The organism is Clostridium sp. OF09-36, from assembly GCF_003481985.1.
GTDB lineage: Bacteria > Bacillota > Clostridia > Lachnospirales > Lachnospiraceae > Brotaphodocola.
In genome coordinates, this window is sequence record NZ_QUMD01000006.1 from 115,343 (window position 1) to 171,353 (window position 56,011).

The 56,011-nt window shown below is 46.7% G+C and carries 53 protein-coding genes and 11 pseudogenes (1 of these 64 only partly in view); 44 read left to right on the top strand and 20 right to left on the bottom strand.

Annotated features, from left to right (window positions below; translation table 11 throughout):
• The 9 genes from DXA97_RS07055 to DXA97_RS07090 all read left to right on the top strand — a co-directional run.
• Positions 1-411 carry the 3' portion of a hypothetical protein gene (locus DXA97_RS07055; protein WP_147355546.1) on the top strand. The gene continues 216 nt to the left of window position 1, outside the view, so the window shows 411 of its 627 coding nt (coding positions 217-627); its start codon lies beyond the left edge, outside the window; it ends in the stop codon at positions 409-411.
• Positions 408-845, top strand: a complete 438-nt coding sequence (locus tag DXA97_RS07060; protein WP_118696930.1) for a hypothetical protein — start codon at positions 408-410, stop codon at positions 843-845. Before DXA97_RS07055 ends, DXA97_RS07060 begins: the two co-directional genes overlap by 4 nt.
• Positions 846-939: 94 nt before the next feature.
• Complete coding sequence (locus tag DXA97_RS07065) at positions 940-1,581, top strand: class B sortase (protein ID WP_182436826.1); 642 nt, start codon at positions 940-942, stop codon at positions 1,579-1,581.
• A 45-nt stretch (positions 1,582-1,626) separates the two neighbouring features.
• Positions 1,627-3,909, top strand: a complete 2,283-nt coding sequence (locus DXA97_RS07070; protein ID WP_118719138.1) for an NlpC/P60 family protein — start codon at positions 1,627-1,629, stop codon at positions 3,907-3,909.
• A 517-nt stretch (positions 3,910-4,426) separates the two neighbouring features.
• Complete coding sequence (locus tag DXA97_RS07075) at positions 4,427-5,203, top strand: HAD family hydrolase (protein ID WP_118542887.1); 777 nt, start codon at positions 4,427-4,429, stop codon at positions 5,201-5,203.
• 36 nt (positions 5,204-5,239) lie between these two features.
• Positions 5,240-5,401, top strand: coding sequence for a hypothetical protein (locus DXA97_RS20100; protein WP_154106745.1), 162 nt, complete (start codon positions 5,240-5,242; stop codon positions 5,399-5,401).
• Positions 5,385-6,059 carry a hypothetical protein gene (locus tag DXA97_RS07080; RefSeq protein ID WP_118542888.1) on the top strand — a complete coding sequence of 225 codons (675 nt, stop codon included), beginning with the start codon at positions 5,385-5,387 and terminating at the stop codon, positions 6,057-6,059. The genes DXA97_RS20100 and DXA97_RS07080 overlap by 17 nt, the downstream gene beginning before the upstream one ends.
• 140 nt (positions 6,060-6,199) lie before the next feature.
• Complete coding sequence (locus DXA97_RS07085; RefSeq protein ID WP_118542889.1) at positions 6,200-7,837, top strand: DUF3298 and DUF4163 domain-containing protein; 1,638 nt, start codon at positions 6,200-6,202, stop codon at positions 7,835-7,837.
• Between the two features lie 50 nt (positions 7,838-7,887).
• Positions 7,888-8,703, top strand: a complete 816-nt coding sequence (locus DXA97_RS07090) for a histidinol-phosphatase (protein ID WP_118542890.1) — start codon at positions 7,888-7,890, stop codon at positions 8,701-8,703.
• Between the two features lie 60 nt (positions 8,704-8,763).
• Here DXA97_RS07090 and DXA97_RS07095 read toward each other — a convergent pair.
• Together DXA97_RS07095 and DXA97_RS07100 are read right to left on the bottom strand one after the other, a co-directional pair.
• Positions 8,764-10,159: pseudogene (locus tag DXA97_RS07095) on the bottom strand (sodium:alanine symporter family protein).
• 121 nt (positions 10,160-10,280) lie between these two features.
• Complete coding sequence (locus tag DXA97_RS07100) at positions 10,281-10,838, bottom strand: manganese efflux pump MntP family protein (protein WP_118542892.1); 558 nt, start codon at positions 10,836-10,838, stop codon at positions 10,281-10,283.
• A gap of 257 nt (positions 10,839-11,095) precedes the next feature.
• Here DXA97_RS07100 and DXA97_RS20105 point away from each other — a divergent pair, with 257 nt between their 5' ends.
• From DXA97_RS20105 to DXA97_RS07120, 5 genes and pseudogenes are all read left to right on the top strand, one after another.
• A complete protein-coding gene (locus DXA97_RS20105; protein WP_182431710.1) occupies positions 11,096-11,356 on the top strand; it encodes a hypothetical protein in 261 nt (86 codons plus the stop codon).
• On the top strand, positions 11,344-11,529 hold the full coding sequence (locus DXA97_RS07105; protein ID WP_207664503.1) for a DUF401 family protein: 186 nt from the start codon (positions 11,344-11,346) through the stop codon (positions 11,527-11,529). Before DXA97_RS20105 ends, DXA97_RS07105 begins: the two co-directional genes overlap by 13 nt.
• A gap of 138 nt (positions 11,530-11,667) precedes the next feature.
• On the top strand, positions 11,668-12,435 hold the full coding sequence (locus tag DXA97_RS07110) for an AzlC family ABC transporter permease (RefSeq protein WP_118542933.1): 768 nt from the start codon (positions 11,668-11,670) through the stop codon (positions 12,433-12,435).
• Positions 12,436-12,448: 13 nt separating this feature from the next.
• Positions 12,449-12,772, top strand: coding sequence for an AzlD domain-containing protein (locus DXA97_RS07115; protein ID WP_118542894.1), 324 nt, complete (start codon positions 12,449-12,451; stop codon positions 12,770-12,772).
• Between the two features lie 82 nt (positions 12,773-12,854).
• A pseudogene (locus tag DXA97_RS07120) lies at positions 12,855-13,612 on the top strand (tRNA threonylcarbamoyladenosine dehydratase).
• 525 nt (positions 13,613-14,137) lie between these two features.
• Here DXA97_RS07120 and DXA97_RS07125 read toward each other — a convergent pair.
• Positions 14,138-14,542, bottom strand: coding sequence for a PaaI family thioesterase (locus DXA97_RS07125; protein WP_118542896.1), 405 nt, complete (start codon positions 14,540-14,542; stop codon positions 14,138-14,140).
• A 380-nt stretch (positions 14,543-14,922) separates the two neighbouring features.
• Here DXA97_RS07125 and DXA97_RS07130 point away from each other — a divergent pair, with 380 nt between their 5' ends.
• The 9 genes and pseudogenes from DXA97_RS07130 to DXA97_RS07170 all read left to right on the top strand — a co-directional run bounded on the left by DXA97_RS07130 (position 14,923) and on the right by DXA97_RS07170 (position 25,579).
• Complete coding sequence (locus DXA97_RS07130; RefSeq protein WP_118542897.1) at positions 14,923-16,107, top strand: acyl-CoA dehydrogenase family protein; 1,185 nt, start codon at positions 14,923-14,925, stop codon at positions 16,105-16,107.
• A 181-nt stretch (positions 16,108-16,288) separates the two neighbouring features.
• Positions 16,289-17,523 (top strand): annotated as a pseudogene (locus DXA97_RS07135) (CoA transferase).
• Between the two features lie 34 nt (positions 17,524-17,557).
• Positions 17,558-18,700: an acyl-CoA dehydrogenase family protein gene (locus DXA97_RS07140; RefSeq protein WP_118586763.1), complete on the top strand. Its 1,143-nt coding sequence runs from the start codon at positions 17,558-17,560 to the stop codon at positions 18,698-18,700.
• Positions 18,701-18,724: 24 nt separating this feature from the next.
• Positions 18,725-19,512: pseudogene (locus DXA97_RS07145) on the top strand (electron transfer flavoprotein subunit beta/FixA family protein).
• Between the two features lie 21 nt (positions 19,513-19,533).
• Complete coding sequence (locus DXA97_RS07150; RefSeq protein WP_118542900.1) at positions 19,534-20,544, top strand: electron transfer flavoprotein subunit alpha/FixB family protein; 1,011 nt, start codon at positions 19,534-19,536, stop codon at positions 20,542-20,544.
• Between the two features lie 175 nt (positions 20,545-20,719).
• Positions 20,720-22,318, top strand: a pseudogene (gene fadK, locus DXA97_RS07155) (medium-chain fatty-acid--CoA ligase); the annotation flags it as partial.
• Between the two features lie 5 nt (positions 22,319-22,323).
• Positions 22,324-22,875, top strand: coding sequence for a hypothetical protein (locus tag DXA97_RS07160; RefSeq protein WP_118542935.1), 552 nt, complete (start codon positions 22,324-22,326; stop codon positions 22,873-22,875).
• A gap of 82 nt (positions 22,876-22,957) precedes the next feature.
• Entirely contained in the window at positions 22,958-24,250 is a 1,293-nt protein-coding gene (locus DXA97_RS20800) for a hypothetical protein (RefSeq protein ID WP_243032084.1), read from the top strand.
• 27 nt (positions 24,251-24,277) lie between these two features.
• Positions 24,278-25,579, top strand: coding sequence for a GntP family permease (locus DXA97_RS07170; protein WP_118542902.1), 1,302 nt, complete (start codon positions 24,278-24,280; stop codon positions 25,577-25,579).
• Between the two features lie 3 nt (positions 25,580-25,582).
• On the opposite strand, the gene DXA97_RS07175 is transcribed toward DXA97_RS07170, so the two are convergent.
• Together DXA97_RS07175 and DXA97_RS07180 are read right to left on the bottom strand one after the other, a co-directional pair.
• Positions 25,583-26,470, bottom strand: coding sequence for a LysR family transcriptional regulator (locus tag DXA97_RS07175; RefSeq protein ID WP_118542903.1), 888 nt, complete (start codon positions 26,468-26,470; stop codon positions 25,583-25,585).
• Positions 26,471-26,711: 241 nt separating this feature from the next.
• On the bottom strand, positions 26,712-27,605 hold the full coding sequence (locus DXA97_RS07180; protein ID WP_118719140.1) for a LysR family transcriptional regulator: 894 nt from the start codon (positions 27,603-27,605) through the stop codon (positions 26,712-26,714).
• 404 nt (positions 27,606-28,009) lie between these two features.
• Here DXA97_RS07180 and DXA97_RS07185 point away from each other — a divergent pair, with 404 nt between their 5' ends.
• Positions 28,010-28,636, top strand: coding sequence for an L-2-amino-thiazoline-4-carboxylic acid hydrolase (locus tag DXA97_RS07185; RefSeq protein ID WP_118542905.1), 627 nt, complete (start codon positions 28,010-28,012; stop codon positions 28,634-28,636).
• Positions 28,637-28,691: 55 nt separating this feature from the next.
• Here the strand turns inward: DXA97_RS07185 and DXA97_RS07190 are convergent, their stop codons facing one another.
• A complete protein-coding gene (locus tag DXA97_RS07190) occupies positions 28,692-29,294 on the bottom strand; it encodes a hypothetical protein (RefSeq protein ID WP_118542906.1) in 603 nt (200 codons plus the stop codon).
• On the bottom strand, positions 29,295-30,056 hold the full coding sequence (locus DXA97_RS07195; RefSeq protein WP_118656235.1) for a P-loop NTPase: 762 nt from the start codon (positions 30,054-30,056) through the stop codon (positions 29,295-29,297).
• 335 nt (positions 30,057-30,391) lie between these two features.
• Between DXA97_RS07195 and tnpA the strand changes: the two genes are divergently transcribed.
• The 5 genes and pseudogenes from tnpA (at position 30,392) to DXA97_RS07220 (ending at position 33,653) form a co-directional block, all read left to right on the top strand.
• Positions 30,392-30,808, top strand: coding sequence for an IS200/IS605 family transposase (tnpA, locus tag DXA97_RS07200; protein ID WP_118542937.1), 417 nt, complete (start codon positions 30,392-30,394; stop codon positions 30,806-30,808).
• Between the two features lie 54 nt (positions 30,809-30,862).
• A complete protein-coding gene (locus DXA97_RS07205) occupies positions 30,863-32,119 on the top strand; it encodes a transposase (RefSeq protein ID WP_243107315.1) in 1,257 nt (418 codons plus the stop codon).
• Positions 32,120-32,578: 459 nt separating this feature from the next.
• Positions 32,579-32,958: pseudogene (locus DXA97_RS07210) on the top strand (DNA recombinase); the annotation flags it as partial.
• A gap of 26 nt (positions 32,959-32,984) precedes the next feature.
• Positions 32,985-33,338: a TnpV protein gene (locus DXA97_RS07215; protein WP_118562452.1), complete on the top strand. Its 354-nt coding sequence runs from the start codon at positions 32,985-32,987 to the stop codon at positions 33,336-33,338.
• Between the two features lie 16 nt (positions 33,339-33,354).
• Positions 33,355-33,653, top strand: a pseudogene (locus DXA97_RS07220) (hypothetical protein).
• 105 nt (positions 33,654-33,758) lie between these two features.
• Here DXA97_RS07220 and DXA97_RS07225 read toward each other — a convergent pair.
• Both DXA97_RS07225 and DXA97_RS07230 read right to left on the bottom strand, forming a co-directional pair.
• Positions 33,759-34,049 carry a helix-turn-helix transcriptional regulator gene (locus DXA97_RS07225; RefSeq protein WP_178687446.1) on the bottom strand — a complete coding sequence of 97 codons (291 nt, stop codon included), beginning with the start codon at positions 34,047-34,049 and terminating at the stop codon, positions 33,759-33,761.
• A gap of 141 nt (positions 34,050-34,190) precedes the next feature.
• On the bottom strand, positions 34,191-34,712 hold the full coding sequence (locus tag DXA97_RS07230; protein ID WP_118585103.1) for a PadR family transcriptional regulator: 522 nt from the start codon (positions 34,710-34,712) through the stop codon (positions 34,191-34,193).
• Between the two features lie 214 nt (positions 34,713-34,926).
• Here DXA97_RS07230 and DXA97_RS07235 point away from each other — a divergent pair.
• The 6 genes and pseudogenes from DXA97_RS07235 (at position 34,927) to DXA97_RS07260 (ending at position 39,505) form a co-directional block, all read left to right on the top strand.
• Positions 34,927-36,302: pseudogene (locus tag DXA97_RS07235) on the top strand (MATE family efflux transporter).
• 69 nt (positions 36,303-36,371) lie between these two features.
• Positions 36,372-36,896 carry a PadR family transcriptional regulator gene (locus tag DXA97_RS07240; protein WP_118585105.1) on the top strand — a complete coding sequence of 175 codons (525 nt, stop codon included), beginning with the start codon at positions 36,372-36,374 and terminating at the stop codon, positions 36,894-36,896.
• Entirely contained in the window at positions 36,893-37,315 is a 423-nt protein-coding gene (locus tag DXA97_RS07245) for a YjdF family protein (protein WP_118585107.1), read from the top strand. The genes DXA97_RS07240 and DXA97_RS07245 overlap by 4 nt, the downstream gene beginning before the upstream one ends.
• A gap of 1 nt (position 37,316) precedes the next feature.
• Positions 37,317-37,502, top strand: coding sequence for a cysteine-rich KTR domain-containing protein (locus tag DXA97_RS07250; protein ID WP_118656229.1), 186 nt, complete (start codon positions 37,317-37,319; stop codon positions 37,500-37,502).
• 521 nt (positions 37,503-38,023) lie between these two features.
• Positions 38,024-38,430: pseudogene (locus DXA97_RS07255) on the top strand (sigma-70 family RNA polymerase sigma factor).
• A complete protein-coding gene (locus DXA97_RS07260) occupies positions 38,348-39,505 on the top strand; it encodes a MobA/MobL family protein (protein WP_243036754.1) in 1,158 nt (385 codons plus the stop codon). The pseudogene DXA97_RS07255 and the gene DXA97_RS07260 overlap by 83 nt, the downstream one beginning before the upstream one ends.
• Before the next feature lie 107 nt (positions 39,506-39,612).
• Here DXA97_RS07260 and DXA97_RS07265 read toward each other — a convergent pair whose 3' ends face one another.
• Both DXA97_RS07265 and DXA97_RS07270 read right to left on the bottom strand, forming a co-directional pair.
• The gene (locus DXA97_RS07265; protein WP_118586877.1) at positions 39,613-39,903 is read right to left on the bottom strand and encodes a type II toxin-antitoxin system YafQ family toxin; all 291 of its coding nucleotides are present in this window, start codon (positions 39,901-39,903) and stop codon (positions 39,613-39,615) included.
• Entirely contained in the window at positions 39,900-40,178 is a 279-nt protein-coding gene (locus tag DXA97_RS07270; RefSeq protein ID WP_005924829.1) for a type II toxin-antitoxin system RelB/DinJ family antitoxin, read from the bottom strand. The genes DXA97_RS07265 and DXA97_RS07270 overlap by 4 nt, the downstream gene beginning before the upstream one ends.
• 126 nt (positions 40,179-40,304) lie before the next feature.
• On the opposite strand from DXA97_RS07270, the gene DXA97_RS07275 reads away from it, so the two are divergent.
• Both DXA97_RS07275 and DXA97_RS07280 read left to right on the top strand, forming a co-directional pair.
• Positions 40,305-40,703 (top strand): cysteine-rich VLP domain-containing protein, encoded by a 399-nt coding sequence (locus DXA97_RS07275; RefSeq protein ID WP_118719142.1) that lies wholly within the window; start codon positions 40,305-40,307, stop codon positions 40,701-40,703.
• 112 nt (positions 40,704-40,815) lie between these two features.
• Positions 40,816-41,464: pseudogene (locus DXA97_RS07280) on the top strand (phage replisome organizer N-terminal domain-containing protein); the annotation flags it as partial.
• A 138-nt stretch (positions 41,465-41,602) separates the two neighbouring features.
• On the opposite strand, the gene DXA97_RS07285 reads toward DXA97_RS07280, so the two are convergent.
• Positions 41,603-42,808 carry an ATP-binding protein gene (locus tag DXA97_RS07285; RefSeq protein WP_118719144.1) on the bottom strand — a complete coding sequence of 402 codons (1,206 nt, stop codon included), beginning with the start codon at positions 42,806-42,808 and terminating at the stop codon, positions 41,603-41,605.
• A gap of 256 nt (positions 42,809-43,064) precedes the next feature.
• On the opposite strand from DXA97_RS07285, the gene DXA97_RS07290 reads away from it, so the two are divergent.
• A complete protein-coding gene (locus DXA97_RS07290; RefSeq protein ID WP_118562449.1) occupies positions 43,065-43,463 on the top strand; it encodes a DUF1344 domain-containing protein in 399 nt (132 codons plus the stop codon).
• A gap of 814 nt (positions 43,464-44,277) precedes the next feature.
• On the opposite strand, the gene DXA97_RS07295 is transcribed toward DXA97_RS07290, so the two are convergent.
• From DXA97_RS07295 to DXA97_RS07320, 6 genes and pseudogenes are all read right to left on the bottom strand, one after another.
• Positions 44,278-45,072, bottom strand: a complete 795-nt coding sequence (locus DXA97_RS07295; protein WP_118719146.1) for an HAD-IIA family hydrolase — start codon at positions 45,070-45,072, stop codon at positions 44,278-44,280.
• Between the two features lie 134 nt (positions 45,073-45,206).
• Positions 45,207-45,908: pseudogene (locus DXA97_RS07300) on the bottom strand (TIM barrel protein); the annotation flags it as partial.
• On the bottom strand, positions 45,838-47,037 hold the full coding sequence (locus DXA97_RS07305) for an ABC transporter ATP-binding protein (RefSeq protein ID WP_118562447.1): 1,200 nt from the start codon (positions 47,035-47,037) through the stop codon (positions 45,838-45,840). The gene DXA97_RS07305 and the pseudogene DXA97_RS07300, both read right to left, overlap by 71 nt.
• A 16-nt stretch (positions 47,038-47,053) precedes the next feature.
• Positions 47,054-47,881, bottom strand: coding sequence for a carbohydrate ABC transporter permease (locus tag DXA97_RS07310; RefSeq protein ID WP_118562446.1), 828 nt, complete (start codon positions 47,879-47,881; stop codon positions 47,054-47,056).
• Complete coding sequence (locus tag DXA97_RS07315) at positions 47,871-48,761, bottom strand: sugar ABC transporter permease (RefSeq protein ID WP_118719148.1); 891 nt, start codon at positions 48,759-48,761, stop codon at positions 47,871-47,873. Before DXA97_RS07315 ends, DXA97_RS07310 begins: the two co-directional genes overlap by 11 nt.
• Positions 48,762-48,844: 83 nt before the next feature.
• Positions 48,845-50,224: an ABC transporter substrate-binding protein gene (locus tag DXA97_RS07320; RefSeq protein ID WP_118719150.1), complete on the bottom strand. Its 1,380-nt coding sequence runs from the start codon at positions 50,222-50,224 to the stop codon at positions 48,845-48,847.
• Between the two features lie 529 nt (positions 50,225-50,753).
• On the opposite strand from DXA97_RS07320, the gene DXA97_RS07325 reads away from it, so the two are divergent.
• Positions 50,754-51,224, top strand: a complete 471-nt coding sequence (locus DXA97_RS07325; RefSeq protein WP_118562443.1) for a methylglyoxal synthase — start codon at positions 50,754-50,756, stop codon at positions 51,222-51,224.
• 381 nt (positions 51,225-51,605) lie between these two features.
• Here DXA97_RS07325 and DXA97_RS07330 read toward each other — a convergent pair whose 3' ends face one another.
• Together DXA97_RS07330 and vapB are read right to left on the bottom strand one after the other, a co-directional pair.
• Positions 51,606-52,010, bottom strand: coding sequence for a type II toxin-antitoxin system VapC family toxin (locus tag DXA97_RS07330; RefSeq protein WP_118562442.1), 405 nt, complete (start codon positions 52,008-52,010; stop codon positions 51,606-51,608).
• Positions 52,007-52,237 (bottom strand): type II toxin-antitoxin system VapB family antitoxin, encoded by a 231-nt coding sequence (vapB, locus tag DXA97_RS07335; RefSeq protein WP_118562441.1) that lies wholly within the window; start codon positions 52,235-52,237, stop codon positions 52,007-52,009. Before vapB ends, DXA97_RS07330 begins: the two co-directional genes overlap by 4 nt.
• Before the next feature lie 546 nt (positions 52,238-52,783).
• Here vapB and DXA97_RS07340 point away from each other — a divergent pair.
• The 5 genes from DXA97_RS07340 to DXA97_RS07355 all read left to right on the top strand — a co-directional run bounded on the left by DXA97_RS07340 (position 52,784) and on the right by DXA97_RS07355 (position 55,886).
• Positions 52,784-53,113 carry a DUF2812 domain-containing protein gene (locus DXA97_RS07340; RefSeq protein ID WP_118696983.1) on the top strand — a complete coding sequence of 110 codons (330 nt, stop codon included), beginning with the start codon at positions 52,784-52,786 and terminating at the stop codon, positions 53,111-53,113.
• Complete coding sequence (locus tag DXA97_RS07345) at positions 53,110-54,378, top strand: hypothetical protein (RefSeq protein ID WP_118719152.1); 1,269 nt, start codon at positions 53,110-53,112, stop codon at positions 54,376-54,378. Before DXA97_RS07340 ends, DXA97_RS07345 begins: the two co-directional genes overlap by 4 nt.
• Before the next feature lie 20 nt (positions 54,379-54,398).
• Positions 54,399-54,566 (top strand): DUF6440 family protein, encoded by a 168-nt coding sequence (locus DXA97_RS20110; protein ID WP_182433908.1) that lies wholly within the window; start codon positions 54,399-54,401, stop codon positions 54,564-54,566.
• Positions 54,567-54,909: 343 nt separating this feature from the next.
• Positions 54,910-55,170, top strand: coding sequence for a hypothetical protein (locus tag DXA97_RS07350; RefSeq protein ID WP_004798084.1), 261 nt, complete (start codon positions 54,910-54,912; stop codon positions 55,168-55,170).
• A 47-nt stretch (positions 55,171-55,217) separates the two neighbouring features.
• Positions 55,218-55,886 (top strand): hypothetical protein, encoded by a 669-nt coding sequence (locus DXA97_RS07355; RefSeq protein WP_118719154.1) that lies wholly within the window; start codon positions 55,218-55,220, stop codon positions 55,884-55,886.
• Positions 55,887-56,011: the final 125 nt, after the last annotated feature.

Genomic DNA, 56,011 nt, shown 5'->3' on the forward strand with positions numbered 1-56,011 from the left:
AGCAGGCAGTATGCTCTGAAAAAGAGAATGGATCTGTTTGAACAGATCAGAAAGAATAATTCTTATGCATTGGCGGGGCTGAGGAATGGAATGAGCCTTTGTTGTAATTCCCATCAGGATTTTGAAAAGGAAATTCCGTACTTATTCCCGGAGCTATACTTCCGCGATCAGTTTGGCGTTCTTCTCTTTCATTTAGGGATTATCAAAGAAAGCATTAAAGTTTCATCCGTGTATGCCCTTCCACTGTTTGAAGAACAGGATCTTGACGGAATTGGCACGGTTTACCGATGTGTATTTATGGCTGGTGAGCTTACGGTCCTGATTGAAAATTTGAGTTCCGATATGGGCGGCCTTATCCGGGCAAGGGATTATGTACGGCTCCCGCCGGCGTCAGAGAGAATACCATTATGATTATGCTGATGAATGACAGGGAGGAACTGGCTGACGGGAGCTATCTGAAAGAGGGAACTTTATATAACCAGTGGGGGAGTGAGGAGCATATCACGGATCAGGCAGCCATAGGTATGGCCTTACTTGCAAAAAAGGTGGCACCGGCAATGACAGCATTCGGCACCGGGTATGCTTTTGAGTCGGTTCCCTTTCTGATGAATTCTACACAGGATTATATCATGCTTCATTATTCAGAATTTCTTCAGGCACTTCAGAGACCGGTGCGACCCTGGATACGAATGGACCTGTATGTGAAGGAACAGAACAAGGTGCCATATATTCCATTCCTTATATACCGTACAGGAGAACATCAGGAAGAGGAAACATACAAAGTTCCATTTCATAAAGAAAAGCAGTATACGCCGGTTGACTGGAGGAGGTTATGCAATGATTAGAAAGACTGTTGCCATGTCGTTGATCCTGGCAGCAGGTATCTGTGCTTACCGGGGATCGTCTCCTTATATAGAGGCGCGCATGGAACAGGAGTATTTGAAACAGGCAGCATTTCCCGGAAATGAAGGAAAACTATCAGAAGAGGATGAGTGCAAGGGGAATGACCCAACCAGGGAAGAAACGGTGCCTTATACTTCACCGATTGATTTTGAAGCCTTAAAGAGTATTAACCCGGATATTGTTGGCTGGATACAGATCCCTGGAACAGTGATCGATTATCCCATCTGCTGGCGGGACGGTGATAACGAATACTATATGAAGCATTCGGCAGAAGGTGAGAGGCGGGCATTTGGTGCCATTATGCTAGATGGTGCCAATTCCTCTGCTGCAGAGGAGCATCTGGTTGTTCTATATGGGCACCATATGCGCAATGGGACGATGTTTAAAGATATCGTCAGGTATACGGATGCCGATTTTTTGAATGACCATAAATCACTCTCTTTATTTTTCCCAGACAGGCAAGAGCGATACAGTGTGATCGGAACCATCGTTTGTTCAGCAAAAAATTTTGAACCATCGCAAATGGTGGAAGAGGAACTGCTTTTTAAAGAATGGTGCCGTAATTCATGGAAAGGATTGCCGGAAGAAGAAATTCAAAAGAAAATGCTTGCATTGGTGACCTGCAGTTACGGAAGCAGGGATGAAAGGACAATCTGCTTCGCGGTGGCCGAAAATTAAAGGACAGGAGGTGGTATTCCTGCGCATTAAAGGTAGGAGACGGTTATGAAAAAACGGATATTCGGACGAATGATAAAAAAATTAAAGTGGCTTGTGATAATCAGTGTGATGCTTGTTGCATTAGGAACGGTTGGAATAGGTATTGCCTCGGTGTACCACATGAAATATGCACTTAAAAGTCTGTTTAATATGGAGTTCAACACGGGAAATGATTCCTGGGCTTATGGAGACATCTCTTCCTATAATAAGATCGGGGAACGGGCAGTTGCGATAGCGCGATCACGTTTGAACTGGTCTTACAGCCAGGCAAAGAGAACTCTGGAGGGATCCTGGGACTGTTCTTCCATGGTTGCACGTTGCTACCAGGAGGCCGGCTTTGACTTAAAGGCTATCATGGGAGCACAGTGGTGCATGACAACGGTTGGGTGGAAGGATTTTGCGACGAAGAACAAACAGTTTATAGAAGAAGCGGATCTTCAGCCCGGAGATGTGATCTGGTATGGGCGGCCATCTGGTAATCACATGATGATGTATGCGGGAAATGGACAGGTGATCCATGCAAAGGGGGAAAAATATGGCACGGTGTATGAACCATTGGCCAATACCGGCTACCGGTCGGCAAGGCAGGTATATTTTTTCCGGCCTTATCTAAATTTGCTTGATGAAAGTGCCGATGATTCCTCGGATGATGCTTTTTTGGCGGATTCGTCCGGGTATGGGCCTGATAATGGGATCGTCATGCAGGTGCCGGGCGGGACGGTTTGGACCGGCTGGACGGTATTTGAGTCCGGAAGGGAACGGTTTAACCTGGCAGGAAGCGATGGCGGATATGCATATGGCTGCTACCAGTTCGATATCGGGTATTCCCTGGTGGATTTCCTGAAATTTTGCGTTTCCTATAATCAGGCGCACTATGGAGCGTTCCAGCAGTTTATTGATATGTCTTCCATTGAAAGTGGCTACCGAAAGGAGACGGATACAAAGCCGAGTATGATAAACCCGCCGTTATATTCCAACCGTGCATCCCTGATTAATGCATGGCACGCCGCTTATATGAACTATCCGGATGAATTTGCAGGGCTGCAGAGCCGGACTGCCTACGAGGCTTATTATCTGCCGGCGCAGCGTGGAATGCTATCCAATTATGGCATCAATATAAAAGAATACAGCCCGGCCCTTCGGGGTACTATTTGGTCCCTGGCCATCCGAAACGGAGCAACCGTCAGTAAGGATAATACAAAGAATGGTTTACGGTCCGCAACGAGTACATATTCTCCAGGGATTGATGAGCGGGAATGGCTTAGCAAAATATATGAGGCAGAGGCGAGGCGGCACCCTTCCCAGAGAAACCGCTGGGAAACGGAGCAGCTGGCGGCCTGCTTTGCATTTATGAATGGGGCCACACATCTGGGCGGCCTGGATGGAAACTATGACGGTGCATTTATTGGTTCACTTAATACGAGTGCGGCAGCAGGCGGTGTTTCCAATGCCATGATGTTGAATGCCATCAAAAACGATGTGGTTTTGACCGAGAGCGATTACCGGATTTTAAAGATAGACCGGGATACGCTTCTGTACCTGCTGCAGAAAGCATATGACTATGAGACCCAGTATATGTTGCAACGCTCTATCACCGTATACGGATTACGGGAGTACCAGATCGAGCATGAAGATGAAGAAGGAAGTTGGTATGAAGATGCTGAGGAATATGTGAGTAAGCAGATACTGGTCAGCAACGAAGATACGGAGTGTATGCTCCGGCTGGACTGGCAGATGCTCTATATGTATTCCATTCTGGCATCCATGGGAAGAGAAGACCGCAGGGAAACAGAGGGAGTATGGGACTGGGAGATCACGGTAAAAGATGTGGATGCGGCATTTGATCAGATCGCGATGAAATATGATTATGCTTTTAATGTGATGACAGACGAAAAATCCGATTATGATTTTGCAACTTGCCAGAGCCTGCCGCATAAGACCGAAATTTACGGAGACCCGGACACAACCAGTGGAAGATATACCTGGTATTATCCGAACAGCCTGCTTCGCAGCGTTTCTTCCGGCTATTCTGACCTGGCATATACTTATTCAGGAGGTGAGATAAACGGGATCGCTGAAACCTATCAGAACGAACGCTATGAGGGGATACCGGCTGCACTCACGCGGTATTATAATTTTGACCGGTTTCATACACTGGCAAAGTATATGCCGGGTGGAACTGAAGCACTGAGCCGTTATGAGGCGTATAATCAAAGGGCAGTAATGGGAAATCCTATTATTTATAGCGGGAATTTTGAGCTGAGCATAGGTGATTGGGAATTGCCGTAATAATAAATTTAGGGTCTTGTAAATATTCTTAAACATTCATGAAAGCCATGCTTTTTATGACATTATTAATGAGTATATGATATAATTGTTGTATAAAAAGAATTTGTCATTTATGTAGTAATGCAATCATTGAGACAGGCTATTTAACGAAAGAGATACTCGGAAATTATAAAAACAGGAGAGGTGATAAGAATGACATCAGGTTTTATATTGACTTATCTTGGTGGAGTAATTATTCAAGCTATTGCAAATGTCTTTGTATACACCCCCGCAATCATTATTGCATTATACATATATGAGCGATTTATAAAAAAGTAATGGTAAGGGAGATCTGCAATCATTAAAATTCTGATAGCCATGACAGTTATGTTTGCGCTGCTGATCTTTCCTGGAGCAGGACTGATAGAGGGGATGAACTGTGCTTATTTTAGAAGAAACCAGGTCATTAAAGGAAGATTTTGATCGTATATCAAATAATAAGAGCAGAAATCATATAAAGCAAAAAAGAGGAAATTACATGAACAGACCGGCAATCATCTTTTTTGATATAGACGGCACGCTTCTGGATTTTGGGAAAAAAGATCTTTCACCGAAAACCCGTGAAGCTTTGTTGAAACTAAGGGCAAACGGCATCCGTATCTGCATCGCCACAGGAAGATCTCCTCTTGCAGTGCCAAAGTTTGAGGGTGTAGAATTTGATGCATACCTGACCTATAACGGATGTTACTGCTATGAGGGCAGCAAAACGATTTACAGCAATCCAATGTCTCTGGAAGATGTTCAGACAATCATACAGAATGCGGCTTCCATGGAGCGGGCGTTGTCGGTGGCAACAAAGGACAGGCTCATTTCCAATGGAACGGATCCAGATCTGGAGGAGTACTATGCGTTTGGAAACCAGAAGGTCACGATTTCAGATGAGTTTGATGAAGTCTCCAGAGGAGAGGTCTATCAGCTTTTAATGGCCTGTCGCAAGGAAGAATATGCGCAGGTGCTGCAGAATACCCAAGAAGCTAAGATTACGTCCTGGTGGGATCGCGCGGTGGATATCATCCCGGCAGGCGGAGGAAAAGGAACCGGCATTTCGAAGATGCTGGAGTATTATGGCATTGACCGGTCACAGGCCATGGCTTTTGGGGATGGAAACAACGACATTGAAATGTTCCAGGCGGTAGATATGGGCGTTGCCATGGAGAATGCATCCGATGACCTGAAAGCAGTGGCAGCAGATACCTGTGACCATGTGGCTGAAGACGGAGTGTACCGCTATTGTGTGAAACATAGTCTGATTTGATAATATATGATTTTGACAGCATCGTAGAGGAAAAGAATGAAAAATATAAAGTATGAAAGCGATCAGCCGCTTGCAAGGCTGGAACCTGGCGATAAGGCGATCATCCGTGTTACACATTTTCCTTTCGCCCGGGAGAATGATAAGGAAAGATATAAGAATGTGCCTGCAGGAGATAGATTCTATGAGAAAGAAAAATAATAAAACCATTACCGCGATCGGCATGGCTGCACTGCTGACAGCAGCAGGCGTGATCACTGCCTGCGCGGCGCAGTCCCCGACCATTGTTGCAGGAAGCAGCACGGCGCAGGCCGAAGCAGAACAGCCGGGACCAGGAACAGCAGGAAGCCAGGAGGAGAGCGCGCAGGCACCGATCTGGGGCAGCATTACGAGTGTGAATGGAAGCAGCATTGACTTAAACTGCCCGTCCGGCAGCATGATCGAGGGCGATGTCATTGTACAGATTTCCGGTGATACGCTGATCCTCGATGGGGAGAACGGCTATCCGGTTGACTTAAAAGATCTTCAGGAAGGCGATACCGTATACGCCTACATCGGACCGGCCATGACCATGAGCCTGCCGCCGCAGACAAGCGGTGAGGTCCTTATTGCAAAGATTCCGGCGGATATGAAAGCGCCGGAGTACATCACTGTAAAATCCATGACAGCAGACGCGGACGGAAACTGGAAGCTGGTTTCCACTGCAGGTACAGAGTACGCGGTAGCAGCAGACTGCCGCATCATGCCATACCTGACCAGACAGATTGTTTCCCTGGAAGATGTGGCACAGGGCAGTAACCTGCTTGTCTGGAGCAATGCCGAGAACCAGGCACAGAAGCTGGTATTGTTCGCGAGATAGAAGGGAACGGATTTGACCGGAAAACAGAATGAAATGTCCTGTGCGCAAGCGATGATTGCGGCAGGGCATTTTCTGTATGAATCTGTTTGGCGGCAGTCTTACACAGAAAGATATCTATTGGAAATGGAGGAGATCAGAGTATGAAAAAACAGATATTGATGATGGCGGCAGCGGTGATGGCGGCATCCTGCATGGCAGGAGGATGCGGAAAAAAAGCAGCGAGTGTGGAGCGGATCTCCGGCGAGGAACGGAATCATGATGCGGATCCGGCTGCGCAGGAACCGGAATCCGGGACGGATGCAGAGGAAGTGCCGGAGTCAGAATCTGACAGACAGAACGAAACTTCCGGGACAATCCTCTTAGAGATTCCGGCAGAGTACGACGGAGAGTGGGAGGATGGAAAATCCCTGATTTCCGTGAAAACATCTCAGGTGCATCTTCTGGATGAGAACCACCCGGAATTGCAGAAATCCCTGGATGCGCTGAATCAGAAGAATCTGGATGCACAGAAGGCATTTCTGGAGGAGAACCGGGAAGATGCCCGCATGATGTACCAGACCAATCCGGAGATGATGGAAAACAATGGCTGGGAGTCGGAACTCACCGTAACGGCGGTCCGGGCAGCTGAAAGGGTTCTCTGCCTGATGCAGACGGAATATACCTGGCTTGGCGGCGCGCATCCATATACTTATATCACAGGAATCACGTATGATACAAAAACGGGAGAAGAATTGTCTCTGGAGGATATTGCGGCTGATTACGATGGAATTTATGATTATGTCTGCACAAAACTGCCGGAAGAGAACGACCCGGATATGTTTTTTGAAGGGTATGAGGACACTGTAAAAGCCATGTTTTACGGTGAAAACGCGGATTACAGTTCGATACGCTGGTTCCTTACCGACGAAGGGGTAACCATCTGGTTTAACCAGTATGACATTGCGCCATATGCGGCAGGACCAGTCAGCGTAGAAATTCCTTTTGCGGAAGGACTGGTAAAACAGCAGTATGGCACACAGAAAACCTCCTATGTAAAAGAACTTCCGGAGAATGGAACCGCAGACGTGGATGTGGATGGCGACGGAAAAAAAGAATCTGTGAGCTATACGGTGGATCGCGATGAATATGGAAACGGAGGAGCCATCACGGTGACCTGCGGTGATACTTCTTACAGTACCGCTTTCCTGATGGAGCAGGATTACGGCGCTTCCGGCGGCTATTCCTCGGAAGGCTGTATCCTTCATACGGAAGAAGGGAAAACGTATCTGTATCTGCAGCATCAGGACGATAATGACATCCGCTATCTGAATCTTTTTGACCTGAGCACCGGAACGCCGGTCTATCTGACATACTGCGGCCGTGCGTGGTATGATTCTCCGATCACGGACCCGGAGCATTTCATTTTGTGGGATTGGGAAGATGTTCTTGGAACCTACAGCGCATACCGGATCTACCATGTGGGAGAGGATGGCGTACCTGCAAGCGATGGCACGCTCTTCCGTCTTGGCCCGGTCAGCCGGGAAAATCCGATCGTGCTGGTATCTACCCGCGATCTTGAGGTGACGGTAGTGGAGAAAAACGCGGAAAAACCGGAAACCATTCCGTCTGGCAGTTCCTTTACCATTACCGGTACGGATGGCATGAGCTTCGTGGAAGCAGAGCTGGATGATGGACGCACCTGCCGGATCCCGGTACGAAAAGGGGATGGCGAATGGGAGTGGAAGATTAACGGTGTCAGTGAGTACGACTGTTTTGAACAGATTCCTTATGCCGGATAGAGGAGGAAAGGCGCACCGTAACAAAAAAGAGCGAAAGGACAGAGAATACGATGAAATTACGCGCAGATTTTCATACACACACAACTTACTGTGACGGAAAGAGCACACCGCGCCAGATGGTGGAGGCGGCGTACCGCATGGGACTGACGGATCTTGGGATTTCCGGCCATGCGGATTATTCCATGTGGGAACCGGGGTTTGGCATGTCCGATGAGGCGCTTGCCGCGTATAAGCAGGAACTCGAAGCACTGCGGGAAGAGTATGCCGGAAAAATCAATCTTTATATCGGGATTGAACTCGACACGCTGGGACCGGTGCAGCAGGCGGAATACGCCATCGGATCCACGCACAGTGTCTTAAAAGACGGGCATCTGGTAACGGTGGATGATACGGAGGAAAAGCTGGTCTGTGCGGTGGAAACACTCTGGAACGGCGACTGGTATGCGTTCGCGAGAGATTACTATGAGCTGGAAGCAACGGTTTACGATAAACTTCACTGCGACTGGGTCGGCCATTTTGACCTGCTCACCAAATTCAATGAGGGCTATAAGCATTTCAATGAAACGAAAGATGCCTACCTCGAACCAGCGCTCGCTGCCATGAAAAAGTTAAACAGCCAGGGACTCCCGTTTGAAATCAACACCGGAGCCATGTCCCGCGGCTACCGCACCGCGCCGTACCCGAACCCGGTTCTGTTAAAAGAACTTCACGCCATGGGCGGTCGCATCATAATCAATTCCGACAGCCACAGCGCAGACACCATCGCCTACGCCTTCGATCAGGCTCAGAAACTTGCCTATGACTGCGGCTTCCGCAAGGTAACGGTATTAACTCCACAAGGATTTCAGGAGATTCCGTTAGAATAAAAAATAAGAGCAGATTCTATTTGATATGATCGATAGAATCTGCTCTCGTTTTTATTTCAGCTAGGCATTCTTGCCTTCCGTTTCAAAATATTCTTTTGTCAGTTTAAATACTGTTCCGGACAGCAGGAACACACCAATCAGGTTCGGGATCGCCATCAGTCCATTGAAGGTATCCGCGATGCTCCATAACAGTCCCAGATCTACGGTCGCGCCTAAGATCGCAACCAGGGAGTAAGCTACCATGAATGTTGATGACCTTCTCATCGAAGATGAACTCAATACACCGCGCGCCGTAAAGACCCCATCCGATAATGGTGGAGAAGGCGAAGCAGCACATGGACACTGCGGTGAAGATGGATACCCAGCTTCCGTAGGTGGAGGTAAAGCCGGAGATGGTCAGTTCTGCGCCGGCAGCCTGTCCGTAGGTTACCGGAACGCCGCTGCACAGGATAACCAGAGCAGTCAGCGTACAGATGACGATGGTATCGGTGAACACCTCAAAGATACCGAAGAAGCCCTGCTTGACCGGTTTTTTGGTATCTGCGCAGGCATGGGCGATGGATCCGGTACCAAGACCGGCCTCGTTGGAGAAGATGCCGCGGGATACGCCGCGCTTCATACTTGTGAAGAAGCTTCCGATGATGCCTCCGGTTACCGCCTGCGGGTTGAACGCGCCCTCAAAGATCATGGAGAACACGAGCGGGATGCGGCTTGCGTGGAGCAGTACCACGCCGAGAGCAAGCAGGATGTAGAGAAGCGCCATGAACGGAACCAGTTTCTCAGCCACGTTTCCGATACGCTTAACGCCGCCAAGAAGCACAAGGCCTACCAGAAAGGCAAGAATGATGCCGATCACAAGGCAGACAACCGGCTTTGTCTGGTCGTTGATGAGCTGGTAGTTCTCTAACGCAGAGTTGATTGCAGTGGTGATGGTGTTAACCTGGGTTGCGTTTCCGGTTCCGAATACGGTCAGAACACCGAAAGTGGAAAACAGAACAGCAAGCCAGTTCCATTTTGGTCCGAGACCATTCTTGATGTAGTACATCGGTCCGCCGACCAGATCTCCGTTTTTGTTTCTCTCACGGAAGTGGACAGCGAGTGTCACCTCAGCGAATTTGGTGCACATGCCAAGAGCCGCGGAAACCCACATCCAGAAGACGGCACCCGGGCCGCCAATGGCGATCGCGCCTGCGACACCGGCAATGTTTCCGGTTCCAACGGTAGCAGCCAGAGCTGTGCAGACTGCCTGGAACGGAGTCATGGCACCGTCGGAAGCATCGCGTTTGCGGAAAATGCGTCCGATGGTCACACGGATGGCATAAGGGAATTTGCGGATCTGCAGAAAGCGCAGGCCAAAGCTTAAGTAAAGGCCAACACCAATGATACAGATCATGGCAGGAACTCCCCAGATGAAGTTGTTGATCACATTATTAATGGATTCGATCGTGTTTAACATAGGGATACCTTTCTTTTGTCAGAATAAAAAAATCATACCATAATATAGAAGAAATGTACACAAAAAACGCGGTCTGTGCTGAGAAACGAAAAAAATAAAGTGAAAAAAAGCACCGGCTCTTTTAGAAGAACAGGTGCTCCATGAGGATTTTGAAGCCGATCAGAATCAGAATGATGCCGCCGGTCCGTTCTGCCCTGGATTTGTAGCGTGCTCCAAACGCGGTGCCGACCTTGACTCCGATCACGGAAATAAAAAAGGTGGTGCATCCGATAAAGGCAATTGCCGGAAAAATCCGTACTTCCAGAAATGCGAAGGTGACGCCGACCGCCAGCGCGTCGATGCTTGTTGCGATGGCGAGCAGCAGCATGGTCCTCACATCCACAGACGCGTCGCAGGATTCGGTGTCCTGTTCCAGGGATTCTTTGACCATGTTAAAGCCAATGATGCCAAGCAGGATGAACGCAATCCAGTGGTCATAGGTTTTGATGGCACCCTGAAAGCGGATGCCAAGCAGGTAGCCAAGCCATGGCATAAGTGCCTGAAAACCGCCGAAATAGAGACCGATGACAAACGCGTGTTTGAGACGCATCGTCTGCATGGAAAGTCCTTTGCACACAGAAACGGCAAACGCGTCCATAGACAGTCCGACAGCAAGAAGAAAAAGTTCAATGAGAGACATAAGGATACCTCCGTATATTCTATTAAGTATATGAAGAAATGCGGGATTTTACAAGCAGAAAACGTAAATCAGGTTACAGACAGCATCAATCGCAGTCAGCATTATGGGGCGGGAGAAAAAGCCGGTGGCATGCTTCGTTTTCACTATGAAAATTGATAGTGACTTACAAATTTGCTGGTATATTTCAAAACAGGAGCAGATCCGTTAATATGAAGGAATCAGATCACTGATACAGTTACGAAACAGGAGGAACCTTCATGCAGATTGTGTATCTTGGGATTGTATTTGCGGTAATTATTATTTTGCTGGCGTGTAAGAGGCCGTTATACCAGGCGATTCTGGGCGGACTTCTCGCAACCATTTTGTTCTATCGGATTCCGCCGATGGAAATTGTACAGCGGACCTTGAAAACGCTTACAACATGGTCCTCGTTTTCTGTGCTGTTATCGCTGTATCTCATTACATTTTTACAGAGAATTCTGGAATCCCGGGAGGAGCGCCGCTTATGGTATATCTGATGTGCGTGGCTCATGCAGCCAGTCAGATTTCACCGACCCATGTGTGCCTGGTGGTGGCATCAGATTATTTTCATGTAACGCTTGGTGACCTGGTGAAAAAAACATTGCCGGCATCGATCACCTTTATTCTGTTTATGACGATTTATTATAACGTACTGAGTTTGATCCTATAAACACATATTGACATGGTAGGTGAATTGCTTTATAATTTCGTTCAAATACCTGTAAAAACGTGGGGGTTTCGGGTGAATGCCGGAAGAACCACGCAGAACAGAAGTATTGCAAGAGAATGAAAGATGAGGAACCTGCCGATGAACCGAGAATTGAAATACGCACTGGGAAAGACCATTCCGATCATGTTCAGTTATTTATTTTTAAGCATGGCATTCGGAATCATGATGAACCAGGCCGGATTTCCCTTTTACTGGGCTTATCTGGTCAGTCTCACGGTCTATACCGGTGCGTTTCAGTTTGTCATCGTATCGTTCCTTTCTGCGGGGGCGGGCATTGCCACGATTGCGTTTACGGCGCTGGCCATGAACTGCCGCCATATGTTTTATGGAGTCACGTTCTTAAAAGAGTTCAAAAGTATGGGAAAGTGCTATCCGTACATGATCTTTTCCCTGACGGATGAGACTTACGCGCTGTACTGTTCCCTGGAGTATCCGAAAGAACTGGACCATCATCAGGTGATGTTTGATATTGCGTGGCTCAGCCGTGCCTACTGGCTCATTGGAACTCTGGTCGGCGCGCTGCTGGGGCAGATCATCCCGTTCGATTTTGAGGGTGTGGATTTCTGCATGACAGCATTATTTGTTACCATTCTGATCGATCAGTGGAGAAAGAGCGGGAATCATGCGCCTGCAGTGATCGGCGGGATCAGCGCAGTGGTATTTCTTCTGGCCTTTGGGGCATCGCGGTTTATGCTGCCGTCTCTGATGGTGACAACGGCATTTCTGCTGATTTTTACACCAGGAAAAAGGAAAATGGAAGAGGCGGTTTCTGGGAAAACGATTTCCACAAAGCCTGTTTCTGGAAAAGCTGCTATCGGAAAAACGATTTCCGGAAAATCTGTATGAGAAGGGGGAGAAAATGATGAGACCATGGCATATTTTGTTATCAATCCTGGTTCCGGCAGTGCTGACATTCGGCCTGCGGGCGCTTCCGTTCCTACTGCTGAATAAAAGAGAACTTCCGAAACGAATCGAGTATCTGGGAAATGTATTTCCTATGGCAATTATGGCAACTCTTGTGGTATACTGCTTAAAGAGTGTCCCGGCATCTGCCCTGCAGGATAATCTGATCCTGTTTGCGGGCGTGGCGGTGACGGCAGCAGTCCATATCTGGAAAAAAAGTTCCATTCTGAGCATTACCGTAGGGACTGTGGTGTATATGGTGCTGGTGCACCTTGCCTGAGTCACGGACCGGGCAGCACAGGACAGCAGCGTTGGCTGTCCTGAACAGAGCAGGGATATGTAACAAAAGAAAGGTAGATACGATGTTAAATCAGTTTTCAAGAACAGAATTATTATTTGGAAAAGAGGCGATGGAGCGCCTGGCGCAGTCCAGAGTAGCCGTGTTTGGCGTAGGCGGTGTAGGCGGCTATGCGGTGGAGGCGCTGGTGCGAAGCGGCGTTGGAGCCATTGACTTAATCGACGACGACAAGGTATGCCTGACGAACTTAAACCGTCAGATCATCGCAACCAGAAAGACCGTTGGAAAATACAAAGTAGACGTGATGGAAGAGCGCATCCACGATATCAATCCGGACTGCAAAGTAACCACCCATAAGTGCTTTTACCTGCCGGAAACGAAAGATGATTTTGATTTTTCCCAGTATTCCTACGTGATTGACGCAGTCGATACCGTAACCGCAAAGCTTCAGCTTGTAATAGAAGCGCAGGAGAAAAAAGTGCCGATCATCAGCAGCATGGGTGCCGGAAACAAGTTAAACCCGGCTATGTTTGAGGTGGCAGACATCTACAAAACTTCCGTATGCCCGCTGGCAAAGGTTATGCGCCGGGAGTTAAAGAAGCGTGGCGTGAAGAAGTTAAAAGTGGTTTACTCCAAGGAGCAGCCGACCAGACCGATCGAAGATATGTCCATCAGCTGCCGCAATCACTGCATCTGCCGCCGGGAGCAGCCCACAAGTGCACTGAACGCCGGGACATCCCAGGCTCCAACGCATTCGTTCCGTCCGTAGTAGGACTCATCATTGCGTCAGAAGTTATCAAAGACCTCGTAAAAGCGAAATAAAAATTAAGGGCGAAATTAATATAGGTCTGAAGGCGGTCGGTGCGGTATCCCGCTACGCAAAAGACAGGTATTGTGGTCGGACGATGTAGCTGACAGCCGTTTACGGATAGTTCGGACTGATCGTCCGCCTCCCGAAAACGTCATACCTGTCTTTATGCTACGCAGGATACCGCACCGACCGCCTTCTACTGTATTGGCTTCGCTGCGAGATAAATAAAACACAGCCAGAACTGTATTGATAAAGCCATAATTGTTGTGATAAACGCTTTAGTTTTTATTAGTACTGTTCTGGTTGTGTGATTTATAATTGTGGAATAACCAGTATAGTAGAAAGAAGGCAGACCGGCATACTGTGAAGCAGAAATACGACCGCTGTGTCCGGCTCTGCAGCGACTGGTGTTTGAGGGAGGCGGACGATTAGTCCGACTATCCACAAACAACTGTCAGCTTGCAGCGTCCGAACGCAGTGGATCGATATTTATGCGTAGCAGTATGCCGGTCTGCCTTCTTTCGGACCTTTTGGTATTATATTTCCTTTCCCAGAAACATCGTAAAGTTTCCCGTCACGAGCACTTCTCCGCTCGCGTCTGTAATATCCACGCGTGTCACCACGGTCTTTCTTCCTTTATGAACGGCGTTCGCTTCTACATACACAGTTCCGGAATTGACTCCCTTCACGAAATTGATCCCGGCGCATTGGGTTACGTTTACAACCTCATAAGCATAGGTAGACATCCCGGCGGCAATGTCGCAGAGGGAGAAGAGAAACCCTCCGTGCGCGTTGCCGTACAGGTTTAAACATTCCTCTGTTATTTCTATAGAAAGACGGGCATGTCCCGGCTCAATCTCCAGCAGCTTCAGATTTTCCTGTCCCCGGATCGGCTGAATGTGCCGCCGGATCCCTTCTAATATTTCCGGTCTTGTGATCATAAAATCCTCCATTCGTTAAAAAACAATATTTGAAGTAAGATAAAAAACACTGTAGAAGCAGGAGTGAAATCTTCTGACGTTAAAAATAGCGAAATTAACTGCACAAATCAGAAAAATAACACTAAAAACAGAAAAAATAGCTTCAAAAATGCTATTTACACCTTCACACGCTAGACTATAGCACCCGGAAAGTCCATTTACAAGCAAAAAAACGATTAATAGTTTTTTCCGATGAATCAGATGTATTTATTCGGATACAGCCGATTGGATATTTCCTGTTCCACACAGTATAATAACGTCATCAAGATTGTTAAAGAAATCGCAACATAAGATAAAAAGAAAACAATCAAAATGAACAACTCATATAAGGAGGATATCACATGAGCAAGTTAACAAAGGAAGAGTTCCAGGCTTACTTAAAGCAGATCCGCGAGCTGGCAGAGGGACCACTTGAAGAGATCCAGAAAGAAGTCGAGGTAACCAACAAATTCCCGCAGGAGTTCTACGATCTTGCAATCGAGAACAACTTATACCGTTGTTCCTTACCGGAAGAGTACGGCGGATGGGGCTTAAACGAGCTTGAGATCTTACAGGTACAGGAAGAGTTCTCCAGAGGCCCGGGCGGAATGAGAATGCATCTGCACTACGCAATGGATCTGAACTGGAGAATCCTCGATGATTACGGCAGCCCGGAGCTGAAAGCAGAGTACATGTCCAAGTTCCAGAACAAGGAAGTGTTCACCTGCTTCGCACTGACTGAGGCTACCGGCGGTACCGGCGCTGACTTACATACTACCGCAGTAAAAGATGGCGACAGCTATGTATTAAACGGTGAAAAGACTCTGATCTCCCACACCGACTGCTGCGAGTTCGCATATGTGATTGCAGTAACCAACCCGGATTCCGACAAAGATGACAGACTGTCCGCATTCTTCGTACCGATGGATGCACCGGGATTCGAAGTTATCAACATGCCGCACATGATGGGCTGCCGCGGTGCAGGACATGGCGATCTGAAATTCACCAACTGCCGCATCGACAAGAAATATCTGTTAGGCCGTGAGGGACAGGGACTTGAGATCGCAATGCACTCCTTATCCGTATCCCGCGCTCATATCGCAGCAAGTAACCTGGGTATGGCACAGAGAATGTTAGAGCTGTCCTTAGCATACGCTCATGACCGTGTAACCTTCGGCAAACCGATCGGAACCCGTCAGGCTATCCGCGTAAAGATCGCAGATATGTCCATGATGGTACACGCACTGCGCTGCATGGTTTACGATTTCGCAAAGGCTTACATGGAGAACCCGACTGGCGAGTACATCGAGGAGAAAGCTGCTATGTGTAAGCTGTTCAGTATCGATACTACCAGAAAAGTCAGCGATGAGATGCTGGAGATCTTCGGCGGCGTAGGCTACTTCGAGGATTGCAAGTACGGCCCGGTTGAGAGACTCTACCGCGACTGCCGCGCAATGTGGCTTGAGGAGGGCGCTCCGACCGTTCAGAGAATCACCATTTCCAGAAACACCATCAAACACGGCGCTCATATGGAGTACGTGCTGTAATTTCGGAAAACAAAACGTTTCCAAAACCGCGTGAAAACGCGGAATCACTCATACGATAACCAGAAAGAATATAGAATTGCCTAAAACAGGGTCATCAGGTTCTTACTTGGACCTGGGGCCCTGTTCCCCTTTATACCGGTCCGGAGGAGAACCTGACCGGACCGAAATGGAGGAATATAATATGAAACCTTTGGAAGGAATTAAGGTTGTAGACCTGACAACTTATCTGGCAGCACCGACTACGGTGCGTGTACTGGGTGAGTGGGGCGCTGACTGCGTGAAGATTGAATCCGCAAAAGGCGATCCGGCGAGAACCCAGGGGGCAGTGTTTAACATGCCTTATAACGATGAAGAAAATCTGGCTTTTGATGTAGCCAATTTAAATAAGAAATTTATTACTCTGAACTTAAAAGACCCGAAGGTCTTGAGATTGCCTACCGCCTGTTAGCGGAGGCAGATGTCTTTGTTACCAATACCAGAACCAAATCTTTAAAGAAACTGGGTCTGGATTATGACACCTTAAAAGAAAAATTCCCGCGTCTGGTTTTCGCACAGGTATTAGGTTACGGCGAGAACGGACCGGAAAAAGATACTGCAGGATTTGATGTAACCTGTTACATGGCAAGAGGCGGCGTATTCGGAACCACGGTAAACCGCGGTGACGCGCCGATGATCCCGACCAACGGCTTTGGTGATTTCCAGGTTTCCCTGGCTCTGGCTTCCGGTATCTGCGCTGCTTTATATGGAAGAGAAAAATCCGGCAAGGGCGACAAAGTAACCGTCAGCCTGCATCACGCAGCTGTCTATGCCCTCAGCACCGGCCTGATCTCCGCACAGTACGGCAACCAGTATCCGAAGAACCGTACGGAGGTCGTAAACCCGTTCAATGATGTATTCCGTACCAGCGATGGCAAATGGGTATGCATCTGCTGTCCGGAGTATGACCGTGACTACGAGAAGATGTTCACCGTTCTGGACGCTCCGGAGATGTTAACGGAGGAAGCGAAAGAGAAGTACCGCCGCTGCGAGAGCATCAACGCAAACGGACTGAACCAGGAAGTTGTCGCAGCGTTAGACCGCGCGATCGCGAAGTTTACCAGAGAGGAACTGATGGAGCGCCTGAAAGCGAACGACATGCCGTGTGAGGCCTGCATGGAGCCGGAGGATATTTACAAGGATGAGCAGGCAGCAGCCAACCACATCCTGGCAAAGATCCCGTATCCGTCTGGCGAGCGCTTTATGCCGACCAACCCGATCCGCTTCGGCAGCATGGGCGAGCCGGAATATGTGATCGGCGGATCCCAGGGCGCGCACACCGTAGAGCTGATGAAGCATGTGGGCTACAGCAACGAGGAGATCGAGGAAGCCATTGCTTCCGGAGCCGCAACCGGCGAGACAAAACTGAAAAAATTATAGGTTTAAAAATAAGAAAGGGGAAGGTGACACAGATATGAGCTTAATGTACACCGAGGAACAGAAAGCGCTGATTGCTCTTGTAAAAGAGATGGCAGAGAACGAGATCAAGCCTTATGTGAAAGATGCGGATGAAAAAGGCGAGTGTCCGAAAGAACTTTATAAATGGGGATTTGACATGGGACTTCATATGCTGGAGGTTCCGGCCGAGTACGGCGGAGCTGGTTTAAGCTATGAGACCACCGCAATGATCTTCGAGGAACTGGCTAAGGTCGATGCCGGTTATGCCATCACCTTTGTCACTTCTTTCGTAGCATTAAGAAACGTAATCCTGGCAGGCACCAAGGAGCAGGGCCAGTATTTCGCAGATAAAGTAGCGCCGGGCGCATTTGCTGGTTTCGCCCTGACTGAGCCGAACGCCGGTTCCGATCCGGCAGCAATGCGTGCGACCGCAGTCAAAGATGGCGACGAGTACATCTTAAACGGAACCAAGACCTTTATCACCAACGGTGCTGTAGCAAGCGTTTTCGTAGGTTTCTTCAAGACCAACCCGGCAGCAGGACACAAAGGAATTTCCGCTTTCATCATTGATGCGGACGCTCCTGGCGTAACCGTAGGCGCTCACGAGAACAAGATGGGCCTGCGCCTCTCCAACACCACCGACCTGATCTTTGAGAATGTCCGCGTAAAGGCATCCGCAATGGTAGGACCGGAAGGCAGCGGATTTAAGCTGGCTATGAACGCCCTGAACTTATCACGCGCATTCGTGGCAACCCTGGCAGTCGGCATCATGCAGCGCGCACTCGATGAGTCCGTGAAGTACGCAAAAGAGAGAAAACAGTTCAATACCCCGATCATCAAATTCCAGATGGTACAGCAGATGTTAGCTGACATGGCGATCAAGATCGAGGCATCCAGATGCCTGGTCAACAATACCATGAAGATGATGGATGCAGGCATCATGGTTCAGAAAGAGGGTTCCATCTGTAAGACCTTCGTTTCCGACTGTGCGCAGGAAGTTACCTCCAACGCAGTCCAGATCTTCGGCGGATACGGCTACAGCAAAGAGTACCCGGTTGAGAAGCTGATGCGCGATGTCAAAGTATTCCAGATCTTTGAGGGCGCAAACCAGGTGCAGAGACTGACCATCGCCAACGTATTAAATAAAGAATACAAATAGGAAAAATTGACAGGAGGATTGAAGATGAATATCGTTGTTTGTATCAAACAGGTTCCGGATACCACAGAGATCAAGATCGATCCGGTTAAAAATACACTGATCCGTACCGGCGTGCCGAGCATCATGAATCCGTTCGACAAGAACGCTCTGGAGACCGGACTTTCCTTAAAAGACCAGTATGGCGGCAAAGTAACGGTTATTTCCATGGGACCGCCGCAGGCAAAAGCTGTTTTGAGAGAGGCACTGGCTATGGGTGCTGATGAGGCTTATCTGGTAACGGACCGCGCATTCGGCGGATCCGATACCTACGCTACCAGCTACATCTTATCCCAGGCAATCAAGAAACTGGGCGCTTACGATGTCATCCTGGGCGGCAAGCAGGCAATCGACGGAGATACCGGCCAGACCGCACCGAGTATCGCAGAGCATCTGGCGCAACCCGTCTGACTTACGTTCTGAGCTTAAAGGTTGAGGGCGATAAGGTCATTGCAGAGCGCCAGGTAGAAGAGGGCGTGGAAGTTATCGAGACGAAGTTCCCGGTACTTTGCACCGCAACCAAAGAGAGCAACAAACCGCGTTACGCAACCGTAAAGGGCGTTATGAGATCCTTCAACACCGAGATCGGTCAGATCACCCTGGCAGACCTGCCGGACGCAGACACCACCAAGATGGGCCTGAAGGGATCCCCGACCAAGGTAAAAGCAACATTCACTCCGAAGAGAACCGCAAACTGTGTGAACATCGAAGGCGTAAGCCCGGTGGAGATCGCGGACAACCTGATCGGAAAGCTGGTTGAGGCAAAAGTACTTTAATAAACAGAGGAGGTCGTCAAGATGAGTTTTGATACATGCAAGGACGTATGGGTATTTATCGAGAGCTTCCAGGGTCAGCCGAAGAGTGTCGGCCTGGAGCTGTTAGGACAGGGAAGAAAGCTGGCGGACGGACTGAAACAGAAACTCTGCGCCATTGTTATCGGCAAGGATGTAGACGCAGCCGTGAAGGAATCCGCAGCGTACGGCGCCGACAAGATCTATGTGATCCAGGGCGACGAGTATGAGAACTATTCCGCAGATGCTTACGGAAACGTATTCTTAAAGCTCTGCGAGAAATATGATCCGAACACCATTTTAGTAGGCGCAACCGTAAACGGAAGAGACCTGGGATCCAAGATCGCAGTCAGCCTCCGTACCGGCCTGACTGCCGACTGTACCGCACTGAGTGTCGATGAGGACACCGGCAATGTAGTCTGGGAGCGTCCGGCATTCGGCGGAAACTTATACGCGCAGATTCTCTGCAGCGAGACCAGACCGCAGATGGGTACCTGCCGTCCGGGCGCGTTCAAGAAGCCGGAGCGCAACGAGAACAATCAGCCGGAGATCATCAAAGAGGATATTCATACCCCGGAGAGCGAGATCCGCACCAAAGTGCTGGATTTCATCAAGGCATGTGAGGACAACGATATGCGTCTCGATGAGGCAGATGTCATTGTATCCGGCGGCCGCGGTATGAAGAGTGCTGAGAACTTCGGTATCTTAAAAGAGCTGGCAGATGTGCTTGGAGGAACCGTAGGATGCTCCAGAGCAGCGGTTGACGCAGGCTGGATGCCGCAGACCAAGCAGGTTGGACAGACCGGCTCCACCGTAACCCCGAAAATCTACTTTGCATGCGCCATTTCCGGTGCAGTGCAGCACGTAGCGGGCATGAGCGGATCCGGCACCATCGTAGCGATCAACAAAGATGAGACCGCGCCGATCTTTGAGGTTGCGGATTACGGAATCGTGGGCGATGTTTTTGAAATCGTTCCGGCTCTGGTAAAAGAATTAAAAGCAAAGCAGCAGGCATAAATACCATAGGACAAAAACATGAGGCTGCCGCAAACGGGCTGTAAGAATGAATATAGTACCTTTTGCAGCAGCCTCCCGCGCACAGGGCGGACGTTCGGCGGAATCACGGCATGCTGCCGGATGTAAGGAGGCACGTTATGTTTGAAGAGAGGAAGATCAGCCGGAGCTAAGAAAACAGTACAGGGAAAAAGGATACTGGAAGGATGAGACGCTCTTAGACTGCTGGGACCGGACGGTAGAGAAGTATCCGGACCGGGAATATGTGGTGGATGACCGCGGTTACCGCTACACATACCGGGAGATGGATGAGGCAGCAGGACGGGTGGCATCATACCTGTTATGGCTTGGGATCCGCCCGGGCGAGGTGGTTTCCTACCAGCTTCCGATCTGGAGTGAGTTTGCCATGCTGACGATCGCCTGTTACAAGATCGGAGCGGTGGCGCATCCGATTGCCATGTCCTATGAGGAGAAGGAACTGGCGAGGAGCTTAAATGTAACGGAGTCCCGCTGCTATTTCGGACCGACATTCTTCTACAAAACCGATTATGAAGAGCGGATCCTTGCAGTGCGGGACCAGGTGCCGCTGTTAAAAGATGTTGTGCTGATCGACAGTGTCAGAGAACGGAAGAGCAACGTTCCACTGCTTCGGGAAATCCTCGCTTCCTGCGAGCCGCTTCCGAAGGAACGGTGTGTGCACACAAAAAACGGACAGGATATCGCTGTGATCCTCTGTACCTCCGGTACGACCGGAGGTACGAAGGGGGTTCTGCTGACGCACGATAATGTGCGTTACAGTGAAGATACATTCAACCGGGAACTTGGCCTTACCGAGGAAGACATCATGTTCATGCCGGCGCCGCTCCATCACGCGACCGGTTTCCATCATGCGATCATCGCGCCGATGCTTCATGGCGCTAAAGTGGTACTGCAGCAGAAATACCAATGCAGATCGGCAATCGAGCTTATGAACCGGGAAAAAGTCACCTACTCTATGGGAGCGACCCCGTTTATCTATGATATTTTAAGAGAGCTGGAAACCAATGGAGGAGCAGTTCCGACTTTGAAGTTCTATCTGTGCGGCGGAGCGCCGGTGCCGGGATATCTGGTGCAGAGGGCAAAACAGTATGGAATACTTCTCTGCGAGGTTTATGGATCCACGGAGAGCGTGCCGCACGCATTTGTCCGTCCGGATGAGGCGCTTGCGCTGAATGGAACGACATCCGGAAGGGCAATGGAAGGTGTGGAGATCCGGGTGGTGGACGAAGATGGAAACGACGTAGGCGTGGGCGTTCCGGGAGAAGAGCTGTCAAGAGGCCCCAGCGTGTTTGTCGGGTATTTAAAAGCACGGGAGATCACGGATGGAGCTCTGGACAACGATGGCTGGTTCCACAGTGGTGACCTTTGTATCATGGATGAGCATGGAAATATCCACATTATCGGGCGCAAAAAAGACATGATCGTCCGGGGTGGCGAGAACTTAAATACCAATGAGATCAATGATGCCCTGGAGGGATGCCCCGGAATGGGGGATCATACCATTATCGGAATGCCGGATGACCGTCTCGGAGAACGAATCTGCGCGTTTGCGGTTCCGCTTCCGGGACATGAAGACCTGAAGCTGGAGGATGTGCTGGACTATTTGCACTCCAAAAAAGTTCCGAAGCGTTTCTGGCCGGAGCGTCTGGAACTTATCGACCGCATTCCCCATACAGGAAGCGGAAAGGTGAAAAAATATCTGCTGAAGGAAGAGCTGGAAAAGCGTTTGAAGGGATGACCGCTATGATTGAACAGAAATTTGGACCGCGCAGATGCAGGGATACGAGAAAACCACTGGAAAAACAGTGTCCGGATGTTGTGTTTTACCGCTGTCCAGAATGCGGGGCTCTTTATCCGGTGACAGGAGGAACGAACCTGGAGGAGAAAGAGATTCTGTGTTGTGGAAAAAAAGCGGAAAGACTGGTTCCCGGAGAAGCGGATTCCGTGCGGGATGTGATGGATATTACTTATCAGATCACAGGCGGCTATAATGATAATGCTGTCCGCGTATCGTGGAAGATGAAGCCGTATGGACGTCATCCAGAGTGGATTTATCTGAAAACATTTACGGGGGGATATTTAAAATATGTAATGGAAGGAAAACATTCGCCAATGGTATTTGCCCTGGCGGATACCGATGCTTTTTGTTACTGTGATGAAGATCCCTGCCTGGAATGTGTATTTCGGTGTAAGAGAGGATTTATCATTTATGTTTATGATAGACAGACCGGACTCGTTGCGGTACCCCTGGATAAGATGAATGCCCAGTGGCAGAGTGGAGCAAATAAGATGTGAGATACTGTAATTTTTGACAATAATGTGTTAAATTAATAACGAAATCTGTATATGGGGATATACAGATAATGGGGGATATTCTATGGGAAAAACAACAAATGCGGAATGCAAAGTAGACTGGAAAACCGTTCTTGTTTTTGTGTCGATAGCATTTAGTTCGCAGTGTGGCGGCGGATTCGCGTCCGGATCTACGCCATGGACTTATTTTTTTAGAAATACGGGGTTTTATGGGATGCTGCCGGTTGTTGTGCAGCCGTATTTTTGTCTGTTTATGCCGTTTATTGTAGCGGCGATCAACTGTTTTATTATTTATTTCTTTATGAAATTCGCTATGGATTTCCGCACGTTTGATTACAGCAATTTTCTGAGGCAGTATGGTTCGCGTTTCTGCGGCGGGATTTTTGCCAGACCGATGCAGTACATTTATGAGTTTAATTTTAACTGGCTTCTGATCGTATGTATGGCGCTTGCGTACTCCACCTCTGGTTCAGCATTAAAAGAACTGACGGGAATTCCATATCTGTATTCTACGCTTATCATTGGTGTCCTGATGTTTGTTCTGTGTATGAAAGGCACAGACCTGGTCCGGAAGAACGCGGTGTTTATGAGTGCCGTTATTTTCATTGCGCTGATCTCAGTTCATGTACCTAATATCCTTTATAATGTAGTGTCTGGCCGGTTATCTGCGGAACTTGGCAGCATGTCCCGGCAGATCCACAGCGATGTTGCCGCAGGTGCAGGAAGCTTTTTAAAGTATCTTCTGGTCGCTTTTTGCTGGGCGTATATTTTTTCAGGACAGAATCTGGCAGGTTTTGGAGCCTATGTTAATCATGCGCAGCTTTTTACCAATAAAAAAACACTCAGATGGGCTGTTGTGCTGTCTGTGATTGCAAACTGGGCATTTCTGGAAATGAATGTGATCAATCTGGCTGCAAATTATTCGGCTGTTTATGAAGGATGGTCGAATGGACGTGCGGTATATACTATTCTTGTTGTACAAAATGGCGTCGGAAGCGGGGCGGTAAAGACCATCCTTCTTACGCTGATCACGGTGGCCATATTCTTTGCAACCATTTCAACAGCGATCAATTACGCGCAGGGATTCAATGACCGCATTTTAAACTGGTATCAGAAAAGAAAACAGGAAGACCCGGAAGTTTCCGCGGCAAAGAGAAATAAGCGGGGCGCGGTATTAACGCTGGTCTATATTGTGATCACATGGGCAGTGTCCCAGATGGGACTGACTGCGCTGGTATCCAAAGGGTTGACATTTGCATCGATCATCACATTGTTTACCCTGATCATACCGACCATCATCAATGTGATCCGGAAGTGGCCGGATGCAGATTATGCGCACATGACAAAAGAAAAATAATGAAATCATCACGAAGGGGGAATCGATATGTTATCTGCTATTGGATTAATCATAGCAATCGCGCTGCTGATCGTTATGATCGTGAAAGGTGTTGATATGATCACGGCATCGGTAGTAACAGCCGCGATCATTCTGGTAACAAGCGGACTTGATTTTTGGGAAGGTTTACTGAAAACGTTTTCGGAAGGAGCTGGCTCGTTCTGCAGTTCCTGGTTTTTGATCCTTGCGCTGGGTGGCATTTTTGGTGAACTGGTCAATCAGACAGGGCTGGCTACCAAGGTCGCAAAATCTTTATCTGCTGCACTTGGAGCCAAAAGGGTGGGGCTGATCATTATGATCTGTACATTCTTTATCACACTGCTGGGTATTAACGGCTATATTATGGTATTTGTTCTTTATCCGATCGCAGACAGCCTGCTTCGTGAAAATAAGATGGACCGCCGGCTGCTTCCGTTTTTGATGATCGCGGGAGGTGCGAATGCGAATGGATTTGCGTTTTCCATGGATATCTGTAATGTGATCCCGAGTAATTTCCTTGGAACTTCACTGGGTGTAGCGCCGGTTCTGGCTGTGATTTTCTCAGTGATCACCTGCACCTGGTATGTGATGTATTTTAACTATGCGCAGAAGAAGAGCATGGGAAAACTGTCAGAAGCAGAACTGATGGCAATGTACAAAACAGAGAAGAGCGTCATGGGAGATGATGAGCTTCCGGGCCTCTTTATGTCTCTGCTGCCGTTTATCCTGGTTCTGGTAGCGGTAGTGGCAACTTCAAGTATGGGAACTTCCACCAGCTTGAGCTGCGCGCTTCTGATCGGTGTTCTTGTAATTATTGTGACGCAGTTTAAAAAGATCAAAAACCTGAAAGGCTCTCTGAAAGGGGGCGCAATGTCCGGCTTAAGTACAATGCTGACAGTAGCCGCAGTCATTGGCCTTTCCAAAGTCCTGACTCAGGCTCCGGCTTTCCATGCGGTACAGGAGTTTGTATTAAATATCACACTTCCGATTTACTTAAAGACCTGGCTGGGAACCATGATCTGCGGTGCTATGACTGGTTCCGCGATCACAGCGGAAACCCTGTTTTTGGAGAGTTTTGGAAAACAGTTCCTTGCAGCGGGCGCAAACATCAACGCGCTTCACAGAATCGTAGTAGAAGCTGGTATTACCCTGAACAAACTTCCGAATGCATCTCCGGTCGTTATGGAGACTTCTGTTTGTGAGTGTACCCTGGCAGAAAGCTATAAGCACATCGTGCTGGGTTCCACGATTCCATGTGTGATCGCAGGATTCATTATTACGATCATGGCAACGGTCGGAATCATCTTTTAAAATTTAAAGGTTTTGCGATACAGCTTCCAGTACAAAGTCATGGAAATTCCGGACAACCGGCGGCATATAAAACTGGTCACTGCTTACCATATAGATGTTGCGCTTTACGACCGGGTGTAAAATTTCGATGACTTTGACATTCAGGCTGGAGAGCAGTTCCATTTCGGGGACGATGGCAATGCCAAAACCGTGGGCAACGAGGCCGGCCGTAACCTGGTCCTCCACGATCTCATACGCGATACGGGGGCGTTTTCCCAGTACCTGGAACATTTTATCAACTTCATAGCGGATGCCGGATGATTCGGCAAAATAAACATACGGATATGGCAGGGTTTGCTCCAGGTTTACGGAGTCAAATCCTGCCAGTTCGTGATTTTGGGGTACGATCAGCACCAGGTTCTCACGGTGTACGGTTTTGAATGTCAGTCCGTTTTCTTTTTGCGGATGTGAGCAGAAGATCAGGTCGTAATGATGGGCATTTAAGTCATTTACCAGATTCTGGGTCACATCGGTCTGGAAGGAAAAATGAATATCGTGGTCCGGATGCAGGTCGAGGAAACGGCGCGCCAGGGAGGGAATGAAATCCACACCCAGGGGGCGCACAAGGCCGAGGCGGATCAGCCCTTCGCCGCGGGCAGTGCGCTGAAGAAAATCGATGCCATTATCCAGTGTTTTTAAGGAACTTTCAACACTGCGCAGAAACTGTTCCCCAAATACAGTCAGGACGGTGTTTTTTCCACTTTTTTCAAACAATGGAACACCGAGTTCTTCTTCCATTTTAAAGATCGCATGGCTGAGGCTTGGCTGGGTAATACACAGGTTCTGCGCAGCGCGTGTATAGTGGTGCGTATGTGCCAGTTCTGCGAAATAACGCAGGTGAGTCAGATTCATAGGTATTCTGCCTTTCTTAAACGGTGTGATGATATACGATAGATAAAATCTATTATAACATGAAAATAATTGATTTGAATACGGATTAAAACTGTTTTATACTAAAACCGGAAGGTGTGATAAGACATCCTTCCGGTTTTTTACCTATAGAAGATACGGCTTCTTTTATGTCGTTCCCATAAAAAGAAGCCGTAAATCCCCTTACGCATATTCTGTACAATTCTGTATAAAATCCCGATATTTAAAATTCCGGCGGCAGGTCAAGGCAGTGCGCCACCATAAAGTTTGCGAATGCTTCCACGGCTGCCGTGATAAAATTCTTTTTGCTGTAGACCATGTAGATCATGCGGGTGTCCTTCGGGACGTCTGTTAAATGTATTTTTTTGAGGTTGTCGAACTGTTTTAAGAACGGTGTGTCCGCGACAATGGCGGCTTTGGAAGAACGGTTGATGCGCCCGGCAATGGAAATCTCGTCGTCGTAGGAGTGGGCAGCCTCAAGTCCTTTCTCTTTTAGGATCGCGCGGACGGTTTTGCCGATCGGGATGGTGTCGCGGTAGGTGCAGAGTGCGTAGTCTTTTAAGGCAGGCAGCTCGATGGAGTCATACTGCGCCAGCGGATGGTCATTTCGCACGATGACGATAAGCTCCTGGTAGGTGATGGGAACAAAGAACAGATCGTCCATGTGCTCCACCATGGAACAGAAGCCAATGTCGTAGGTTCCTGCGGAGACCCCCTCCGCCACAGGAATGGATTTTTCGTGGAAAATGTTAAAGTTTACCTGCGGGTGATGCTCATGGTATAAGTCGAGAGCATCCGGAAGAAAGTCTCCGAGCAGGGTTGGAATACATCCGATATCGATGGTTCCGGTCATGGAGTCGGATTTTTCCTTCATGAGGGCGATGCCGTGTTCCAGAATTTCCAGAGACTGATTGACATACTGGGAAAATTCTTCTCCATATTTGGTGAGCTGGACGTTGCGGCCTTTTTTTTGGAATAACGCAACCGAAAGCTCGCTTTCCAGCGACGCGATGGAATCGCTGAGGCTGGGCTGGGTGATATAGAGTGCTTTGGCTGCTTCCGTGTAATGCTGGACTTCAGCCAGTTTCCGAAAATAATAAAGCTGCTGTAAATTCATAAACGCTTCTCCTTCTTTCCTATTCATTATACATGATGTTGATGAGAATTTCCATGGAATCGTTAAGAAAATGTTAGAAAATTATCAAAATATAGCGAGGGATGGATTTGACAATTTGGGCAAAACTGCCTAAAATAGGAGGCAGATGGCTGTTTGCACAGCGTGCGAACAGTAACGTCAGGAGATCATGAAGCTAAGTGCGTGGCGCCGTACAGGCTTGAATGCGCCAAATATCCAGAATTGAACGGCAGATATAATATGTGGCTGGGTGACAAGAGCGGATGTTCCGAGGGTATTTATGCAAGAGAAAAAGTAGGCTGTAGTGAGATATAGAAACTGTTGTGTTGATTTGATGCTATGGGGATATGATTGACATGTTCCTAAACCGCATGGAGGACTGGGCAATGAAATATAATGGCTTCTATTTCTGGATGTTTAAGGGCCCTATGAAAAAGGTTCTTGCAAAGAAATACGGCAAAGCGTATGTTTTGGAGGTCATGAAAAAGAGCAAGCAGGTCTACCGGGAACTGGTAGAGCAGGCGGATGACATCGGCGATGATAATCCTATGGCATACAATGAGCTGTTTGCCCTGGCCTTTGTGGCGCCGTATGTGGCAAGCGGGAAGAAAATTCCACCAGAGACGGTGCAGGAAATGATGCGGCAGTCTCTGTACCACATCAAATGGTATTTTGCGAAAACGGATCTGAACACGGACAAGGGCAAAGCTGAGAACAAAAAGAGTATCGTCAGATACGCAAAGTGGTATACGCCGGAAAAGGAGAAGCAGTACCCGACTTCCTTCAAGGTGGACTTTGATGGGCAGCCGTATGAGGGAGCATGCTACTACCGCATCACCCGCTGCCCTATTTGTATTTATATGGAAAGAATGGGCATTCCAGAGTTAATGCCGCTGTTTTGCGAACTGGATGAGGTGATGATTTCACTCCAGCATGGCATATTGCACCGAAAACAGACGCTGGCGAACGGCGGCGAATATTGTGACTATTTTATCACGGGAAATAAAGAATAAATTTTAAAGGTAAAGGGGATCTCTGGACGCTTCTAGGGCGTTGGAGATCCTCTTCCTATTTATCACATTGTCGGTTGTAATATTTCAGTCCATTTAAAATATCTGGATTTTGAAAGGCAAGCTGCCGGAGAATCAGTTCATATAAACTGATCGGAATATATTTTTCTTCCTCTGGATCTTTAAAAGTTCTGTTTTGGATAATACGCAGAACCGGGCTGTCATCCGGGATTTGCTTTTTACATCGCTGGATCCAGGAAAGAACAGCCAAATCTCTGGCCTGAGTCAGGTTACCGTCCTCATCTTCCAGCCCATACAGGGTGAAAAAGAGATACGCATCCGACTCTGAGAGATAGTATGTCCGGCGCCGCAAAAGGAACAGGGCATATTGTGGCTCCAAACACCAGCGGATAAAATACGCCGCGGCATAACAAAGGATACATATGCCTAAAAAACTGGTTTTTAACTGCGGATAGTAGCGAAAAAATCCATAGTAAGCTATGAAACAGGCGACGATATAGGGGATTGTCAGGTGGAAGCGTTTCATCATACGGTTCGCCCTGGCTGCTGCCCGCAGCTCCTGTTTGTTTTTGGAAAGAACACTGTAAAACACTGGGACATCCGGGAGAGGATGACCGTGATCATTATTTAAAAGCATCATTTATTTCTCCAGAAGTTTGGAAAGCCGGTTCACCAGTGATGAAAGGGAAGGATGGAGCAGATTTTCCGAATCTTCGTATAACGACAGGTAGGAATTGTTATATTTCCAGACCTGGTCATAGTAAGGTAGCGTTACGAGAACAGGAATGTGAAGAAGTTCCTCTATTTCCTGATCCGAGTACATCCGCTGTTCTTTCCTGATCTGATTTGCGATTACATGCATATGATCATAACTGATCTGCTTTTGGGTCAGAAACCGGCGGAAGCGCTGATTGTTTTTAATTGAGCACTCCGTATCATCTGTGATCAGCAGGGCTAGGTCCGACAATTCCATGAGTTTTGCGGGAGTATCCGTGGATGCCATATCGGTATCGATAAGAACCAGGTCAAAATAAGTCTTCAAAGAAGAAATGAGCTGGATGATCCGATTAATGGGCAGAGGATATGTTCTTTTCATCTGTTTGGAGGATAAAAGATGGATATTCCGATCGGGGACAGGCGTAAGGTAGGGGTCCAGGTCCTGCCAGGACAGAGGGGATAGATCTCGTGCATTGTGCTGAAACAGGTCTTCCATTGTTCGTGTTGGAAGTATGCGGAAAAATGTTTCCTGGGCAGGGCAGGAGAGGGCCATATCGACCAGACAGACGGAAACGTTTTTACTAAATGCAATGGCCAACTCTTTGGTTAGTGTGGAGGTCCCAACTCCACCTTTGGCTGAAATAAGTGATACAACGGCATGGCTCATATATTTATCTAAATTCATAAAAATCCCCTTTTGAAATCTTAAGGATATTATATCTCAGGAGACCGGTTCTGTCTAATCCTAAACCCGTTTTGCTTATCATAAGGCAACTTGTGAAAATTTTTCAAAAGCGGTATAATGCTTTCTATATGAAAGTGGCCGGTGCCATTTAGGACAATAAGCGGGAATCCTCGGCAATTCAATTACCGAGATGAAAGCTCAGGAGTGTGCATATCTGCACAAAGTAAATAATATAATAATCCTCATTCTTTGATATTAATGCCGTAACCGGCATACAATAAAAACGAAAATACGTTCGAATAATGCTTGTGTATTACAATTCAATATGCTATACTATATGTATGAAAAAAAATCTTATACATTATAGGACTTGCGTGTGCAATATCAACTACCATATGGTATGGTCGGTGAAATACAGACGGAAGATATTAACCCCAGAAGTTGAGAAATACCTGCAGGAACTCGTGCAGCAGATAGCTGACGATAAAGGCTTTACCGTTCATTTATTTGAATGTGGTGAAGGTGATCATGTTCACTGTTTTGTATCAGCTCCACCAAAACTGTCAATAACAGCCATTATCAAGTATCTGAAGGGGATCACAGGCAGGAAATTATTCGAACGTTTTCCGGAAATAAGAAACCAGTTGTGGAAGGGAGAACTGTGGAACCATTCCTATTATGTGGAAACGATCGGATCTGTATCTGAGGAAAATATCCGCCGTTATATTGAACATCAGAGCAAGTCGTATTAATTCAATGTGAATTGTAAATATTCATATGCATGGCTGTCTGAAGGGGGAAGGGGAATGCTGCTGTCACACAGAACATCGGTCAATATCCGGCCGGAATATTCTAATATTATAGGGCATATGTGTTATGCTGCTTCCAAACTCTGGAATGTCTGCAACTATGAACGCCGTCGATATAAAGAATTGGAGCTGGAGAAGTATCCTGACTGGTATTATCAGAAGAAAGCGCATAAAGGAGATCTGTGGTATAGACAGCTTCCGTCCCAGACAGCGCAGGAGACCTGCAAGCAGCTGGATAAAGCCTGGAAATCATTTTATGTTCTTAAAAAGACCGTTGGGATCAAAGATCCAAATCCGCCGCGATTTAAACAGGACAATATACCGATCACTTACATGCAGATGGGAATCCAGCACGAGAAAGGCTCCGATCAATTGCGGCTGTCTCTGTCAAATGATCTGAAAAGCTATATGGAAGAAGCTTATGGGATTCATGAAAAATTTCTATATCTTGAAAATAAGATTTTCAGGAACATGGATCACATAAAGCAGCTGCGGATCTATCCACCGGAAGATGGAAAATGTGACCTTATCGTTGTCTATGAGGTCAAAGAACCAGAACCGATCTCCCTGAATGGCCATTATTTATCAGTGGATCTTGGAATTCATAATCTGATGACCTGTTATGATTCCGGAAATGGAAGGACTTTTATTCTGGGAAGGAAATATCTTTCACTGGAAAGATACTTTCACAAAGAAATCAGCAGAGTTCAATCAATATGGTATGCACAGCAGTCGGGAAATGGCATAAAATATCCCCGATCATCGAAACATATCAAGAGGATTTACCGAAAAAAGCAGGACGCAGTAAAGGATTACCTTCATAAGGTGACCAGATGGCTTGCAGAATACTGTAGAAAAGAAGGGATAAGCAGTGTAATCATAGGAGATATCCGAAATATCCGTAAAGGAAAAGAGATAGGCCACAAGGCAAACCAGAAGTTTCACGGACTGCCGTATAATAAACTTTATATCATGTTGGAATATAAACTAAAACTGTATGGAATACCATTGATAAAACAGGAAGAAAGCTATACCAGCCAGTGCAGTCCGTTATCACCAGAAGTATCAAAAAGATATGCAGAAGCATCAAACCGAAAAGAGCGGGGCATGTATATAACGGATGGAGTAAGATATAATGCGGATGCAGTAGGAGCATTTAATATCCTGCGAAAATATCTTTCCGTATCCGGAAAACAGAAAGAACTGTCCGTAACCGGACTAAAAAATCCAGAAATAATAAAAGTAGCTGTATAGCCGAAAGGCAAGCAGTAGTGGTGTCATGGACGCACCCTGAAAAAAGGCGGTATCCCGCCAGATTTCAGATGCTCTGGTAACTTAGTTACCGAGTAGTTCACAAGGTGAAATGGAATGAAAATAATATGTAAAAAAGGCTGCAACGTAAAAAGTGCATTGCAGATAGTGTCGGAATATATGGAGAAAAAGAGTCTGGAATATCCGCTCATAGGTGAGGATCTGGAGATAGAAATTTCTTTGAAAAATCAAGATGGGGAAGAATATCCGGACAATGATCAGACGGTATATTTTGATGAAAAGGAATTGGAGCTTCTTCAGCGCCATGAGAAAACACCGGATTGTTATAATATCGATGCATTGACGGGCCTGTATAACCGAGGAAAGTATGAACGGGATATCCGTACGTTTCAGGCTACAGGGTATGAACGGCTGACCTGTGTTTATATGGATGTGGTAGGACTTCATGAAGTCCTTGCCCACGAACGCGCCCGAAAAGACAGCTAGGACATCACGCAGGAAATTGAAATCTACTTCAATTTTTTGGAACGCTATATCCCACCATCCTTGCAGCCGGTTCTTTTATCCACGGAGGAACAGGAAGAACTGCGAAAAAAAGAAGAACGCAAGGATAGGCTCTATCAGAACTATTTGAAGCGGAAAGCCAACGGTGCACAGAAGCGGCATGAGGACAAAATTAAGGCGAAGAAAAGGGCGGAAATGGACGCTAAGAAAGCCTGATCCGGGCTGAGAATATGAAAAAAGGTGTTTTTTCTACGGGCTGGCAGCTATCAAAAGGAGAACCGAGCAAATGCGGCATAGCAGCCAGCGCAGCAGTCTAATCATCACGGAGCAAAGGAGAATGAATATGGGTAAGTTGACTTACATTCGTTGTGGAGATTATGATATACCCAACCTAAAACTTTCTGCGCAGCCGGAAACTTCTATCGGCAAGTACGGCAGGATGAGAAAATCCTACCTAAAGAAACATCGCCCCATTCTCTACAACCAACTGCTGATGAGCGAGAAGCTGTATCCACATCTGTTAGAGATTGACCGGACATCGCAGGAGCGCGTGGACACCATATTGCCTCACATGATGGAGACTGCGAGTGTTACGGAAGAACTGAAAGCCTGTGACCCTATGCGTTGGGTGGGGCTGATGAACACATTAACGGCACAGATTGAGAAAATTTTGATCAGGGAACTGATTTGCAACTGAATGGGAGGTGTGGGAAATGCTGACCTTTGAAAAGGTTTTGAAAGTGTTTCAGGCATATCTGGATGATGATCCTCTGTATGAGGTGGTTCAGACTAGCCACGGTTATACATTGATGGCATGGGAACCCCACCGGAATGATTGGTACAGCGCCGACATACAGAAAACCCCGGATGATTTACGGAACGCTTTGTTGGGTACATACGCTAATTTTCTGGAAGATAAGATTACCGGAAATGACCGTGACCTGACTGTGACAGAAACGGAGAAATCCAGCAGAGGTGTCGGGAATTTTTGGAAAAGTGCCGGGAAACTTGATACAGAAACGCCAGAAGGAGGCCGCGATTATGCGTCCTCCTTCTGCTTCGCAGTCTGTTCCATTTTGAGCGCCACGTCTATGGCACCTTCAATAATCGGCAGGTATTATTCAGGGCAAAGCTTCAGCTTGTGACTGACCCGTTGCCGCTGTTCGCTTTCTTCCCGCATGATCTCCGGGTTAAAATACCGTTCCACGGGAAGTCCGCAGATCTTAATCAACTGGATCATCACAGGCAAGCTCGGAATCGCACCTTGATCTTTAATGTTGGCAAGATACCGCCATTCAATCCCGACCATTTCCGCCAATGTTTTTCGTGCCAGACGCTTTGCTTTTCGTGCGACTTTGACATCTGCACCGAAGGTTTCAAAACCGGGACAATCTTCAACTTTCGCCATATAACATCACCCGGTTCCATTGTATAATTCATACTTTTCCCGTTGAATGTTACTATATGCAGGTTAGTTGAAGTTTATAATTCATATATAAAAGACCAGCACCACTCAAAGTTGCTGGTCTTTCCGCATAATGATTTATTGTTAATTCTCTTTTAATGAAGCAATCCATGCTTGGATTGCGTCCACCAGTACATACTGCTGACGCAAAACAGCCAGACCTGTTGCGGGAATACTGGGCTCATTTTCTTTTTTCTGTATATTATGTTCCAGATAGGATTTTAAAGTACTAATATTTTCCTCAATTTCTGCTATGCACGATTTTTGTTTTTCAGGTGGCAAGGAATCCAAATTCACAATAACAGCGTTGAAGTCCAGAAAAATGTTAATAGGCTTTCCAGAAATCTCAAACATGAGCCGTTCAAATTCTGCTTCTCCGGCTTCTGTCAGGGAATAAATCGCTTTTTCTGGCATCTTCCCTTCCTTTACGATTTCGCCTCGGATTAGCCCCTTTTCTTCTAACTGAATGGCTTTTTTATAAATGGATGGAGTGCTGATTTTTACCCATTTGGATATGTTTCTATATTCTACTAACTTTTGAATATCGTAGGCGCTCATTGGCTCCTTTTTCAATATTCCCAACACGATTAAATCTATGGTCGCCATGTGGAATCACGCCCTTTCACTATGCTTTCTGTATGAAAGAATACTGTCAAATCTACTATAAATTATAGTATTAGATTTTACACTCTTTGTCAAGACAAATCGCCTCGCTTCTCTTGACATATACTATAAATTATAGTATTATGATTTATGTGGTAATATACTATAAATTATACTACTATAGATTATACTTAAAGAAGCGAAAGGAGTATTAACAATGAATGAACGCAACAACAAACTTGAGCTTTTGGGCAGTGCGCCTATCCACAAAGCTCTGATGGCTCTCGGCATGCGATTATGATTGGGATGTTGATCAATGCACTCTATAATCTGGTGGATGCCTATTTTGTGAGTGGCTTGGGCAAAAGTCAAATGGGTGCTATTTCTGTCGTATTTCCGTTGGGACAAGTCGTGGTTGGTTTAGGCCTTATGTTCGGTAACGGAGCCGCATCCTATCTGTCAAGACTATTGGGGCGCGGAGATAAAGATACCGCCGATAAAGTGGCAAGCACCGCACTGTATAGCAGTATTCTGATTGGTGCTATTATCATCCTACTTTCTGCGATTTTCCTTAAACCAATTTTGGTAATGTTGGGCGCGACGGAAACAATTATGCCGTATGCCTTGACATACGCAAGAATTTATGTGCTGTCCTGTATTTTCAATGTGTTTAATGTAACAATGAACAATATTGTAAGTAGCGAGGGTGCAGCAAAAACGACCATGTGTGCCTTGCTATTGGGAGCCGTATTGAACATCGGATTAGACCCTCTTTTCATTTATACTTTGGACATGAAAGTAGAAGGTGCAGCAATCGCCACAGCAATTTCGCAGATGGTATCCATGCTTGTTTATCTTACTTATGTTCTGTGCAAAAAAAGCGTATTTTCGTTCAGCATAAAAGAGTTTTCTCCTACGAGGCAAATGGTGACGGAAATTTTGAAAATTGGAGTTCCCACTTTGGTGTTCCAACTGCTAACAAGTCTTTCGATTGCGCTAATTAACCGCGCATCCAGCAATTATGGCGATTCGGTCATTGCAGGCATGGGGGCGGTTACGCGAATTACTTCTATGGGAACTCTTGTTGTTTTTGGATTTCTGAAAGGGTTCCAGCCCATTGCTGGATTCAGCTATGGGGCAAAGAAATTTGATCGCCTACGCGAAGCAATCAAAACCTCAATCATTTGGTCTACAAGTTTCTGCTTAGTCGTAGGCTTGGTGATGGCCGTTTTTTCTACACAGATTATCTCTCAATTTACTGAGGAAGATACTCAAATGGTTTTAGCGGGTCAAAAATCACTGTTTGCAAATGGGATCACATTCATTCTTTTTGGTTTCTACACGGTTTACTCCTCTTTGTTTCTTGCCTTGGGTAAAGGTGCGGCAGGTTTCTTTTTGGGAGCATGTAGACAAGGTGTCTGCTTTGTTCCTGTCATTTTGCTGCTACCTATGGTATGGGGAATGAACGGAATCCTATATGCCCAACCCATCGCAGATGTAATTTCCGTAGTAATCACTGTATTTATGGCGTTACACCTTCATCGGGAATTGTCTATGGCTGAAAAACAGGTTATGTCCAATTCGGATATATAATGTACTTCCTCTTGACTTTTGCTATTAACAATAGTACTATTGATAATAGTAAAAGTTGGAGGTGTAGTTATGTCGTCAATCGATTTAGTCATACTTGGTATTGTATTGGAAAAACCGCAAAGCGCCTATGACATTCAAAAGGATGTGGAGTACCACCATTTTTCCCGCTGGACAAAAATAAGCGTACCTTCTATTTATCGCAAGGTTCTCCAGTTGAGCGAAAAGGGTTATCTGCAAAGCGATATTGTCAAGGGCGATAAGTTTGCGGATAAAGCCATTTATTCTATTACCGATCAGGGCAGAGCGTATTTCAAGGAGCTGATGGCCTCTTATGCCGCTGGCCCAGTATCCTTGCTATTCGATTTCAATGTGGTCATTACCAATTTGAACAAGATGGACAAGACCGAAGCGTTGGAGCTGGTTTCGGCTTTGCGCCGGAGCATACAGTCCTCGGCTGAATCCAACGAGGGCCATGCGCGGGAATTTACAGACATTCCTTTGGTTGGGAGAACGATTTTTGAGCAGCAGCAGCTTCTCTATCGCGCCCTTATGGAATGGCTGGATCACTTTGAAGGACAGTTCTTAAAAGAATGAGCACGGCCTTCAAAAGCAGTTTGACCATCCTGTTTGAAGCTCCATTTTGGATCGGTCTATATGAAAGAACGGATAGCGGTAAATACGAGGTGTGTAAAATCACTTTTGGTTCAGAACCCAAAGACTATGAGGTCTATGAGTTTCTGCTGAAGAATTGGCATAAGTTGAAATTCAGTCCACCGATCCAGACCGAAGTAGCCATAGAGCGAAAAATCAATCCCAAACGAATGCAGCGCGAAATTCAAAGTCAACTGCAAGATAAAGGCATTGGCACAAAGGCACAGAAGGCGTTGAAACTTCAGCATGAGCAATGTAAGCTGGAACGGAAAACCAAGAGCCGTGAGCAGAAAGAGGCGGAGAAAGACCGTCAGTTTGCCATACGGCAGGAAAAGAAGAAAACCAAGCACAGAGGAAGATAACATGAAGATAGAATGGATTTTATGCCCCTTTTGCGGCAGCAAAACGCGATTGAAAATCCGCGATGATACAGTACTGGAAAACTTTCCATTATATTGTCCTAAATGCAAACATGAAATCCTGATTACAGTAAGAAAACTAAATTTATCCATCGTCCAAGAGCCAGACGCACAGACGCAGAGCCGATAATACACAAGGTAAGTTTACTTGTGGTTATCGGTTCTTTTTTATCTTAATATACAACGAGAACCTGCCCCGCCCAACGGGGAAAGAAAAAACCGTGGCAGGGCAGGTTGATTTTGTGCGCTTACTCTACATACTCTGGTGGCGGCTTTGATTTTCAGAGCCACCGTTTCTTTTCGTCTCCCCTAAACCAACGACGACTTAACACCGTGTAAATCCACGGCGGCATTATAGGAGGATTGCCGCCGTGTCTATTTTTGCCTTTTTTCACAGTACTCATGATCTGCACAAGCTAAAAAAAGCCTGTTCCCAGCAGCGGAGCAATGCGGTCAGAAGTATGCACTATACCATGTAGCTAAACAGCAAAATATATTCCCTGACGCTCGTATGGCATTATACCGTCCGGGCGCTTTTTTGTCTCTATGGAGCCGTAACATCGGGTCAGCATGGCCCGAACTTTATCCCCGGTGCCGTTTCCAGCCACCCCATTCAGATTTACCCAAAAAATCTGAATGGAGGAAAGGCAGATGGAAGTTACCATCAATTATAACGGACAAGCTGTGACCGTGGGGGTCACGTTGGAAGTCTATGAATTTCTTGACCGGGTCGATCACAAAACGGAGAACCTGTTCCATGAACAGCGACGGCATCGGGATGGCCGGGAGTTTGACGAGTACATCATTACCACCGAGGGTGTAGGGGCCTACGGCGAAACGCCGGAGGAATACCTTTGCCGCGTGGAAACGCTACATGAGCTGATGGCTGTTCTGGACACCTGTACCGAAGCCTGCGCAGCTGGTTCCTGCTCTATGCGCTTGACGGACTGAGCCTTGCGGAGATCGGTATGCTATGTGGCTGCTCCAAAGTGGTTGTGTATCACCCTTGTGCGTGCCTATGTGAAGGACAACTTTGTAGACAAAGGAATGTGTGCTGACTTTGCTATCCATGACAAGGGAACCGGCAACCCTCATGTCCATATCATGCTGACGCTCCGGCCTCTGAAAGAAAATGGACAGTGGGGCGCAAAGTGCCGCAAGGCATACGATCTGGACGAGAATGGACAGCGTATCCCGGATGGGAAAGGCGGTTGGAAAAATCACAGAGAGGATACGACCGACTGGAACGATAAAGGAAATGTGGAGATTTGGCGGGCAGCGTGGGCGGCCTACACCAATCGGGCGTTGGAATCTGCCGGCAGACCGGAGCGCATTGACCATCGCAGCTACAAGCGGCAGGGCATTGATAAGATTCCCTCTGTCCATCTGGGGCCAGCTGCCAGCCAAATGGAAAAGCGCGGAATCCGTACCGACAAGGGGGAGGTAAATCGGCAGATTGCCGCTGACAACAAGCTGCTGAAAGAAATCAAAGCCCGCATTACCCGTCTTTATCGCTGGTCGAAAGCCGAAACGGAAAAACCACAAACGCAGCAAAGCAGCTTGACCGTCTTGTGGGAGACCCAGCAGCAGTTGAACGCTTCCCGCACCCGTACCGGCAAAATCCGGGCCTTGCAGGAAAGCGCTGCACTGTTCAGCTTTTTGCAGGCAAACGGCATCCAGTCTATGCAGCAGCTCCATGAAAAAATCGCTGATATGAACAGCCCTTACTATGATCTGCTCGGAAAGATCGTCAAGGCTGAGCGCCGGATTGCCACCCTTACCGAACGCAGGGAGATGTGGGAACAGTACAACCAGTATAAGGCCATCCACAAACAGCTTGCCAAAGTAAAGCCGGAAAAGCGGGAACAGTTTGAGCAGCGCCACAGCCGGGAACTGATCCTCTATGACGCAGCGCCCCGGTATCTGAAAGAACTGAAAGACAACGGCGAGGCAATCACTCCGAAGGCATGGCAGCGGGAAATAGATCAGCTGGCCGCTGGAAAGCAGACGGACACGCTTGCCATGAAATCCATGCTGGAGGATTTGAAAGCAGTGGAACGGCTCCGCAAAACCGCCGGGCAGCTGTCCCGACAGGAACGGGACAAGTCTCACGACCGGGAGCCGGAGCGGTAAGGGCTACCGCGTTTTGGCGTACCCCTGTCAAGTGCGTCGCGTTTCACGACACTCTTTTGTATACAGAAAAACCGCCGTACAGGTTTCCCCATACGGCGGCAGACTGTTTATTTGCCGAACAAGTCGCTGTGTGTGCCGGTGCGGGCCAGCGTCAGCACCAGAACATCATCCTCTATGCGGTAGACAAGCAGCCAGTCCGGGAGAATGTGACATTCCCGATGGCCTGCCCAATCGCCGCACAGGTCATGGTCACGGTTCTTATCCGGCAGTGGTTCGCCCATCGCCAGCAATGCTACGACCTGATTCAGCAGCTCGATCTTCAAGCCACGCTTGATGGCTCGTTTGTAGTCTTTTTTGAAACTGGTCGTGTACTTGACGGTATATTTGGTTTCTTTCATCGTTTCAGGTCAGCAAATAACTCGTCAAGGTCATTGTAGCCCTTTACAGATGGGTCTTTTGCAATCCTTTCCGCTTCCAGCATGGCAGCAACCGTTTCTTTGTTCGGCTGTTCCAGCCTTACTTCAAAGGGAATGCCACCTTCACGAAGCGACTGGCGCACAAAGATGTTAAACGCCGTAGTCAGGTTCATGCCAAGTTCCGTAAACAGTGCGTCCGCCTGTGCTTTCAAATCTGCGTCCATGCGGATACTGATGTTTGTGGTATTTCCAGCCATACGATCAACCCCTTTCTGCTGGCAATTATAGTATATGCCATTTGCACGAAGAAAACAATACTTTGCACGAATATTTAACAATAAATTCATTCAAGGAGGTTATCGGCTTTATGAAAGAACTCATTTATGAAGAACAACAAGACTGAACCTATCCCCGTCATGGATTACCGCCAGTACCGCAGAGTGCGGAGGCTGGTGCATGAGTGCTGTAACTACATCGACGGAAACTGTATCGCCCTGGACGATGGGAAGGAATGTGTCTGTGTCCAGTCCATTTCCTATTCCCTGTTGTGCAGGTGGTTTCGGACGGCGATATTGCCGCAGGATAAGGAACTGGAAACGGCGCTGTTCCACCGGATGAATGCGAAGAAATGCGCCGTATGCGAGGCGCTGTTTACCCCCGGTTCTAACAGGGCCAAATACTGCCCGGAATGTGCCGCACGCATGAAGCGGATCAACGCCGCAAAGTGCAAGCGGAAACAACGGGAGAAATGTCACGCTTTAGGGGCTGAAAAACCCTTGTAAATCAAGCTTTTTTCGAGGGTGTCAAAGGCAGTCTGATAGATTTATCCTCTGACCTCTAAAATAGCCTTAAAATGTGTACAGAATTCCAAGAGAACCCCAAAGGAGGAACCCTATGTCAGACAATCGAAAATATTATTACCTGAAACTCAAAGAAAACTATTTTGACGATGATTCCATCGTGCTGCTGGAAAGTATGCAGGATGGTGTGTTGTATTCCAACATTCTGCTCAAGCTGTATCTGAAATCGCTGAAACATGGCGGGCGGCTCCAGCTTGACGAGGACATCCCTTACACGGCGCAGATGATCGCCACCATTACCCGCCAGCAGATTGGCACTGTGGAGAGGAGAGAGCCTTGCAGATCTTTTTGAAGCTGGGTCTTGTGGAGGTGCTGGACAGCGGCACATTCTACATGAGCAACATCGAACTTTTAATAGGCCAGTCTTCTACCGAGGCTGCGAAGCTCCAAAACAAGGCTCTTTCTGCGCTCCGGACAAGTGGCGGACATTTTCCGACATTCGTCTACCAGAGATAGAGTTAGAGAAAGAGATAGAGAAGGTGCGCCCTAAAACAGGGCACCCTTCCCATACCTATGGCCGTTACCAGAATGTTTTTCTGACGGACGGGGAACTGGCAGACTTACAGGCCAGCTTTCCCACTGTATGGGGCCAGTACATCGAAAAGCTGTCCGAGTACATGGCTTCTACCGGCAAGCGGTATCAGAGCCATGCAGCAACCATCCGGTGTTGGGCCTGTGAGGACGTTAAAAAAACGGTCACACACTCATGCAACCGGGATGACAGCGTAAAGGAGGATGAAACTGTACGATTGGGATTACCGCAGAAATCCGGGCGTTCATCCAGCCATTATCAAGGTCGCTTTTCTTTGGAGGTTTTAAACTCATGCGAAATCACCTCTGAGCATGTTGGAAAGGTATGGATCAGCTCCATAGCGTCCTTCCAGATACTGCTTATCGTAGGCCGCGGTATTTTTGACGCGGTCGTTATCTTCCCCACGGATTTCATGCAACGAATAGATTTCGCTTTCGTGGGAAGCATTCTCCGCGGCAAACCAGATCTCGTCACGGCGGAATATGGTATTTTTTAAAGTATACATATCATGGGATGTGAATAAAAGCTGGGCCCCATATTTGTTGATCTCTTTATTTTTGAACAGGGAAATGACATAGCGCAAAAGCTTCGGATGAAGCTTTGCATCCAGCTCATCAATGATCACCATGCGTCCTTCTCTGAGGGCAAGCAAGATCACCGGAAGGGCCGCGATAAGCTTCTTGGTTCCATCGGATTCCTGGGAGAATGGCAATTCATATTCCTGGGAAGATAACGTGCGCTGCATGAAGAGCTGCTTTGTATCTTCATCATAGCGGTACCCGGTGATATCAATATCCATATCATTTAAAGCGCGGATGAACTGCTCCTTATATGGCGCATCTTTGGCTAACAGAATCTGATGTTCCACTACGGGATTTGCATAGCTGCGGATAATGCAGCTTTCAAACCATGTAATAACCTCGCTGATGACCGGAATGTCATAGTTAATGGCCAGGAAAGAAAGATACGGCATCTTAGGGTTAATGCTGGTGTTCAGGCTTTTTTTATTAATCGTATAGCCAAGGGAAATGCTGTCAGCCTCACGTTCAAAAATCGTGGCAGTTTTCTTCCCAGTGACTGCTTTTCTGTAAAGGGATTCCGATATAACCTCATCATTTTTTAAGGCGAGATAGTAGCAGTATTCATTCTTCTCAATCCTGAAAAATATCCGGAATTCGATCGGTTCATTTTTGGAAATCTCATCAAACAGAAAGGGAACTGCATCAATTTTCTGCTGGAGGATGAAACCCTGTCTGTTTTTCCCTAATTCATTCACCGGTTTTACGATCGTAGAGATGACGCAAGCAAGCGCCTGCAACAGGTTTGACTTTCCACCGCCATTTGGGCCATAGACGACATTAACTGGCAGAAGATCAGAGGCAGAAGTCTCAGTGATCAGTGTATTTTTGAATTCAGGAAGTACTGCAGCCTGATAATCTAAAGTAGTTTCATTTTTGTAAGACTTAAAATTTTGAAAAGTAAACTGGCATAACATGATTGGAAGCTCCTTTCCCCTATAGTATGACCACAAAAAATCAAAACATCAAGTTATATATTCGATATAAGGAAATAAATTTATGAAATGGATTATAAAACGATAATTTTGCGACTTTTTACGACCTTATTCATAAGTCAGATAGCCATTAAAAAATTAATGAAAAATTTTTAGAGCTTTTGAAACTTTTCAGGGTTTCAATACGTCTAATTAGTGTAATTAAAAAATCAAATCTATTTAGTTTGGAGGCTTTATTATGAAAAAAAGAAATCTTATTGCAGTTTTGATGATGACCGCGGCTTTGGCTGCTGGATGCGGTGCCAAGGCTGAGACAACCACAGCAGCGCCTACCCAGGCGGAAACGACCAAGGCAGAAACAACGCAGGCAGAAACCACCCAGAGCGAGACAACTCAGTCTGAATCGCAGAAAACAGAGGAAAAAACGGAATCTGTGACAGGAAAGATTGAGGAGATCAAGGATTTTATGTTCACGATCGAAAGCGATAAGGGTACCTATGCAATGACATTCGATACCGCACCGGAAGGCTTATCAGATGTTAAAGAAGGAGATGAGGTAACGGTAACCTATACGGGAGAGCTCAGCGAAGTGGATGCGTTTACAGGAACCATTATTTCTGTGGAGAAAGCAAATTAATGTGATGAGAAAACGCTAAAATTTATCACTGGATGCCAGGAATATTCATAGGCCCGGCTGGGATATGTATTGAAGCTTTTTTGCAAAGAATTACGGCCAAAAACCCGCTGCTATATGGAAATCATGCAACAGCGGGTTTTTGGCTGTTTTTTATATGGCCGGTAATGTTCTACACTAAAATATATAGGTGTGTATGAATGCTGAGAAAATCATATGTATTTATTTTCGCCATATGCAAGCGGATATTCCCCAATTTCCATTGCTCCCTCGACTTTTTTATTAAATGGGAGAGAGAATTGGCTGCATAAATTCCTTGATTGCTGGCGCAGCAGCGCCGTTTTTCATTTTCCCTTCCATTTATTTTTCTTTTTATCCATTGAGTGCGCCGCCTGATGGCGGCAAACGCCTGACGGCGAGCGAACAAATTAGGGGAGCCTAGTGGAGAAATATTTTTTCGAGAGGTCAGGAAAATAGCGGGAGAGAAGAGAATGGAATTGAGTTTCGGAGTTGCATATGGCGAAAATAGATACATATAATTTGTCTACACTACTCTCTTTCGAATATGAGGCGGTATTATTAAGCAAAAATATGGCAATATCCATCATGATGCCACTTTTCCTTGCTATCTTTACGGTTTTGCATTAGAATGAAGAAGCACTTAAATTCATACTATCTAAAAAAGTAATCGTTCTCGTTTCTGAGTCGGTTACTTTTTTATAAGTAAGCAATGCTATATTGTTGCGTTATTTCATCTTTTACAATCATTACACATACCGCATTGAAAATTTTAAAGAAGTAGAGAAAGCCTGGATTACTAATTCTTCCAGGCTTTCTTTACTTCTTTTATGGAGTCGAAAATATAAGTTGGAGAGTACGTATGAATCATAGTATCTGTTTTTTTCGCTTCACCGGTTAGTACCAGGACTGTCTCTACCCCAGAAGCGTTCCCGCATGCAATGTCAGTGTAAAACCTGTCACCCACTATCACGGTTTCCTCTTTGGAAAACGGATTTTCCCGGAGTGCAATATCCACCATATCGGTAGAAGGTTTTCCGATATAATGTGGTACCTGGCCTGTGGCATTAGTGATCATCTGACATATGGAGCCACAGTCGGGTACATAGCCAAATAGGACCGGGCAGACCAGATCCGGGTTGGTGGCCAGGAAGGTGACAGGGCGGGTCTGCAGGATGCGGCAGGTGTCAGTCAGCTTCTTGTAGGTAAGTTCGCTGTCGTAGGCAACCAGCACAAAGGAAATATCCTGGGTGTCCGGATCCGTGGTGACGCGGATTCCATGTCCTTCAAGCTCTCGAATCAGTGATCGTGTTCCAAGTGTATAGATAGTCTTTCCAGCTGCGTGTTGCCGCAGCCAGCTGGCAGAAGCGGTGGAGGCAGTTACAAAATTCTGAGGATCGGTTGAGACACCCATCTGACGGAATTTTTTGATGTAGTCCGCAATGCTTTTGGTGGAGTTATTGGTAATGAATACAAACTGCCCGCCGCGCTCTTTAATTTCCTGGAAGAATTCCGCCGCTCCGGGCAGCAGGACATCGCCCAAGGCCACGGTTCCGTCAATATCAAATAAGAAGAGTTTCTTTTCGGAAAGCATAAGCTACCTCCGGATCTGCTCCAGAAGCCAGGAAATGTCTTCTTGGATTCCGGATTCATCATCTGCACATTCGGGCTGTATTCCAGAACCAGATCTGCGTTTGGAGTCAGTCTCTGATAATCAGACAGAAACAGGGGAAAATCCAGGGTCCCGTGGAAAATCCGCTGATGGCTGTCGTGAACACCGTCGTTGTTGTGAAGATGGTAAGCCACGATCTGATCCTTTAACGCTTCCATGGTCTGCTCCAGGTCCCAGCCGTTGGCGTAAGCATGGCCAATGTCGATCAGCACCGGATAATGTTCTTCCCTGCAGAGCTGGATAAACGCATCCTGGTCAAACAGCATGTTGCCGCGGTCCAGGACACCGGCATTCTCCACCACCACCGGGATCTGGTGCGGCTTGAACAGCTCCGCAATTTCCCTGTAGTTTTCTCTGGAAACACGGATCATCTCTTCCCGGCGTTCTTCCGTCACCGGGATGTTATTGTGATGAAAGACCAGATACTGGCTTTGAAGGCGCACACAGTAAGGCAGGGTTTGGCGGATCAGGTCCATGGAGTGCGCATATTCCGGGGTGCCGGGGGCTGCGCTGTGCTCGGTTTCATAGTACGGGCCATGAAAACTAACTGGGATTCCTTCAAACTCCGGCAGGCAATGAAGAAGCTCTTCCTCATAGCAGTCTGCGTCAAACATAGGGAACAGCTCGACGCCAATCTGACCACGGAAGGCATGTAAATGCGGGATGACCCGGGCAAGCTGACCCGGTTTATACACATTGGTACTGACCAAAAGATTCATGATATTTACCTCCTGCTTTCTGGTTTTTATTCTGAGCATCCGGCATGGAAAAATCCAGGGCTGCGTTCAGACGGCGGATTTCTTCTGGATATCCAAGGGACTTCTCGCTCTGGGCATCAAACAGATGCAGTTTGCGGAAATCAATATTGATGAAAATGTTTTCGCCCGGGCGCGGAACCGAGTCGTTGCAGATGGCAATCAGCTCGCTCTTTTCACCCTTTACATCAATATAAACTCCGTAGCGGTTTCCATAGTCCTCCACGTATTTTACGGTTCCGCAGATGGAAGTTTCCGTTGGACGGCTGCTTAAGACTATATGTTCCGGGCGGATGCCAACGCAGTATTTTCCGGATGGACAGGCATCTGCGATCGGACGCCACATCAGAGCCAGTCTGATCATCTGGTCTCCGATGGAGAGATTGCCGTTTTCATACTGGCAGGAGATGATGTTCATGGACGGAGAGCCAATGAATCGGGCACAGAAAATACTTGCCGGCATATTGTATACATGGCTTGGCGTGTCCAGCATTTCCATATTTCCGCGATACATGATGGCAACACGCTGTCCCACGGTCATGGCCTCAATCTGGTCATGAGTGACATAAACCATGGTCGGACGGTACATCTCGTGGATCTTGACCAGTTCTTTTCGCGCACGCAGGCGGAGCTGTGCATCCAGGTTGGAAAGCGGTTCATCCAGAAGAAAGTAGTCAGAGCGTTTTACGACGGCGCGGGCCAGGGCAACACGCTGGCGCTGTCCACCGGAAAGATCCTTCGGCTTGCGGTCCTCCAGACCTTTCAGCTGCAGCATTTCCAGTACTTCCTCCAGGCGGCGGTTAATCTCAGCCGCTTCCATTTTGTGGGCTTTCAGACCGTAGATGATGTTATTTTTTACAGTCATATGCGGGAAAAGGGCGTAGTTCTGGAATACCATGGATACGCCGCGGTCTCCGCAGGCAACGTTGTTGACTACCTGGCCTCGCATATGCAGGGAGCCGGAGGTGATATCCTCCAGACCGGCGATCATGCGCAGGGTGGTGGATTTTCCGCAGCCGGACGGGCCCAGCAGAATCAGCCGCTCCCCTTCCCGGATTTCCATATTCAGATCATTGACGATCACATTTTTTCCGTATGCTTTTACGACGTGTTCAAAAACGATATTATTCATAAATCCTCCTGACAGATTAACCTTTTACGCCGGATGCGGCAAAGGTGTTGATGATATAGCGCTGGAAAATAAGATACAGAGCCAGCGGAATGATCATGGTGATGACGGATACGGCCATGGCAATGGTAAATTCGGTGCCGCCCTCAGCGCTGATGTACATCTGGAGCGCCAGGGAAAGCGTGTAGTTTTCCTTGCTCTTTAAGATGAGCACCGGCCATACATACTCGTTCCAGGAATTGATAAAGAAAATGATCCCGGTTGTAAGAATGGACGGGCGTACCAGTGGCAGGATGATATCGCGCATGATCTTGAGGCTGCCGATGCCTTCCATCCGCGCAGCCTCAATGAGGGCCTTCGGGATTCCGCGCATGGCCTGGCGCAGCAGGAAGATACCTAAAACATCCGCAAACTGCGGAAGTGCCACGCCCCAGATGCAATCCCGCAGACCGATTTTTGAAATCATCAGGTAGTTTGGGATCATGGTCACGGTGAACGGAATAAACATGGTACTCAGCATGATAAAGTAGAAAAACTGTTTTCCCTTGTACTCAAAATAGACAAAGGAATAGGCGGCAAACAGGCTGGTAATGGTTTTGAAGGCGGTAACGGATGCCGCGATCAGAAATGTGTTTAAGGTTATCTGGACAAAAGGCAGTTTTTCAAATACATGCCGGTAGTTTTCCAGAGTCGGGTGAGACGGAATGATCTCAAAAATGGTATTAAATGCGTCCTGCAGAGTCTTGAAGGAATTGGACAGAGCGAACACGATGGGAACCAGCATGAGGAAAACGATGGCGCCCAGGATCATGTGCCAGCCAATTTCCGAATGATTGTTAGTTTTCATAGTAGACTCCCTTCTCCACAAATTTAAATTCCAGAAGTAAAAGGACAATGAACAGCAGCATGGTCAGAATGGAAATGGCCGATGAGGTGCCGGTCCGATACAAGGTAAAGGCCTCGTGGTAGGAAGCGTAGATCAGGTTGGAGCTGGCGTAGTTCGGTCCGCCCTGGGTAATGACCTTGATGGGAGTGAACACATACTGGAGTCCCTGGACAATGGTGGTAATGAACACGTAAATTCCGGTAGCGGAGCTCATGGGCACGATGATGTCCAGAAAAATCTTCCACAGGGGAACCTGATCCAGCCGTGCTGCTTCAATAACTTCCTGGGATACGCCGGAGACACCGGCTAAAATATTGATGAAGTTGTAGCCGAAGGTCTTCCAGGTGGTAATGATGCAGAGCACGGCAATGACCCATCCGTCGGTTTTGGACCAGAAGGGCATCTGGATGCCGAATTTACCGAGAATGATGGCCACCGGTCCGGAAATCGGGTTTAAGATCCAGGTATAGAGGATGGAGCCGACCACCAGGGAGATGACGCTAGGAAGGAAGAACACAGCCTTGTAAAAACTCTTTCCATGCCGGATCACGGCGGAGAGGATAAAGGAGAGAATATACGGCAGCACAAAGTTCAGGACCAGCAGAACCAGAATGTAAGCAAGGGTATTGCCCAGAATCTTAAAGGTATTCGGATCTCGGAATACGGCAATGTAGTTGTTCAGACCGACAAATTTTTTGACAGGCTTTACCATGTTCCACTCAAAAAAGCTTAAGTAAAAGGTATAAAGGAGTGGGTAAAACATAAAGACTGCGAACACGGCTAGGGACGGGATCAGAAACAGATATCCCAGAATCGTTTGTTTTTTTGTTTCGTTATTCAAGTGATTACCTCCGTAAATTCAGGAAAACCGGTACCTTCCCGTGAGCAAAAGGGAAAGTACCGGTCTGCATCTGGAATGTCAGCTTACTGTGCGTCTAACAGGGCATTGATGGCATCCTGGGTGGAAGTCATACCCTCCTCGGCAGTTACCTGTCCACCGAAGATCTGATCTCTCATATCCAGGAGCATCTGCTCAGCCTGAAGACCTGCATCACCCGGGAAGGATGTCCAGGAAACCACGCCGTCCATCTGCTCAATGGCAGCCTTCATCATCTCATTTTCAGCCAGGAAGGATTTCAGTCCGTTCTCTGCGTCTGCAACGTCCTTTCTTGGCGGTACATAACCGGTTCCGATGGTCCATGCAGCCATGGATTCCACGCTGTACAGGTATTTCTCAAACTCCCATGCGGCTTCCTTCTGCTCATCGGTCTGTGCGGTGATAGCTAAGAAGCATCCGCCTGCCGGAACTTTACGCGGGCTGCTGCCCCATGTCGGGGATTTTACGGTAGCGACATCGAACTGCGCGCTCTTCTGAATGGATGCGCGACGGGCAATGGTGGTGTAGAGCATTGCGCAGTTGCCATCAATGAAGCTCTGGCAGCCTTCATCCCAGGAAACATGGAGAGCGGCTCCGTCCTTGATGAGGTCAGCAACCATCTGCATAGCCTGAATGCCTTCCGGGCTTGCGAAGCTTGCCTGGATCTTGCCATCTGCGGTCTTGGTCAGCATGGAAGTGTTATTGCTCTCGATGAGTCCCTGCTGTGCCCAGAAGTCTGCCGGCTCTTGCATATAGAAACCATATTTTCCGGTCTTTTCCTGAACAGTTCTGGCAAAGGAATCAACCTCTTCCCAGGTCTTCGGTCCCTCTTCGGAAAGTCCTGCTTCCTTCAGCAGATCGCGGTTGATGTAGAGAACCGGGCTGCTTAAAGAATACGGTATTCCGACCTGTACACCATCACTGTTTACCGCCAGATCCAGGACGTTTGGCAGGAAATTGTCGGTCAGGAAGGTTTTGTCAGAAGCATCATACTGGTCGATGATCTCCTGTGGGGAGGTGTAGGAAAAGTTGTTGGAAAAATAATCCAGGAAAGCCCAGCCGATCTGAACCAGTGCCGGGGTATTGCCGGTAGCGGCTTCAGCCTGCAGGTTCTGCATCAGTCCCTTATACATATCAGGGTTATATTTAGCAACAACTTCAATGTGGTCATTGTTCTCATTAAAGTTTTTTACCAGTTCATCTACGGTCAGTCCGCCCTGGTTCTCTGCATTACAGTGCCAGTACTCGATAACGGTTTTGGAACCATTGCCGGAAGCGGTGCTCTCGGCGGAAGTGGTGGCTTCGGAAGTGGCGGAACCTGCTGTGGTATCTGCGGAAGTAGACTGACTGGATGAACCGCATCCGGTCAGAGAGATCATGGCACCAGCCATGCAAAGTGCTGTGAGACATTTTAGATTTTTTTTCATAATGTTTTTCTCCTCATGTTAGTCTGGCAATAGGATTGGTTATGTGTTTCACAGTTTCCGATTATAGTGTTGTATGGCCTTGACATCTATCATGAAACAGTAAAAACATTGTAAGTTTTTAAACAAGAAACTAGGAAAAATGCAAATAATTGTTAAGTATGTTAATTCTAAGAAAAATACCAAATTTGCAAGTTTGAAATTTTTGATTTTAGTGGAATGTTAAGATTAGCGAACGGGCAATAGATTATTTCCGCAAAACACCAATATCATCAGCATCGAGTACGATGATAATGAATACGGATTTTCTTCGATGTGAGAGTTCGGAAAAGATTGGATTAAAGATTCGATTCTTATACTGCAGTCAAAATCAAATATTCGGAGAAATCTTCTGATTTTGACTGTTCTGGGGAAATTCTAATAATTTGAGTTCAAATCTTTAGTTTGATATTGTTGCACTTGTGTAATAAACCATTCTGTGATAAGTTGTATCTATCTGCACTTTCTATACTTAGATAAGGGGGATTTTTTCATGTCTCAAGAATACATTACCTTTACAATCGGCCAGAAAAAGAATATTGCCCTGATTGCTCATGACAACGAAAAACAGAAACTGATTGCATGGTGTAAAGAACACAAAGCTGAGCTAGAGAAGCATAATCTTTACGGAACAGGTACAACGGCCCGCATGATCACAGATCAGACTGGACTTACAGTAAAAGGTTATAACAGCGGCCCATTAGGTGGAGACCAACAGATCGGTGCTAAGATTGTGGAGGGTGTCATTGACTTCGTGATTTTCTTTTCGGATCCGCTGACAGCGCAACCTCATGATCCAGATGTAAAAGCCCTGATGAGGATTTCCCAGGTCTACGATATTCCAATGGCCGTCAATAAATCCACTGCGGATTTTATGATTACATCCCGTTATATGAATCTTGATTACAAGCATGAAGTGATCAATTTCAAACAGCATATTGCAGATCGGGCAGAAACACTGTAAGTACCTGCCTGAACCACGCAATGAGACCGGTCCGTCACGCCGGTCTTATATTTTTCTTTATCAGAGATATGCTGTAGCCCGGGTCATACATTTTAGCTGTTTCTGTTGCTTCTGAAGAGCTCATTCAGGAGCCAATTCCAATACTTTTTTCCTTTCAGAATGCCCGTATATGAAAAATTTGAATTATTGGAAGCAACTAAGCGTGGAAAAGAATCATTTAAGCGCTAACGAGGTTTCACCCGCTTTGGTTCATTTCGAGGAAAAAGAATGGCACCGGAACCGAAACTCCGATGCCTGTACATTTTCCTGTTTCATTTTGCGCCGTTAATCCTCTAATTCCCGGTCTATGAATTTTGCGGTTTTTAATACAAACTGAGCCACCTATTCTTTTGTCCAATCTTCAACTTCTAAGTCATCAACTCGGAAGAACTCTCTGGTATTATTTGTCACAAGAACCAACCCTTCTGATCTCGCATGACCGGCAATCAGCATATCCATCGGACCAATTGGTGTTCCCTTTCGTTCAAGGTCTGCACGAACCTTTCCGTATTCTTCTGCAGCATAATTGTCAAACTGAAGAATAGAAATAGACGACAAGAACAATGTAATTGCTACACGGTTGCGTTCCACCGCCTGACTCTTTTCCACTCCATGCATCAGTTCTCCATAAGTAATGGACGAGATACACATATCGTCTGGATCATGCTTCAGAAAATTTTTTATGACTTCGGGCGGCTTATGCTTGATTGCATAGATACAAATATTAGTGTCCAGCATATACTTCATAGAGCTTCACGCTCCTGTACCGCAGGCTGTTCTCTGCCATCACTCATGAAGTCATCCGAGAACAGTTCCAAGCTGTTCAGGAAAGCGGACCACTTGTTTTCCTTCGGCATCAGAATAACAATATCACCGACCTTATTAATCGCCACTTCATCACCATTGAAGCGATATTCCTTCGGAAGTCGAACCGCTTGGCTCCGACCATTTTCAAATAACTTTGCAGTCATCATAGTAATGCACCTCCTTATATTATTAGTATATATCGTGGTATATATTTTGTCAAGTTATTCTCTGCGTTTCCAGGGATTTCGCTTTTAGCACTGTATATTTATAAATAGTGCCCCTCCAACACTATTTTTCTTTTGCTTCCTGAATAGCTGAATGCAAACAAAGTTCCCCCTTAGCTCGTTTCAAGGCGCCTGTTCTTATTTTCCCACTGACATACTATCCGCCTTTTTCATACAAGATACATTTTACTTTTTCCAACAATAGCTCATCACAAAACTTCCGGTTTACACTTTTTCGGCTGTTCACACTTTCTTTAAATCTTTGAATACAACGATACGGCAATTTCTGAAGAACTCCTTCCTGAGTCCATTCTAACATTTTTTTGCTTTCCGAATGCCCGTATATGTAAAATTTGATAATTCTGCCCAATAAACAGAAATATGTAAGAAATTGTTAATCTCATCTTTCTTGTCAGATATTCCTATTATTTCTATAATGAAAGTAAATACAAAATTGGAAATTCGCCTGTTTTCCGGAAAGAAGATGACATGATGAAACAAAAGAAGCGAGTCTGGATGTCCTTTAATTTATGGGAAGCAAATGTATTTGAACAGTACCTGGAAGAAATGGCAGCGCAGGGCTGGTTTCTGGAGAGCGTTGGCGGTTCTGTCATGAAGTTTCATAGAGCAGAACCTGCAAAGAGAAGATATGCAGCCCTTCTGGTTCCGGGAAGTTCTTCCCTCACAGGCGCGGACAGCTGGAAAGCAGAGCAGTTCCGTAAGCAGTGCCAGGAGCCGGCTGGAATTTTGAATGCAGCGGTACTTTCTGGCAGATTTTTTATACGACGGATGATGCAGTGGAGCGTACAGGGGACATGACCGAAGAAAAGCAGTTCCTGATCCAGAAATCGCTTTCCTGGACCTGGTCTGTGAAGCTTTGTTACCCTGTTCTGATCGTATTAGAGGCATGGGCGGTATACCGATACTTGCAAAATCCAGGGAAACTGTTTTCCGATTCCATGCTGCTTCTTCTTAATCTTCTTATGGTTGGGATCTTTGTGTCCTGGATCGTTTCATATGTACGGATTTTCTGGTGGGTTTATAAGACTACCTCTGCTTTCAAAAAAGTGGAACCACTTCCGAAAATGGATCTTAGGCGAAAGGTAAACTTTAAAAAGCGCATTATTCTATTTGACGGCATCCTGATACTGGGGGGCCTGGCATTTTCTTCTTCCATGAGTGCCTTTGTCGGATTTATGATCTCTTCCGTACTCATTGTAGCAATTTCATTTTTTATGAGAAACTGGATCCGAAATAATGGAAGTGGTGATAACCGCGATGACTGGATTGGATACCTGGTTGGCGTCGCTGTGGTCTGCATGATCACCATTCCCCTGTGTAACGCGGCCACGTCACATTTTCTGGGAGAGGAAGAACCGGACGCTGATAAAAAGCAGACCATATTTGCAAGCTGCCAGAATGATGAATTTAAAATAAATGGTTCTGGAACGCCGGTAGGCGTTACCATATACAAAAGTCCCATTCCATGGATCATTCGCAAAACCAGCGAGTGTTATCCAAAAGACATGTCCGATTTGTGGGACCAGACAGAGCAGAAGCTTCCGGCCGAAATGGAAAGTCTTTCAAATGGTATGGAAGTGGCCTGGTACCGCTATATGTTCCGGAAAGATGAAACTAATCCGGATCCAGAAAGCAATGCTTCCGTGAATAAGGAGGAACCTGCTCTGGATGAGGTAATTTTAAAAGATAAATCACACCTGATCATTCTGGATTTCGGTGGTGGAACAGATCTGGCCGGCCTGAAGGAAGCAGTGGCTGCTTTCGAAGAGGATGATAAACCATATATGGGGGCACCGAAAATAGTTCTTGATGGACATAACTATTTTGCAACGGAATTATGTATTGTGAACGAGGTGCCTGAAAGGTATTTATATGCCGGCGAATTAACTGACCAGGAGAAGAAATATGCTTTCATTGATGGAAGCAAGTACTATACACCAAATAGTGATGGAGTGCCTGAAGACTTTTATATTTATCAGGAGTGTGGGACTCCAGTAAGCGAACACGAAGTGGATAATACTAAACGTCAGTGGGCGTATGTCAAATGGAGACTGGAAGATTAACAATATTGAGAGGTATCTATATGGAAAATAAGAGATTTGAAATTACTGAAACCGCTGGAAGTGTAAAGGGTTTTTATGTGGTAGTAGATAAAGAAACCGGTGTCAATTATGTTGTTGCAAAGTTTGGCACTGGTGTTGGCATTTGCCCTTTAATTGATAAAAATGGAAAACCCATTGTTACAGAGTAATTGCCTATAGAAAAGAGGTTTCCCACGCAACATGAACATCGGTTGCCTTCGAAATGAGTGATCAGCAAGCCGATGTCTCCTTTGATAGATATTGCCGTTTTGAACTGGAATCAACTGTATTCCTTTATTGTGAACGATTCCAATTGTATTTCTGTAAAGATTACGGATGAAACCAGGTACTCATGAAGAAATTATTATAGAAGAAGATGCTTATCCGTATGTATTCTATTTGGCATCTATTCCTTCGGAGTACATTTTTATTGATGCCGAAGGAAATGCACTTAATGACAACTACTGGCTTATAGGACTGTGAAATCGGGATTTGTAGAGGGGGTGTGATTATATGAAAAACAATAGCCCACAAAAGCAGGCTGCCATTTCTTGGATCATTTTGATGATAGGGATATTGCTCGCAGTAATAGGAGCAATGACGGCAAAGGAGTACAGAGTAAACCTATGCCTGCTGATCGGTGCAATGGTTGTTATTGGTGGTATTGTATATCATCTCACCATGATGAAATGTCCTTATTGCGGTTGCTCACTTGTTGGTTATAGGCCGATCCCTAAAGAATGTCCAAAGTGTCATAAAAAATTCGAAGAATAAGTTCCAGTTTATAGAGTTAAAAAATATAAGTTAAGGAGGCATGTATTATGAAAAAAGTAATCTATCTGCTTGTATTATGTATGGTGCTGGGAATGGCTGGATGTGGAACGAATCAAGAAAATAAAGAACCTGTGTCTGGAAATGTGTCCGTAGAAACAGAAAATAAAGAAAATGATGATGTAGTACAAAATGAGCAAATAGCAGATACTGGCTCATATCCTCCATGTGTTATGGTTGATGGTGTTATATATAAAGACACAGGATATGTAGCGTCAATGCCTGATTGTGGAACAATGGATGGAGAAATTGTGTCAACAGTGGCAGGGACAGAGTTACCATCTGAAAATAATCAATCAAATTTCGGAAGCGGATATCATTATCAAAGGAGTTCTGAAGGTCAGCTCATAGTAGTCATTGATGACGAACGAATCATATTTAGAGATATTGAAAAAGATGATACGTCTATTCCAATAGAGGTTATCAATTTTAATGCAAAAGTAAAAGAAATTACCGATGATGGAGAACTTCTTGTAACGCATGTGAGTACAGCTGAAGGCTTTTGTCAGATGAATGATGGAGAGTATTATGTATCGGCAGAAAATTTAGCGGAAGATGTTCAGGTGGGAGATATCGTTACAATATGGTTTAATGGAATGATTCAAGAAACATACCCTGCTCAATTGGGGGTAGTTTATAGAATCATTAAAACACAATAATTAGTCAAATTCCAGTTGTGCGCCCAGCTAAGGGTGTGTAGTCAAGCCGGTGGGAATCCGGTTTATCCAAGGTTTAGCCAACCAGATAATAGCGAGTCTTGGGATGATGTCGGTAACGCATCTGA

Excerpts from the sequence above, each read along its gene's own strand:
- DXA97_RS07170 (WP_118542902.1), top strand. The coding sequence starts at position 24,278 with ATGTTATCTGCTATTGGATTAATCATAGCAATCGCGCTGCTGATCGTT.
- DXA97_RS07180 (WP_118719140.1), bottom strand. The coding sequence starts at position 27,605 with ATGAATTTACAGCAGCTTTATTATTTTCGGAAACTGGCTGAAGTCCAG.
- DXA97_RS07125 (WP_118542896.1), bottom strand. The coding sequence starts at position 14,542 with ATGATCACAAGACCGGAAATATTAGAAGGGATCCGGCGGCACATTCAG.
- DXA97_RS07350 (WP_004798084.1), top strand. The coding sequence starts at position 54,910 with ATGAAAAACAATAGCCCACAAAAGCAGGCTGCCATTTCTTGGATCATT.
- DXA97_RS20100 (WP_154106745.1), top strand. The coding sequence starts at position 5,240 with ATGAAAAATATAAAGTATGAAAGCGATCAGCCGCTTGCAAGGCTGGAA.
- DXA97_RS07245 (WP_118585107.1), top strand. The coding sequence starts at position 36,893 with ATGAGCACGGCCTTCAAAAGCAGTTTGACCATCCTGTTTGAAGCTCCA.
- DXA97_RS07195 (WP_118656235.1), bottom strand. The coding sequence starts at position 30,056 with ATGAATTTAGATAAATATATGAGCCATGCCGTTGTATCACTTATTTCA.
- DXA97_RS07345 (WP_118719152.1), top strand. The coding sequence starts at position 53,110 with ATGACCGAAGAAAAGCAGTTCCTGATCCAGAAATCGCTTTCCTGGACC.
- DXA97_RS07205 (WP_243107315.1), top strand. The coding sequence starts at position 30,863 with ATGCTGCTGTCACACAGAACATCGGTCAATATCCGGCCGGAATATTCT.
- DXA97_RS07080 (WP_118542888.1), top strand. The coding sequence starts at position 5,385 with ATGAGAAAGAAAAATAATAAAACCATTACCGCGATCGGCATGGCTGCA.
- DXA97_RS07105 (WP_207664503.1), top strand. The coding sequence starts at position 11,344 with ATGGTATATCTGATGTGCGTGGCTCATGCAGCCAGTCAGATTTCACCG.
- DXA97_RS07175 (WP_118542903.1), bottom strand. The coding sequence starts at position 26,470 with ATGAATCTGACTCACCTGCGTTATTTCGCAGAACTGGCACATACGCAC.
- DXA97_RS07250 (WP_118656229.1), top strand. The coding sequence starts at position 37,317 with ATGAAGATAGAATGGATTTTATGCCCCTTTTGCGGCAGCAAAACGCGA.
- DXA97_RS07285 (WP_118719144.1), bottom strand. The coding sequence starts at position 42,808 with ATGTTATGCCAGTTTACTTTTCAAAATTTTAAGTCTTACAAAAATGAA.
- DXA97_RS07110 (WP_118542933.1), top strand. The coding sequence starts at position 11,668 with ATGAACCGAGAATTGAAATACGCACTGGGAAAGACCATTCCGATCATG.
- DXA97_RS07150 (WP_118542900.1), top strand. The coding sequence starts at position 19,534 with ATGAGTTTTGATACATGCAAGGACGTATGGGTATTTATCGAGAGCTTC.
- DXA97_RS07160 (WP_118542935.1), top strand. The coding sequence starts at position 22,324 with ATGATTGAACAGAAATTTGGACCGCGCAGATGCAGGGATACGAGAAAA.
- DXA97_RS07270 (WP_005924829.1), bottom strand. The coding sequence starts at position 40,178 with ATGGCTGGAAATACCACAAACATCAGTATCCGCATGGACGCAGATTTG.
- DXA97_RS07295 (WP_118719146.1), bottom strand. The coding sequence starts at position 45,072 with ATGCTTTCCGAAAAGAAACTCTTCTTATTTGATATTGACGGAACCGTG.
- DXA97_RS07310 (WP_118562446.1), bottom strand. The coding sequence starts at position 47,881 with ATGAAAACTAACAATCATTCGGAAATTGGCTGGCACATGATCCTGGGC.
- DXA97_RS07290 (WP_118562449.1), top strand. The coding sequence starts at position 43,065 with ATGAAAAAAAGAAATCTTATTGCAGTTTTGATGATGACCGCGGCTTTG.
- DXA97_RS07085 (WP_118542889.1), top strand. The coding sequence starts at position 6,200 with ATGAAAAAACAGATATTGATGATGGCGGCAGCGGTGATGGCGGCATCC.
- DXA97_RS07090 (WP_118542890.1), top strand. The coding sequence starts at position 7,888 with ATGAAATTACGCGCAGATTTTCATACACACACAACTTACTGTGACGGA.
- DXA97_RS07325 (WP_118562443.1), top strand. The coding sequence starts at position 50,754 with ATGTCTCAAGAATACATTACCTTTACAATCGGCCAGAAAAAGAATATT.
- DXA97_RS07130 (WP_118542897.1), top strand. The coding sequence starts at position 14,923 with ATGAGCAAGTTAACAAAGGAAGAGTTCCAGGCTTACTTAAAGCAGATC.
- DXA97_RS20110 (WP_182433908.1), top strand. The coding sequence starts at position 54,399 with ATGGAAAATAAGAGATTTGAAATTACTGAAACCGCTGGAAGTGTAAAG.
- DXA97_RS07265 (WP_118586877.1), bottom strand. The coding sequence starts at position 39,903 with ATGAAAGAAACCAAATATACCGTCAAGTACACGACCAGTTTCAAAAAA.
- DXA97_RS07060 (WP_118696930.1), top strand. The coding sequence starts at position 408 with ATGATTATGCTGATGAATGACAGGGAGGAACTGGCTGACGGGAGCTAT.
- DXA97_RS07230 (WP_118585103.1), bottom strand. The coding sequence starts at position 34,712 with ATGGCGACCATAGATTTAATCGTGTTGGGAATATTGAAAAAGGAGCCA.
- DXA97_RS07075 (WP_118542887.1), top strand. The coding sequence starts at position 4,427 with ATGAACAGACCGGCAATCATCTTTTTTGATATAGACGGCACGCTTCTG.
- DXA97_RS07330 (WP_118562442.1), bottom strand. The coding sequence starts at position 52,010 with ATGAAGTATATGCTGGACACTAATATTTGTATCTATGCAATCAAGCAT.
- DXA97_RS07240 (WP_118585105.1), top strand. The coding sequence starts at position 36,372 with ATGTCGTCAATCGATTTAGTCATACTTGGTATTGTATTGGAAAAACCG.
- DXA97_RS07190 (WP_118542906.1), bottom strand. The coding sequence starts at position 29,294 with ATGATGCTTTTAAATAATGATCACGGTCATCCTCTCCCGGATGTCCCA.
- DXA97_RS07140 (WP_118586763.1), top strand. The coding sequence starts at position 17,558 with ATGAGCTTAATGTACACCGAGGAACAGAAAGCGCTGATTGCTCTTGTA.
- DXA97_RS07225 (WP_178687446.1), bottom strand. The coding sequence starts at position 34,049 with ATGGCGAAAGTTGAAGATTGTCCCGGTTTTGAAACCTTCGGTGCAGAT.
- DXA97_RS07070 (WP_118719138.1), top strand. The coding sequence starts at position 1,627 with ATGAAAAAACGGATATTCGGACGAATGATAAAAAAATTAAAGTGGCTT.
- DXA97_RS07215 (WP_118562452.1), top strand. The coding sequence starts at position 32,985 with ATGGGTAAGTTGACTTACATTCGTTGTGGAGATTATGATATACCCAAC.
- DXA97_RS20105 (WP_182431710.1), top strand. The coding sequence starts at position 11,096 with ATGCAGATTGTGTATCTTGGGATTGTATTTGCGGTAATTATTATTTTG.
- DXA97_RS07100 (WP_118542892.1), bottom strand. The coding sequence starts at position 10,838 with ATGTCTCTCATTGAACTTTTTCTTCTTGCTGTCGGACTGTCTATGGAC.
- vapB (WP_118562441.1), bottom strand. The coding sequence starts at position 52,237 with ATGATGACTGCAAAGTTATTTGAAAATGGTCGGAGCCAAGCGGTTCGA.
- DXA97_RS07185 (WP_118542905.1), top strand. The coding sequence starts at position 28,010 with ATGAAATATAATGGCTTCTATTTCTGGATGTTTAAGGGCCCTATGAAA.
- DXA97_RS07305 (WP_118562447.1), bottom strand. The coding sequence starts at position 47,037 with ATGAATAATATCGTTTTTGAACACGTCGTAAAAGCATACGGAAAAAAT.
- DXA97_RS07355 (WP_118719154.1), top strand. The coding sequence starts at position 55,218 with ATGAAAAAAGTAATCTATCTGCTTGTATTATGTATGGTGCTGGGAATG.
- DXA97_RS07340 (WP_118696983.1), top strand. The coding sequence starts at position 52,784 with ATGATGAAACAAAAGAAGCGAGTCTGGATGTCCTTTAATTTATGGGAA.
- DXA97_RS07320 (WP_118719150.1), bottom strand. The coding sequence starts at position 50,224 with ATGAAAAAAAATCTAAAATGTCTCACAGCACTTTGCATGGCTGGTGCC.
- DXA97_RS07275 (WP_118719142.1), top strand. The coding sequence starts at position 40,305 with ATGAAGAACAACAAGACTGAACCTATCCCCGTCATGGATTACCGCCAG.
- DXA97_RS07115 (WP_118542894.1), top strand. The coding sequence starts at position 12,449 with ATGATGAGACCATGGCATATTTTGTTATCAATCCTGGTTCCGGCAGTG.
- DXA97_RS20800 (WP_243032084.1), top strand. The coding sequence starts at position 22,958 with ATGGGAAAAACAACAAATGCGGAATGCAAAGTAGACTGGAAAACCGTT.